This is a genomic window from Amycolatopsis camponoti, from assembly GCF_902497555.1.
GTDB classification, from domain to species: domain Bacteria; phylum Actinomycetota; class Actinomycetes; order Mycobacteriales; family Pseudonocardiaceae; genus Amycolatopsis; species Amycolatopsis camponoti.
Map to the genome: position 1 here is coordinate 1,932,722 of NZ_CABVGP010000002.1, position 55,174 is coordinate 1,987,895.

Annotated in this window: 55 protein-coding genes and 1 riboswitch (2 of these 56 cut by a window edge); of the genes, 38 read left to right on the plus strand and 17 right to left on the minus strand. The window is 72.0% G+C overall.

Annotated elements, in window-relative coordinates; all coding sequences use genetic code 11:
• The 20 genes from AA23TX_RS29425 to AA23TX_RS29520 all read left to right on the plus strand — a co-directional run.
• Nucleotides 1-876 carry the 3' portion of an NAD(P)/FAD-dependent oxidoreductase gene (locus tag AA23TX_RS29425; protein WP_155546028.1) on the plus strand. 396 nt of this gene lie to the left of the window's left edge, so the window shows 876 of its 1,272 coding nt (coding positions 397-1,272); its start codon lies beyond the left edge, outside the window; the stop codon is at nt 874-876.
• Nucleotides 870-1,604 (plus strand): DUF1365 domain-containing protein, encoded by a 735-nt coding sequence (locus AA23TX_RS29430; RefSeq protein ID WP_155547393.1) that lies wholly within the window; start codon nt 870-872, stop codon nt 1,602-1,604. Before AA23TX_RS29425 ends, AA23TX_RS29430 begins: the two co-directional genes overlap by 7 nt.
• Entirely contained in the window at nt 1,597-2,202 is a 606-nt protein-coding gene (sigK, locus tag AA23TX_RS29435; RefSeq protein WP_155546029.1) for an ECF RNA polymerase sigma factor SigK, read from the plus strand. The genes AA23TX_RS29430 and sigK overlap by 8 nt, the downstream gene beginning before the upstream one ends.
• Complete coding sequence (locus AA23TX_RS29440) at nt 2,199-2,969, plus strand: anti-sigma factor (RefSeq protein ID WP_230862760.1); 771 nt, start codon at nt 2,199-2,201, stop codon at nt 2,967-2,969. Before sigK ends, AA23TX_RS29440 begins: the two co-directional genes overlap by 4 nt.
• Nucleotides 2,970-3,212: 243 nt before the next feature.
• A complete protein-coding gene (gene ftsZ, locus AA23TX_RS29445; RefSeq protein WP_155546030.1) occupies nt 3,213-4,520 on the plus strand; it encodes a cell division protein FtsZ in 1,308 nt (435 codons plus the stop codon).
• Nucleotides 4,521-4,600: 80 nt separating this feature from the next.
• Entirely contained in the window at nt 4,601-5,305 is a 705-nt protein-coding gene (pgeF, locus tag AA23TX_RS29450) for a peptidoglycan editing factor PgeF (protein ID WP_155546031.1), read from the plus strand.
• A 31-nt stretch (nt 5,306-5,336) separates the two neighbouring features.
• Nucleotides 5,337-6,071 carry a YggS family pyridoxal phosphate-dependent enzyme gene (locus tag AA23TX_RS29455; RefSeq protein WP_155546032.1) on the plus strand — a complete coding sequence of 245 codons (735 nt, stop codon included), beginning with the start codon at nt 5,337-5,339 and terminating at the stop codon, nt 6,069-6,071.
• Nucleotides 6,072-6,167: 96 nt separating this feature from the next.
• Nucleotides 6,168-6,767 carry a cell division protein SepF gene (locus AA23TX_RS29460; protein ID WP_155546033.1) on the plus strand — a complete coding sequence of 200 codons (600 nt, stop codon included), beginning with the start codon at nt 6,168-6,170 and terminating at the stop codon, nt 6,765-6,767.
• 115 nt (nt 6,768-6,882) lie between these two features.
• Nucleotides 6,883-7,158 (plus strand): YggT family protein, encoded by a 276-nt coding sequence (locus AA23TX_RS29465; protein WP_072477845.1) that lies wholly within the window; start codon nt 6,883-6,885, stop codon nt 7,156-7,158.
• Nucleotides 7,159-7,212: 54 nt separating this feature from the next.
• Nucleotides 7,213-8,058 carry a DivIVA-like cell division protein Wag31 gene (wag31, locus tag AA23TX_RS29470; RefSeq protein WP_155546034.1) on the plus strand — a complete coding sequence of 282 codons (846 nt, stop codon included), beginning with the start codon at nt 7,213-7,215 and terminating at the stop codon, nt 8,056-8,058.
• 122 nt (nt 8,059-8,180) lie between these two features.
• A complete protein-coding gene (locus tag AA23TX_RS29475; protein ID WP_155546035.1) occupies nt 8,181-8,828 on the plus strand; it encodes a hypothetical protein in 648 nt (215 codons plus the stop codon).
• Between the two features lie 350 nt (nt 8,829-9,178).
• Nucleotides 9,179-12,337, plus strand: a complete 3,159-nt coding sequence (gene ileS / locus AA23TX_RS29480; protein ID WP_155546036.1) for an isoleucine--tRNA ligase — start codon at nt 9,179-9,181, stop codon at nt 12,335-12,337.
• A gap of 78 nt (nt 12,338-12,415) precedes the next feature.
• Entirely contained in the window at nt 12,416-14,038 is a 1,623-nt protein-coding gene (locus AA23TX_RS29485) for a penicillin-binding transpeptidase domain-containing protein (protein WP_155546037.1), read from the plus strand.
• 217 nt (nt 14,039-14,255) lie between these two features.
• Entirely contained in the window at nt 14,256-15,002 is a 747-nt protein-coding gene (locus tag AA23TX_RS29490) for an ArsR/SmtB family transcription factor (RefSeq protein ID WP_155546038.1), read from the plus strand.
• A gap of 95 nt (nt 15,003-15,097) precedes the next feature.
• Nucleotides 15,098-16,576 carry a potassium/proton antiporter gene (locus AA23TX_RS29495; RefSeq protein WP_155546039.1) on the plus strand — a complete coding sequence of 493 codons (1,479 nt, stop codon included), beginning with the start codon at nt 15,098-15,100 and terminating at the stop codon, nt 16,574-16,576.
• A gap of 133 nt (nt 16,577-16,709) precedes the next feature.
• Nucleotides 16,710-17,363: a M23 family metallopeptidase gene (locus AA23TX_RS29500; protein WP_230862761.1), complete on the plus strand. Its 654-nt coding sequence runs from the start codon at nt 16,710-16,712 to the stop codon at nt 17,361-17,363.
• Nucleotides 17,364-17,446: 83 nt separating this feature from the next.
• Nucleotides 17,447-17,561, plus strand: a riboswitch (SAM riboswitch).
• A gap of 37 nt (nt 17,562-17,598) precedes the next feature.
• Nucleotides 17,599-18,960 carry an aminotransferase class V-fold PLP-dependent enzyme gene (locus AA23TX_RS29505; RefSeq protein WP_155546041.1) on the plus strand — a complete coding sequence of 454 codons (1,362 nt, stop codon included), beginning with the start codon at nt 17,599-17,601 and terminating at the stop codon, nt 18,958-18,960.
• Between the two features lie 16 nt (nt 18,961-18,976).
• On the plus strand, nt 18,977-19,618 hold the full coding sequence (locus AA23TX_RS29510; RefSeq protein ID WP_155546042.1) for a hypothetical protein: 642 nt from the start codon (nt 18,977-18,979) through the stop codon (nt 19,616-19,618).
• 21 nt (nt 19,619-19,639) lie between these two features.
• Nucleotides 19,640-20,275, plus strand: a complete 636-nt coding sequence (gene lspA, locus AA23TX_RS29515) for a signal peptidase II (protein ID WP_155546043.1) — start codon at nt 19,640-19,642, stop codon at nt 20,273-20,275.
• A complete protein-coding gene (locus tag AA23TX_RS29520; protein ID WP_155546044.1) occupies nt 20,272-21,201 on the plus strand; it encodes an RluA family pseudouridine synthase in 930 nt (309 codons plus the stop codon). Before lspA ends, AA23TX_RS29520 begins: the two co-directional genes overlap by 4 nt.
• 89 nt (nt 21,202-21,290) lie before the next feature.
• Here the strand turns inward: AA23TX_RS29520 and AA23TX_RS29525 are convergent, their stop codons facing one another.
• Complete coding sequence (locus AA23TX_RS29525; RefSeq protein ID WP_155546045.1) at nt 21,291-22,298, minus strand: Lrp/AsnC family transcriptional regulator; 1,008 nt, start codon at nt 22,296-22,298, stop codon at nt 21,291-21,293.
• Nucleotides 22,299-22,431: 133 nt separating this feature from the next.
• Between AA23TX_RS29525 and AA23TX_RS29530 the strand changes: the two genes are divergently transcribed.
• The 4 genes from AA23TX_RS29530 to AA23TX_RS29545 all read left to right on the plus strand — a co-directional run bounded on the left by AA23TX_RS29530 (nt 22,432) and on the right by AA23TX_RS29545 (nt 31,033).
• Entirely contained in the window at nt 22,432-27,405 is a 4,974-nt protein-coding gene (locus AA23TX_RS29530; protein ID WP_155546046.1) for a DUF885 domain-containing protein, read from the plus strand.
• A 222-nt stretch (nt 27,406-27,627) separates the two neighbouring features.
• Nucleotides 27,628-28,857 carry a fumarylacetoacetase gene (gene fahA, locus AA23TX_RS29535; RefSeq protein WP_155546047.1) on the plus strand — a complete coding sequence of 410 codons (1,230 nt, stop codon included), beginning with the start codon at nt 27,628-27,630 and terminating at the stop codon, nt 28,855-28,857.
• Between the two features lie 104 nt (nt 28,858-28,961).
• Nucleotides 28,962-29,906: a YhjD/YihY/BrkB family envelope integrity protein gene (locus AA23TX_RS29540; RefSeq protein WP_155546048.1), complete on the plus strand. Its 945-nt coding sequence runs from the start codon at nt 28,962-28,964 to the stop codon at nt 29,904-29,906.
• An 86-nt stretch (nt 29,907-29,992) separates the two neighbouring features.
• The gene (locus AA23TX_RS29545; protein WP_155546049.1) at nt 29,993-31,033 is read left to right on the plus strand and encodes an LLM class F420-dependent oxidoreductase; all 1,041 of its coding nucleotides are present in this window, start codon (nt 29,993-29,995) and stop codon (nt 31,031-31,033) included.
• Nucleotides 31,034-31,036: 3 nt separating this feature from the next.
• Here AA23TX_RS29545 and AA23TX_RS29550 read toward each other — a convergent pair whose 3' ends face one another.
• Nucleotides 31,037-31,615, minus strand: coding sequence for a class F sortase (locus tag AA23TX_RS29550; protein WP_155546050.1), 579 nt, complete (start codon nt 31,613-31,615; stop codon nt 31,037-31,039).
• A gap of 249 nt (nt 31,616-31,864) precedes the next feature.
• Between AA23TX_RS29550 and AA23TX_RS29555 the strand changes: the two genes are divergently transcribed.
• Both AA23TX_RS29555 and AA23TX_RS29560 read left to right on the plus strand, forming a co-directional pair.
• Nucleotides 31,865-32,812, plus strand: a complete 948-nt coding sequence (locus tag AA23TX_RS29555; RefSeq protein WP_196425585.1) for a Ppx/GppA phosphatase family protein — start codon at nt 31,865-31,867, stop codon at nt 32,810-32,812.
• 39 nt (nt 32,813-32,851) lie between these two features.
• On the plus strand, nt 32,852-33,034 hold the full coding sequence (locus AA23TX_RS29560; protein WP_155546051.1) for a hypothetical protein: 183 nt from the start codon (nt 32,852-32,854) through the stop codon (nt 33,032-33,034).
• Here AA23TX_RS29560 and AA23TX_RS29565 read toward each other — a convergent pair.
• Genes AA23TX_RS29565 through AA23TX_RS29575 form a run of 3 tightly spaced genes read right to left on the minus strand, consistent with a single transcriptional unit; the run spans nt 33,015 to nt 36,529 of the window.
• Nucleotides 33,015-35,420, minus strand: coding sequence for a glycoside hydrolase family 65 protein (locus AA23TX_RS29565; protein ID WP_155546052.1), 2,406 nt, complete (start codon nt 35,418-35,420; stop codon nt 33,015-33,017). The genes AA23TX_RS29560 and AA23TX_RS29565 overlap by 20 nt on opposite strands.
• The gene (locus tag AA23TX_RS29570; RefSeq protein WP_155546053.1) at nt 35,417-36,148 is read right to left on the minus strand and encodes an HAD family hydrolase; all 732 of its coding nucleotides are present in this window, start codon (nt 36,146-36,148) and stop codon (nt 35,417-35,419) included. The genes AA23TX_RS29565 and AA23TX_RS29570 overlap by 4 nt, the downstream gene beginning before the upstream one ends.
• A 9-nt stretch (nt 36,149-36,157) precedes the next feature.
• Nucleotides 36,158-36,529, minus strand: coding sequence for an ArsR/SmtB family transcription factor (locus AA23TX_RS29575; protein WP_155546054.1), 372 nt, complete (start codon nt 36,527-36,529; stop codon nt 36,158-36,160).
• Between the two features lie 117 nt (nt 36,530-36,646).
• Between AA23TX_RS29575 and AA23TX_RS29580 the strand changes: the two genes are divergently transcribed.
• Nucleotides 36,647-37,165: a PaaI family thioesterase gene (locus tag AA23TX_RS29580; protein ID WP_155546055.1), complete on the plus strand. Its 519-nt coding sequence runs from the start codon at nt 36,647-36,649 to the stop codon at nt 37,163-37,165.
• Here AA23TX_RS29580 and AA23TX_RS29585 read toward each other — a convergent pair.
• Both AA23TX_RS29585 and AA23TX_RS29590 read right to left on the minus strand, forming a co-directional pair.
• Nucleotides 37,143-37,466 carry a nuclear transport factor 2 family protein gene (locus AA23TX_RS29585; RefSeq protein ID WP_155546056.1) on the minus strand — a complete coding sequence of 108 codons (324 nt, stop codon included), beginning with the start codon at nt 37,464-37,466 and terminating at the stop codon, nt 37,143-37,145. The genes AA23TX_RS29580 and AA23TX_RS29585 overlap by 23 nt on opposite strands.
• 51 nt (nt 37,467-37,517) lie before the next feature.
• Nucleotides 37,518-38,000, minus strand: a complete 483-nt coding sequence (locus tag AA23TX_RS29590) for a MarR family winged helix-turn-helix transcriptional regulator (RefSeq protein ID WP_155546057.1) — start codon at nt 37,998-38,000, stop codon at nt 37,518-37,520.
• On the opposite strand from AA23TX_RS29590, the gene AA23TX_RS29595 reads away from it, so the two are divergent.
• Nucleotides 37,999-38,460: a pyridoxamine 5'-phosphate oxidase family protein gene (locus AA23TX_RS29595; protein WP_155546058.1), complete on the plus strand. Its 462-nt coding sequence runs from the start codon at nt 37,999-38,001 to the stop codon at nt 38,458-38,460. The two genes, AA23TX_RS29590 and AA23TX_RS29595, sit on opposite strands and share 2 nt — an antisense overlap.
• Here the strand turns inward: AA23TX_RS29595 and AA23TX_RS29600 are convergent.
• Nucleotides 38,457-39,656, minus strand: a complete 1,200-nt coding sequence (locus AA23TX_RS29600) for an ROK family protein (protein WP_155546059.1) — start codon at nt 39,654-39,656, stop codon at nt 38,457-38,459. The genes AA23TX_RS29595 and AA23TX_RS29600 overlap by 4 nt on opposite strands.
• 100 nt (nt 39,657-39,756) lie before the next feature.
• Between AA23TX_RS29600 and AA23TX_RS29605 the strand changes: the two genes are divergently transcribed.
• Nucleotides 39,757-40,497 (plus strand): DUF427 domain-containing protein, encoded by a 741-nt coding sequence (locus AA23TX_RS29605; RefSeq protein ID WP_196425586.1) that lies wholly within the window; start codon nt 39,757-39,759, stop codon nt 40,495-40,497.
• On the opposite strand, the gene AA23TX_RS29610 is transcribed toward AA23TX_RS29605, so the two are convergent.
• Together AA23TX_RS29610 and AA23TX_RS29615 are read right to left on the minus strand one after the other, a co-directional pair.
• Nucleotides 40,494-41,774, minus strand: coding sequence for a carotenoid oxygenase family protein (locus tag AA23TX_RS29610; RefSeq protein ID WP_155546060.1), 1,281 nt, complete (start codon nt 41,772-41,774; stop codon nt 40,494-40,496). The genes AA23TX_RS29605 and AA23TX_RS29610 overlap by 4 nt on opposite strands.
• 1 nt (nt 41,775) lies before the next feature.
• Nucleotides 41,776-42,336, minus strand: coding sequence for a hypothetical protein (locus AA23TX_RS29615; RefSeq protein WP_155546061.1), 561 nt, complete (start codon nt 42,334-42,336; stop codon nt 41,776-41,778).
• Nucleotides 42,337-42,427: 91 nt separating this feature from the next.
• On the opposite strand from AA23TX_RS29615, the gene AA23TX_RS29620 reads away from it, so the two are divergent.
• Entirely contained in the window at nt 42,428-42,940 is a 513-nt protein-coding gene (locus AA23TX_RS29620; protein WP_155546062.1) for a PadR family transcriptional regulator, read from the plus strand.
• Nucleotides 42,941-43,004: 64 nt separating this feature from the next.
• Nucleotides 43,005-43,556 carry a sigma-70 family RNA polymerase sigma factor gene (locus AA23TX_RS29625; protein WP_155546063.1) on the plus strand — a complete coding sequence of 184 codons (552 nt, stop codon included), beginning with the start codon at nt 43,005-43,007 and terminating at the stop codon, nt 43,554-43,556.
• On the opposite strand, the gene AA23TX_RS29630 is transcribed toward AA23TX_RS29625, so the two are convergent.
• Together AA23TX_RS29630 and mgrA are read right to left on the minus strand one after the other, a co-directional pair.
• Nucleotides 43,553-43,828, minus strand: a complete 276-nt coding sequence (locus AA23TX_RS29630) for a cyclic-phosphate processing receiver domain-containing protein (protein WP_155546064.1) — start codon at nt 43,826-43,828, stop codon at nt 43,553-43,555. The genes AA23TX_RS29625 and AA23TX_RS29630 overlap by 4 nt on opposite strands.
• Nucleotides 43,829-43,993: 165 nt before the next feature.
• Nucleotides 43,994-45,022, minus strand: a complete 1,029-nt coding sequence (gene mgrA / locus AA23TX_RS29635) for an L-glyceraldehyde 3-phosphate reductase (RefSeq protein WP_155546065.1) — start codon at nt 45,020-45,022, stop codon at nt 43,994-43,996.
• 63 nt (nt 45,023-45,085) lie between these two features.
• On the opposite strand from mgrA, the gene AA23TX_RS29640 reads away from it, so the two are divergent.
• Both AA23TX_RS29640 and AA23TX_RS29645 read left to right on the plus strand, forming a co-directional pair.
• On the plus strand, nt 45,086-45,967 hold the full coding sequence (locus tag AA23TX_RS29640; protein ID WP_155546066.1) for an AAA family ATPase: 882 nt from the start codon (nt 45,086-45,088) through the stop codon (nt 45,965-45,967).
• Complete coding sequence (locus tag AA23TX_RS29645) at nt 45,964-47,331, plus strand: vWA domain-containing protein (RefSeq protein WP_155546067.1); 1,368 nt, start codon at nt 45,964-45,966, stop codon at nt 47,329-47,331. Before AA23TX_RS29640 ends, AA23TX_RS29645 begins: the two co-directional genes overlap by 4 nt.
• On the opposite strand, the gene add is transcribed toward AA23TX_RS29645, so the two are convergent.
• Nucleotides 47,309-48,280: an adenosine deaminase gene (add, locus tag AA23TX_RS29650; RefSeq protein WP_155546068.1), complete on the minus strand. Its 972-nt coding sequence runs from the start codon at nt 48,278-48,280 to the stop codon at nt 47,309-47,311. The two genes, AA23TX_RS29645 and add, sit on opposite strands and share 23 nt — an antisense overlap.
• 174 nt (nt 48,281-48,454) lie before the next feature.
• Here add and AA23TX_RS29655 point away from each other — a divergent pair, with 174 nt between their 5' ends.
• Nucleotides 48,455-48,676: an antitoxin gene (locus AA23TX_RS29655; RefSeq protein ID WP_155546069.1), complete on the plus strand. Its 222-nt coding sequence runs from the start codon at nt 48,455-48,457 to the stop codon at nt 48,674-48,676.
• On the opposite strand, the gene recQ is transcribed toward AA23TX_RS29655, so the two are convergent.
• Together recQ and AA23TX_RS29665 are read right to left on the minus strand one after the other, a co-directional pair.
• On the minus strand, nt 48,677-50,512 hold the full coding sequence (recQ, locus tag AA23TX_RS29660; RefSeq protein ID WP_155546070.1) for a DNA helicase RecQ: 1,836 nt from the start codon (nt 50,510-50,512) through the stop codon (nt 48,677-48,679).
• Between the two features lie 60 nt (nt 50,513-50,572).
• Complete coding sequence (locus AA23TX_RS29665; RefSeq protein WP_155546071.1) at nt 50,573-51,181, minus strand: hypothetical protein; 609 nt, start codon at nt 51,179-51,181, stop codon at nt 50,573-50,575.
• A gap of 50 nt (nt 51,182-51,231) precedes the next feature.
• On the opposite strand from AA23TX_RS29665, the gene AA23TX_RS29670 reads away from it, so the two are divergent.
• On the plus strand, nt 51,232-51,672 hold the full coding sequence (locus AA23TX_RS29670) for a DUF6314 family protein (protein WP_155546072.1): 441 nt from the start codon (nt 51,232-51,234) through the stop codon (nt 51,670-51,672).
• Here the strand turns inward: AA23TX_RS29670 and AA23TX_RS29675 are convergent.
• Nucleotides 51,653-52,540 (minus strand): SDR family oxidoreductase, encoded by an 888-nt coding sequence (locus tag AA23TX_RS29675; RefSeq protein WP_155546073.1) that lies wholly within the window; start codon nt 52,538-52,540, stop codon nt 51,653-51,655. The two genes, AA23TX_RS29670 and AA23TX_RS29675, sit on opposite strands and share 20 nt — an antisense overlap.
• A gap of 12 nt (nt 52,541-52,552) precedes the next feature.
• Nucleotides 52,553-53,293, minus strand: coding sequence for an SDR family oxidoreductase (locus AA23TX_RS29680; RefSeq protein ID WP_155546074.1), 741 nt, complete (start codon nt 53,291-53,293; stop codon nt 52,553-52,555).
• A 248-nt stretch (nt 53,294-53,541) separates the two neighbouring features.
• Here AA23TX_RS29680 and AA23TX_RS29685 point away from each other — a divergent pair, with 248 nt between their 5' ends.
• From AA23TX_RS29685 to AA23TX_RS29695, 3 genes are all read left to right on the plus strand, one after another.
• The gene (locus tag AA23TX_RS29685) at nt 53,542-54,240 is read left to right on the plus strand and encodes a hypothetical protein (protein ID WP_155546075.1); all 699 of its coding nucleotides are present in this window, start codon (nt 53,542-53,544) and stop codon (nt 54,238-54,240) included.
• Nucleotides 54,241-54,242: 2 nt separating this feature from the next.
• Nucleotides 54,243-54,830: a hypothetical protein gene (locus AA23TX_RS29690; RefSeq protein WP_155546076.1), complete on the plus strand. Its 588-nt coding sequence runs from the start codon at nt 54,243-54,245 to the stop codon at nt 54,828-54,830.
• 71 nt (nt 54,831-54,901) lie between these two features.
• On the plus strand, nt 54,902-55,174 hold the 5' portion of the coding sequence (locus AA23TX_RS29695; protein ID WP_155546077.1) for a mycothiol transferase. It continues 237 nt past the right edge of the window; only the first 273 of its 510 coding nucleotides appear in the window; its start codon is at nt 54,902-54,904; the stop codon falls past the right edge of the window.

Below are 55,174 nucleotides of genomic sequence, written 5' to 3' on the forward strand. Positions count from 1 at the left end.
TTCCACCGGCACGCCAAGCGCCTGCTGGACGCGAAGGACGCCGGCGACGTCACGCTCGGCGCGTTCCTCGCCATCGGCGGCTACACCCGCTACTTCACCGACCACTTCATGCTGCCGCTGGTCTCGACGGTCTGGTCGGCCGACCGCAGCGACACGCTGCGCTACCCGGCGCGCTACCTGTTCGAGTTCCTCCGCAACCACGGCATGCTCTCGGTCAAGAACTCGCCGGCCTGGCGGACCGTCGTCGGCGGGTCCCGCGAGTACGTCGAGCGCGCGGCCAAGCAGCTCACCGCGGTGCACCTGTCCACGCCGGTCCGGTCGGTGCTGCGGACCGCGGGCGGCAGCGTGGAGATCCGCGACGACGCCGACACCCCGCACCGCGTCGACCGGGTCGTCATCGCCACCCACGCCGACCAGGCGCTGTCCCTGCTGGCCAACCCGACCGCCGCCGAGCGCGAGGTGCTCGGCGCCTTCCGCTACTCGGCCAACGAGGCCTGGCTGCACACCGACACGAGCGTGCTGCCGTCGCTGGCCGACGCCCGCGCGGGCTGGAACTACCGCGCCCCGGTGTGCGGCGCCCCGACCGGCGCGGTCCAGGTCAGCTACGACATGAACCGCCTGATGCGCCTCGACGAGCCGACCGGCTACGTCGTCACGCTCAACCCGGGCGCGGGCACCGGCAAGGAGGCGCTGGTCGCCAAGATGCACTACGAGCACCCGGTCTACACTCCGGAATCCGTTGCGGCGCAACGACGGCTGCCCGAGCTCAACGACGGCGTCTTCGCCTACGCCGGCGCCTACCACGGCTGGGGCTTCCACGAAGACGGCTGCTCGTCGGGGGCCCGCGCCGCCGAAAGCCTCGGAGTCGCCTGGTGACGAACGCGCTCTACGACGCCACGGTCGCGCACGTGCGGCGGATCGACCCGCCGCACTCCTTCGCGCACCGCGTGTACCTGTGGCTGGTGGACCTGGACGCGCCGCCGCGGCTGCCGTGGTGGCTGCGGCCGTTCGCCCGGTTCGACCGCCGGGACCACTTCGTCGCGGGCGACCCGCGGGGGATCCGGGAGAAGCTGGACGCGTGGCTCGCCGAGCGCGACGTCGACCTGCGCGGCGGCAAGGTCGTCATGCTGGCCGCCGCCCGCGTGCTCGGGTACGTGTTCAACCCGATCAGCGTCTACTGGTGCCACGACCCGGAGGGCCGGCTCGCGTGCGTCGTCGCCGAGGTGCACAACACCTATGGCGGCCGGCACGCCTACCTGCTGAACCCCGACGAGGCCGGGCGCGCCCGCGCGGCCAAGGAGTTCTACGTCTCGCCGTTCCAGGAGATGGACGGCGAGTACCGGATGCGCCTGCCCCGCCCGGAAGCGTTGCTCGACCTCACCGTGGCGTTGCGCCGCGGGAGTTCGACGCCGCTGGTCGCTACGCTGCGGGGAGTCCGCCGCCCGGTGGACCCGCGGTGGCTGGTCCGGCTCGTGCTGGCCCGGCCGCTGCTCCCGCAGCGGGTGTCCGCGCTGATCCGCCGCCACGGCGTCGCGTTGTGGCTGCGGAAGGCGCCGGTCATCGCGCGCACCCCGCAGAACGCCGGAGGACAGCTGCATGGATGAGCAGGCCCGCCAGCGCCACATCGCGCCGGTGCCCGCCGAAGTCCCGGCCGGTCCGACGGCCGAAGAGCTGATGGCGCGCGTCGCCAAGGGTGACGAGCGGGCCTTCGAGCTGCTCTACGACCAGCTCGCCGGGCCGATCTTCGGGCTGGTGCGGCGGATCGTGCGCGACGCGGCCCAGTCCGAGGAGGTCGCCCAGGAGGTGCTCGTCGAGCTCTGGCGCACCGCGACGCGGTACGCGCCGGACAAGGGCTCGGCGCTGAACTGGGCGATGACGCTGGCACACCGCCGCGCGGTCGACCGCGTCCGCTCGGCGCGCGCCAGCACCGAGCGCGAGCAGAAGGCGACCTTCGAAGCCGCCCGCGGCCGGCCGTTCGACGAGGTCGCCGAGTCCGTCACCGCGCGGCTCGAACGCTCCCAGGTACGCCGGTGCCTGTCCTTCCTGACCGATCTGCAGCGCGAATCCGTGCTGCTCGCCTACTACCAGGGCTACACCTATCGCGAGGTGGCGGAAGTGCTGTCGACGCCGCAAGGAACCATCAAGACGCGGCTTCGGGACGGCCTGATCCGCCTGCGTGACTGCTTGGGGGTGACCGCGTGAGCACGCCGGAGATGCACACCCTGGCGGGCGCGTTCGCGCTCGACGCGGTGTCGGACATCGAGCGGGCGGAGTTCTCCCGCCACCTCGAGCAGTGCGACTCCTGCGCGCAGGAGGTCGCCGAGCTGCGCGCGACCGCGGCCCGGCTGGGCGCGGCGATGGCCGAGGAGCCGCCGCCGGAGTTCAAGGACCGGGTCATGACGGCCATGCACGCCACCCGCCAGCTGCCGCCGCGGACCCGGCCCGGCTCGCCGGACCGGCAGCGGCGGTCGGCGCGTGCCCCGCGCTGGGCGGTCGTCGTGGCGGCCGCGGCCGCCGTCGTGGGGCTCGCCGCGGGCGGGGTGTTCGGCGGGATCGCGCTGACCCAGCAGCAGGAGCTGCAGTCCGCGCAGACCCAGCTCGACCAGGCGAAGGACCGGTACGCGCCGGTCGCCGCGCTGCTCGCGGCCCCGGACGCGAAGACCGCGCACGGCGAGGCGCCCACCGGCGGCGGCGTGACGGTCGTGTTGTCGAAGTCGCTGAACCGCGTGATGGTGATGGACGCCGGGCTGCCGGCGCAGGCGGGCGGGAAGGTCTACGAGGCCTGGCTGATCACCGGCAAGGACGCGCCGCGCTCGGCCGGCGTGATCGCCTCGGCGGCCGACGGCGGCCTGGTCGTCGCGGAGGGCGTCGGGAGCGCCGACCACCTGGCGGTGAGCCTCGAGCAGGCCGGCGGATCGCCCAGCGGGGCACCCACCGAGGTGCTCATGAGCATGCCCGTCCCGGCCTGACCGGAGCGCCATAGCAGACGCGGCCGGAGCGGTGCTCCCGGCTCCTCGCTCTTGCGCGCTCGAACGTGTTGTGGCAAAACACCTTTGCGACACACGGCGTGCCTACTGGATTAGAGCGTGCCTGGTGCCTACCGTCCTGCCTAACGTCGGCAGTTGACATAACTCTCGATCTGCGGTTTAGGTTGAGAGTTGATCATCCGCCGGCGGGCTGTACGGGCACAACGATCAGGAAGGCGGACTTCGATGACGCCCCCGCACAACTACCTTGCGGTGATCAAGGTGGTCGGCATCGGCGGTGGCGGCGTGAACGCCGTGAACCGCATGATCGAGGTCGGCCTCAAGGGTGTCGAGTTCATCGCGGTGAACACCGACGCCCAGGCACTGCTCATGTCCGACGCCGACGTCAAGCTGGACATCGGCCGCGAACTCACCCGGGGCCTCGGCGCGGGCGCCGCCCCCGAGGTCGGCCAGAAGGCCGCCGAAGACCACCGTGAAGAGATCGAAGAGGTCATCAAGGGCGCCGACATGGTGTTCGTGACGGCCGGCGAAGGCGGCGGCACCGGCACCGGTGGCGCCCCGGTCGTGGCGCAGATCGCCCGCAAGCTGGGCGCGCTGACCATCGGCGTCGTGACCCGCCCGTTCACCTTCGAGGGCAAGCGCCGCGGCAAGCAGGCCGAGGACGGCATCCAGTCGCTGCGCAACGAGTGCGACACCCTCATCGTGATCCCGAACGACCGGCTGCTGCAGCTCGGCGACATCGGCGTCTCGCTGATGGACGCGTTCCGCTCCGCGGACGAGGTGCTGCTGTCCGGTGTCCAGGGCATCACCGACCTGATCACCACGCCGGGCCTGATCAACCTCGACTTCGCCGACGTCAAGAGCGTCATGTCCGGCGCGGGCTCGGCGTTGATGGGAATAGGGAGCGCACGCGGTGAAGGCAGGGCCATCCAGGCGGCCGAGAAGGCGATCAACTCGCCGCTCCTCGAGGCCTCCATGGACGGTGCGCACGGCGCGCTGCTTTCGATCGCGGGTGGTTCGGACCTGGGTCTGTTCGAGATCAACGAGGCCGCCTCGCTGGTGCAGGAGTCGGCGCACCCGGACGCCAACATCATCTTCGGCACGATCATCGACGACTCCCTCGGCGACGAGGTCCGCGTCACGGTGATCGCGGCCGGGTTCGACGCCGGCGCACCGACGCACAAGAAGCTCGACCCGTCGACGTTCGGCTCCGGCTCGCGCCAGGGCTCGACCACCGCGTCGGCCTCGGCCGGCCAGGTGTCGCACCCGCCGACGCCGCCGTCGGGAGCCACGCCGGTGCCGTCGGCCGGCAGCTCCGGCTACCCGGTCGCGCCGCCGCGGTCGCACTCGCCGTTGCCTTCGGCCACCGGGAGCCAGTCTTCGGGTGGGCTCCCGCAGCCGGGTGGCGGCTCGCGCGGCTACTCGCCGATGGGCTCCAACGCGACCCAGGGCAGCCTGCCCGGCCGCGCGATGCCGGTGCACGACGACCCGTCGGACGACGAGGTCGACGTCCCGCCGTTCATGCGGCGCTGACGACACTGTTCCGTGAAGGCCTCCTGGCCGGCTTTCCAGGCCGATCAGGAGGCCTTCACCGCGTTTGGGAGGATGGCGGCATGCGGGTTCGGCGAGTGGTCACGACCAGGGCAGGCGGCGCGTCCCGGCCGCCGTACGACACGTTCAACCTGGGCGACCACGTCGGCGACGACGAGGGGAACGTCTTCGCGAACCGCAAGCGCCTCGCCGCCGAGCTGGGCCTGGCCGAGGACAAGCTGGCCTGGATGGAACAGGTCCACGGCCGTACCGCGACCACTGTGGACGGCTCCGAGACCCGGGCCGCCGAGGCGACCGACGCGCTCGTGACCGCGACCCCGGGTGTCGCGCTCGTGGTGCTGGTCGCCGACTGCGTCCCCATCCTGCTGGCCGACGCCGAGGCCGGGGTGGTCTCGGCGGTGCACGCCGGGCGCGTCGGCACCCGGGTCGGCGTCGTCCCGGCGGCAGTCTCCGCGATGCGGGAGGCGGGCGCCGAGGTGGGCCGCATCGAAGCCTTGCTCGGCCCGGCCATCTGCGGCGACTGCTACGAGGTCCCGGCCGCCATGGCCGCCGACGTCGAGAAGCACGTTCCCGGCAGTGCCTGCAAGACGCGCCAGGGGACACCCGGCCTCGACCTGCGCGCAGGCCTCTGGCGGCAGCTCGCGGACCTGGGCGTCGGCAAGATCGGCGTCGACCCGCGGTGCACGAACGAGGACAAGACGCTCTTCAGCTACCGCCGCGACGGGACGACCGGGCGGATCGCCGGGATCACCTGGGTCGAGGCATGACCGCCGACGTGCTTCTTTCCGCGGAGGCGGCATGAACACCCTCGATCGCAAGGCCGAGCTGGCTGCGAACCTCGCCGCGGTCGAGGAGCGCATCGCCGCCGCCTGCCGCGCCGCCGGGCGCGCGCGAGACGACGTGAAGCTGATCGCGGTCACCAAGACGTTCCCGGCTTCGGACGCCGCGCTGCTCGCCGACCTCGGCGTCACCGACCTCGGCGAGAACCGCGACCAGGACGCCGGCCCGAAGACGGTCGAAGTCGCCGGGCTGCGGCCCGGCGCCACGCTGCGCTGGCACATGGTCGGCCGGCTGCAGCGGAACAAGGCGCGTTCCGTGGTCGAGTGGGCGCAGGAGGTGCAGTCCCTCGACTCGGCCCGGCTCGCCGACGCGCTGGCGAAGGCGGTCCGTGCGGCGAGGGACGCCCAGATACGTGACGAACCCCTCGACGTGCTGATCCAGGCGAGCCTCGACGACGATCCGGAGCGCGGCGGCTGCCCGCTGGACGAGCTCGGCGCGCTCGCCGAGCGCGTCACTCACATGGGTGAACTGCGGCTTCGGGGCCTGATGGCCGTCGCACCCCTCGGCGCCGACCCGTCGGAGGCCTTCGAACGGCTCGCTCGCGCCGGTGAGCGGCTCCGTGAAGATCACCCGAATGCCGCAGAAGTCTCCGCCGGGATGAGCCATGATCTCGAGCAGGCGATCACGCACGGCTCGACCTGTGTGCGTGTCGGAACCGCGTTGCTCGGCGGACGCGGTTTAGCCTCGCCGTAGGGAGCCCGTACGCGGTCACGTTTAGTGGTCGGCCGTACGGGGCACTGACGGCGTGGAGAAACGTTGGTGCGGGAGCGGCTAGGGCTAGGGAGAGGCATGAGCGCGCTGCAGAAGCTGAAGGCCTACTTCGGGATGGTGCCCGCTGACGACGACGGTTACGAAGTCGAGGACGACTATCGACGCGGCTACGACGACGAGTACGACTCCTACGAAGAGCCGGCTCCTCGGTCGTCGCGTTCACGGTACCGCGACGTCGACGACACTTACGACGAGCCTGTCAGCCGCAGCCGGTCACGCTCCGTGGCCAGTGCGGAGCCGGCCGTTCACGGCGCGCTCGCGATGGACCGGCAGCCCGAGCCCGTGGCGCGCCTGCGACCGGTCACCGAACCGGTCGTGCGCCAGCCGGTGCGTGACCCGTTGAGCCGGATCACCACGCTGCACCCGACCAGCTACGCGGAGGCACGGGCGATCGGCGAGCACTACCGCGAGGGCATCCCGGTGATCATGAACCTCACCGAGATGGAGAACGCGGACGCCAAGCGGCTGGTGGACTTCGCCGCCGGGCTGGCCTTCGCACTGCGCGGGTCGATGGACAAGGTCACCAACAAGGTGTTCCTTCTCTCACCGCCCGATGTGGACGTCACCGCCGAAGACCGTCGGCGGATTGCCGAGGGCGGATTATTCTTGCGGGGCTGAAGTCGCGCGGACCGCTGAGCGCAAGCAGACGTGATTTTGTCGACCCGATGCCGCGTCGACCCCCTCAACAGCGTCTTCTACGAGGACGCCCGGTTAGAGTAGGTACGTGGAAGCTGTGTGGCTGGTCGTCTGGTACGTGCTGTTCGCCTTCTGGCTGCTGCTGACGGCGCGGATCGTGATCGAACTCGTCCGGACGTTCGCCCGTGAGTGGCATCCGGCCGGGGGGGTTGCGGTGACGCTCGAGACCATCTACACAGTGACGGACCCGCCGGTTCGTCTGTTCAGACGAATCATTCCGATGGTTCGAATCGGCGGCGTCGGACTGGACTTGTCGATTATGGTTCTGCTGCTGGTTGTGTTCTTCGCGATGCAACTGGCGACTCCAAGTTGATCGGGGAAGAACTTGGATGGACCCTGCAGGCCATGGAGTGCGTGAGGTGATCTGATGTCGTTGACCCCCGCTGACGTGCATAACGTTGCGTTCAGCAAGCCGCCCATCGGCAAGAGGGGCTACAACGAGGACGAGGTGGACGCGTTCCTCGACCTGGTGGAGACCGAGCTGGCTCGCTTGATCGAAGACAACAACGAGCTGCGCCAGCAGATGGAGCAGCTCGACGCCGAGCTGGAGTCGACTCGTGGCGAGCTCGACAACGCCAAGTCGGCTCCCCCGATGCGTGAAGAGCCGTCGCGCCGGCTGGCGCCGGTGCCGCCGCCGCAGTCCGCCATGGAACAGACCCAGGCGCACTCGATGGTCGGCGACAGCGCCGAGCCGAACGTGCAGGCCGCCAAGGTCCTGGGCCTCGCCCAGGAGATGGCCGACCGGCTGACCGCCGAGGCGAAGACCGAGTCCGACGGGATGCTGGCCGAGGCCCGCACCAAGTCCGAGCAACTGCTCTCGGACGCCCGGGCGAAGTCCGACTCGATGGTCAACGAGGCCCGCACCCGGGTCGACACGATGCTGAACGACGCGCGGACCCGGGCGGAGACGCTGGAGCGCCAGGCGCGCGACAAGGCGACGACACTGGAGCGCGAGTCGCAGCGGAAGTACACCGAGACGATGAACAGCCTCAACGCCGAGAAGGGCGGGCTGGGCAAGAAGATCGAAGAGCTGCGCACGATCGAGCGGGAGTACCGCACGAGGTTGCGCGGGTTCCTCGAGTCCCAGCTGCGCGAGCTCGACGACCGCGGCTCCGCGGCCCCGGCGTCGGCGTCGTCGAACTCCGGGCAGTCGTCCGGTTCGACGAGCGGCGGCCAGGGCTACTCGTTCGGCCCGCGGGCCGAAGCGGGCTGATTTTCCCCCGGGCCCACCCCGCCGGCGCGAGCCGGCGGGGTGGGCCACGGTTCGGAGTCGATCCGATACCGCAGGTGGGCGGGTCGACCGACGATCTTGCCCCGTTCGTGCTGTAATTCAGCGTGCTTTACATCGTGCTGGTACTGGTACTGGCGGCTCTGGGGTTGCTCGTCACCGCGCTCATCACCGCTTCTTCGCTGTGGGCGTGGGTTTCCATCGGACTCTCGGTGCTGGCCGGGCTGCTGCTGGTCGCCGACTGGCTGCGCCGCCGGCGTCGGTCCGCGGCACCTGCCGAACCCGCACCCTCCGCACCCGCGTCCGAAGAACCGGTCACGGAAGAGCCCGTCGCCGAAGAGCCGGGCTCCGAGGAGCCGATTGCCGAGGAGCCGGTCTCCAAGGAGTCGTCGGCGGAGAAGCCTCCGGCCGACGCGGAACAGACTGTCCTCATCCCCGCGGCCGGTGACCTGGGGGATCCGGCCGACACCCCCGAGCCCGAGACGCCGGCGGAACCCGCCGCGGCGGAGGTTCCGGCCGAACCCGAGACCGACCCTGGCGAGGAAGAGACCCCGGCGGCCGACATCGCCGTCCTGGCCGACCTCGAGGACGAGGTCGTGGTGGTCGACGAGCACCCGCGCTACCACCTGACGACGTGCGTCTGGCTGGGTACCCGCGACACGATCCCGATCGGCGTCGGCGAGGCGCGTCAGCTCGGCTTCACCCCCTGTGACCGCTGCCGTCCCGACGCGAACCTGGTCTCCGCTCACCGCTGAACGACGACACGCGAGTGCGGTGCGACGACACGCCATCGCACCCCTGGCCCGTCCCGAACTCTCCCCGGCGTACGTGCCCCTCCTGACAACCGGGTTGCGCGGGCCGGTTAACCTGGTAACCAGCAAGGCGTCGATCCGGCCATCACCGGGGAGCCTCCGGAAGAACCGAGCGTCACCGCTCTCAGTAGAACCGGACGGGTGCGGCCCGTGACAGCCGTCGAACGAGCGGCCCGGGAGCAAGTGCCGGGCAAGCGGGGTGGTACCGCGGAACGCCGTGAGGCGTCTCGTCCCCGTGTGGGTGACCGGGAGCCGGTCGTCCGTACGAGAGCGACGAACCGAGGAGCACCCGGATGTATCCCCAGGCCAGTCTGGACGACGGCGCAGGAGTTCCTTCGCAGCCGTCCTTCCCCGCGCTGGAGAAGCAGGTCCTCGCCTACTGGGAGAGCGACCGGACGTTCCAGGCGAGCATCGACGCCCGGCCCGCGGGTGAGCACGGCGACAACGAGTACGTCTTCTACGACGGCCCGCCGTTCGCCAACGGCCTGCCGCACTACGGTCACCTCCTCACCGGGTACGTCAAGGACCTGGTGCCGCGCTACCAGACGATGAAGGGCCGCAAGGTCGAGCGCCGCTTCGGCTGGGACACCCACGGCCTGCCCGCCGAGCTCGAGGCCATGCGCCAGCTCGGCATCACCGAGACGTCCGAGATCGAAGAGATGGGCATCGCGAAGTTCAACGCGGCTTCGCAGGAGTCCGTGCTGCGCTACACCGACGAGTGGCGCGACTACGTCACCCGCCAGGCCCGCTGGGTCGACTTCGACAACGACTACAAGACCCTCGACGTCACGTACATGGAGTCGGTGCTCTGGGCCTTCAAACGCCTGTGGGACAAGGGACTCGTCTACGAGGGCTACCGCGTCCTGCCGTACTGCTGGCGCGACGCGACGCCGCTGTCCAACCACGAGCTGGGCATGGACGCCGACGTCTACCGCAACCGCCAGGACCCGGCCGTCACGGTCGGCTTCCGGTTGGAGGGCAACGACAACGACCTCGACGGCACCTACCTCCTGATCTGGACGACGACGCCGTGGACGCTGCCGTCCAACCTCGCCACGGCCGTGCACCCGGAGGTGCAGTACGTCGTCGTCGAGCACGACGGCAAGCGGTTCCTGCTCGCCGAAGCGCGGGTCGCCGCGTACGAGCGTGAACTCGGCGAAGAGCCGGCCGTCGTCGCGCGCTACACCGGCGCCGAGCTGCTCGGAACCCGTTACGCCCCACCGTTCCCGTATTTCACCGGCACCGAAAACGCGCACCAGGTGCTGGCCGCCGACTACGTCACGACCGACGACGGCACCGGGATCGTCCACATCGCCCCGGCCTACGGCGCCGACGACAAGGTGGTCACCGACGCCGCCGGCATCCCGCCGGTCACGCCGGTCGACGCGCACGGCAAGTTCGACGCGACCGTGCCGGACTACGAGGGCCAGCAGGTCTTCGACGCCAACCCGAACATCGTGCGGGACCTCAAGAACGGCACGGGTTCCGCGGGGCAGCAGGGCGCCGTGCTGCTGCGCCACGAGACCTACGACCACTCCTACCCGCACTGCTGGCGCTGCCGGAACCCGCTGATCTACCGCGCGGTCTCGTCGTGGTTCGTCGCGGTGACGCAGTTCAAGGACCGGATGGTCGAGCTCAACCAGCAGATCACCTGGTACCCGGAGAACGTCAAGGACGGCCAGTTCGGGAAGTGGCTGGAGAACGCCATCGACTGGTCGATCTCCCGCAACCGGTACTTCGGCACGCCGATCCCGGTGTGGCAGTCCGACGACCCGGAGTACCCGCGCACCGACGTCTACGGCTCGCTCGACGAGCTGGAGGCCGACTTCGGGGTCCGGCTGGACAACCTGCACCGGCCCTACATCGACGAGCTGACCCGGCCGAACCCGGACGACCCGACCGGCAAGTCGACGATGCGCCGCGTGCCGGACGTCCTCGACGTCTGGTTCGACTCGGGCTCGATGCCCTACGCCCAGGTGCACTACCCGTTCGAGAACGCCGACTGGTTCGAGCACCACTACCCGAGCGACTTCATCGTCGAGTACATCGGGCAGACCCGCGGCTGGTTCTACCTGCTGCACGTGCTCGCGACGGCGCTGTTCGACCGGCCGGCGTTCCGCGCCTGCGTCGCGCACGGCATCGTGCTGGGCTCGGACGGCGCGAAGATGTCGAAGTCGCTGCGCAACTACCCGGACGTCAACGAGGTCTTCGAGCGCGACGGCTCCGACGCCATGCGCTGGTACCTCATGTCGAGCCCGATCCTGCGCGGCGGCAACCTGGTCGTCACCGACAAGGGCATCCGCGACGCCGTCCGCCAGGCCGTGCTGCCGCTGTGGAACTCGTACTACTTCCTCGCGCTGTACGCGAACGCCGAAGGCGTGGAAGGCAAGTGGCGCACGGACTCGCCGAACGTGCTCGACCGGTACGTGCTGGCGAAGACGCACGAGCTCGTCACCGACGTCGAGTACGCGATGGACCAGTACGACGTCGCGGGGGCGTGCCAGACCGTGCGGGACTTCCTCGAGGTCCTCACGAACTGGTACGTCCGGCGCTCCCGGGAGCGCTTCTGGGCCGGCGACCGGGACGCGATCGACACGCTGCACACCGTCCTGGAGGTGACGTCGCGGGTCGCGGCGCCGCTGCTGCCGCTGACCACCGAGGTCGTCTGGCGCGGGCTCACGGGCGGCCGCTCGGTGCACCTCACCGACTGGCCGAACGCGCTCGACCTGCCGGCCGACGCGGCGCTGGTCACCGCGATGGACCGGGTGCGGCAGGTGGCGTCGTCGGCGCTGTCGCTGCGGAAGGCGAACAAGCTGCGCGTGCGGCTGCCGCTGTCGTCGCTGGTCGTGGCGGCCGGCGACGCCGACTCGATGGCGCCCTTCGCGGACATCCTGCGGGACGAGGTGAACGTCAAGGCGGTCGAGCTGACCACCGACGTCGCCGCGCACGGCGGGTTCGAGGTCGCGGTCAACGCGCGGGCGGCGGGCCCCCGCCTGGGCAAGGACGTCCAGACGGTGATCAAGGCCGTCAAGGCGGGTGACTGGTCGCTGCGGGGCGACGTCGTCGTCGCGGCCGGGATCAGCCTGCGGGAAGGCGAGTTCGAACGCCGGCTGGTCGCCAAGAGCGGCGGGGCGGCGGCGGAGCTGCCCGGCGGGTCCGGGCTGGTGCTGATCGACACCGAGGTGACGCCGGAGCTGGCGGCGGAAGGCCTGGTCCGCGACCTGGTCCGGGTCGTGCAGCAGGCCCGCCGTGACGCCGGGCTCGACGTCGCCGACCGAATCGCGCTGACCGTGGACGCGCCGGCCGACGTGGTCGAAGCGGCCCGGACGCACCAGGACTTCCTGGCGTCGGAGACGCTGGCGACGTCGGTGACCCACGCCCCGGTGGCCGACGGCTCGGCCGGCACCGTCGGCGACGGCACGAAGGTGACGGTTTCGGTCGTAAAAGCCTGACCGGCTGTCGTGGGTGACCGGTAAGATCGGCCGGTCACCCACGACGGTGGCGGTTCCTTGGGGGAGGGGTACGCGGAAATGAGTCCTGCGAGAAGACGGGGCATCCTGATCGGCGGCGCGCTGCTCGTCGTCGTGGTCGTGGCGGCGGCGTTCTTCCTGCTGAACGGCGGGGGATCGACACCCGAGGCGGAAGCCGGGGCCACCAGCGTCGAGAGCCCGGGCGCGATCGACCCGCACTCGGCCATCACCGAGTACCTGCAGGACGTGTCCGAGAACAACCCGGACGCCGCGAGCCGGCTGACCGACGCCGCCCCGGCGGCCGCGGTGGCCCTGCGGGACGCGCGGAACACGCTGAACCCGTCGTCGGTCGTGGCCAAGCTGACCGTCCTGCAGCCGACCCCGGCCGGCGCCCAGCGGACCGGCGGGACGTTCAGCATGGCGTGGACGTTGAAGCCGGGCACCTGGACTTACGACGTGCCGTTCGAGCTGACCCAGGCCGGCGGCAAGTGGCTCGTGCACTGGGCGCCGTCGCTGCTGCACCCGAAGCTGGAGGCGGGGCAGCGGCTGGTGGTCAGCACGGCGGTGCAGGACACGACGGCGGTGGCCGACCGCGACGGCAAGCCGCTGCTCGTCAGCGGGGCCCAGGGCCTGCGGACGGTGCCGGGCAACCCCGCTCCGCTGCTGCACTCGGCGCTGGGCGGGCAGGTCACGGCGGCGGCCGGGGGCGGTTTCGCCGTCGAGCGCGTCGACACCGCAGGCAAGAACGTGGAGACGCTGTTCGGCAAGGCCGACGGCGACGCGAAGCCGCTGACGTCGAGCCTGAGCCTGGCCGCGCAGAACTCCGCACAGGCCGCGGTGGACGGCTACACCGCGGGCTCGGCGATGATGGTCGCGCTCGACACGGCGTCGGGCGACATCCTGGCCGTCGCGCAGAACTCCGCCGCCGGGCAGTCGCCCAAGGCCCTCAGCGGCCTGTACGAGCCGGGATCGTCGTTCAAGATCGCGACGTCGGTCGCCGCGATCCAGCAGAGCGGGCTCAAGGCGGCCTCACCCGTCGACTGCCCCGGTGTCGCGACGGTCGGCACGCGCACGGTCAAGAACGAGGGCTTCGAGCTGGGCGCGACGAACTTGCAGACGGCGTTCGCGCGGTCGTGCAACACGACGTTCGGGCAGCTCGCGCTGGACCTGCCGGCCGACGGGCTGGTGAAAGCCGCGAACGAGCTGGGCCTCAACGCCGACTACGAGATCCCGGGGATCGACACCGAGCTGGGCAAGGTCGAGCCGGCGGCGAGCAAGGACGAGCAGGTCGAAGACGGGTTCGGCCAGGGCCGGATCCAGGCGAGCTGCCTCGGCGGCGCGCTGATGGCGGCCACGGTGGCGTCCGGCAAGGCGATCACGCCGCGGCTGTGGCACGACCTGAAGACGACGGTCGTCAAGGGCTACTCGCCGCCACCCGCCGCGGTGCTCGGCCAGGTCCGGACGATGATGCGCGCGGTGGTGACGAGCGGAACGGCCCGCGGTGCCGCGGGTGCGGGCGAGGTGTTCGGCAAGACGGGCACGGCCCAGTTCGGCGACGGTTCTCAAGCCACCGGCTGGTTCGTCGGGTACCGCGGGACCGTGGCGTTCGCGGTGCTCCTGGAGGACTCGAACGACTCGGGCCCGGCAGTCACCCTGGCCGCCAAGTTCCTGAAAGCCCTCTGACCCGCACCCGCCCGGACGACACGCGCACCTGCACGGACGACACGCGCACCTGCCCGGACGACACGCGTACGCCGATGGACGACACGCCGGGCCTCGGTCGTGTCGTCCGCCCGGGTACGTGTGTCGGCCAGCTGTGTACGCGTGTCGGGCTGGGTGCGGGTGTTGTCCGTGCGAAGGTTCGGCCGCGGGCGAAGTCCCGCCGCCGTACCGTGGGCGGATGGAGACGATCGCTCTCGCCGAGGTCGCCGCGGTGCTCGCCGACCCGAGCCGCGCCACCATGTGCCTCGCCCTGCTCGACGGGCGGGCGTGGACCGTCGGCGAGCTGGCCAAGGCGGCCGGGATCGCGCTCTCCACGGCCAGTGAGCACGTCACCCGCCTGGTCGACGCCGGGTTCGTCGCCCGGGTCAAGCAGGGCCGGGCCAGCTACGTCCGGATCGCCGACCCGCGCGTCGCCGAGCTGATCGAGCACCTGGCCCAGCACGCTGTGACATCCGGGGCGCTGCCCCGGGCCGGGGGCTCCGCCACCCGGAGCCCCCGACGAACGGGCGGGCACCGGCCGGTGACCGGGCTGAAGTCCTCGTTGCGGGTGAAGCGGCTCGGGTTCGCGCGGACCTGTTACGACCACCTCGCCGGCGTGCTCGGTGTCGCCGTCCGCGACGGCATGCTGGCCGCCGGCCTGGTCGACGCCGACGGCGGGCTGGCGCTGACCGGCCGCGGCCGCGAGGTGCTGGCCGAGCTCGGCGTCCCGGTCGCGACCGGGCGGCGGTCGCCGCTGCGCGACTGTCTGGATTGGACGGAGCGGCGCGACCACCTGGCCGGGGCCGTGCCCGCGGCGTTGCTCGAGCGCGCGGTCGCCGCCGGCTGGGTCGGCCGCGACGGGCATCGCGCGGTGAAGGTGTTTCCGGCGGCGGAGAAGCCGTTCGCGGCGCTCGGTGTCGACCTCGCCGCGCTCGGTGGGCCTTAACACACCACGCCCTCGGCGCGCCCCAGCGGTACACGAAGGAGTTAACTCGACCGCTTCACTATTCTGAGGGCCCACGGCACTCGGAGGGAGGCGGCATGGACCAGCTCCCCCTGCTGCTCGGCGTCGGTGGTGTCGTGCTGCTCGCCTCCGTGCTCGCCGTGCGCGTGTCGATCCGGTTGGGCCTGCCTTCGCTGCTGCTCTACCTCGCGATCGGTGTGCTGCTGGGCGAAGCCGGCTTCGGCATCCGGTTCGACAACCCCGAGCTGACCCAGTCGCTCGGCCTCGCCGCGCTCGTCATGATCCTCGCCGAAGGCGGGCTGACGACGCGCTGGTCGGCGGTGAAACCCGCGCTGGGCATCGGTATCGCACTGTCCACTGTGGCCGTTGTGGTGAGCGTCGCGGTCACCGGCGCCGCCCTGCACTGGCTGCTGGGCCTCGACTGGCGGTTCGCGCTGCTCTGGGGCGCGGTGCTCGCCTCGACCGACGCGGCCGCGGTGTTCTCGGTGCTGCGCTCGGCCGGGATCGGCAAACGGCTCACCGGGGCGCTGGAGCTGGAGTCGGGCATCAACGACGCGCCGGCGTACATCGCCGTCGTGGTGCTGGCCGAAGGCGCCACTGTGGACTGGACGCTGCCGCTGCTGGTCGTCTACGAGCTCGGGGCGGGCCTGGCGATCGGGCTCGCCTTCGGCTGGCTCGGCGGGATCGCGCTGCGCCGCGCCGCGCTGCCGGCGACCGGGCTCTACCCGCTCGCCACGGTCGCGGTGTGCGTCGTCGCCTACTCGTCCGGGCAGCTGCTGCACGCGTCCGGGCTGCTCGCCACCTACGTCGCCGCGCTGGTGCTCGGCAACTCGCGGCTGCCGCACCGCTCGGACACGCTGTCGTTCGCCGAGGGCCTCGGCTGGCTGGCGCAGATCGGGCTGTTCGTGCTGCTCGGCCTGTTCGCCTCGCCGGGCCGGGTGCTCGAGGCGGTGGTGCCGGGCCTGGTCGCCGGGGCCGTCGTGCTGCTGCTGGCCCGGCCGATCTCGGTCGTGCTGGCGATGCTGCCGTTCCGCCTGCCGTGGCGGGAGCAGGCGTTCCTGTCGTGGGCCGGGCTGCGCGGCGCGGTGCCGATCGTGCTCGCCATGATCCCGCTGTCGCAGGGGGTGCCCGGCGCGCAACGGCTGGTCAACGCGGTGTTCGTGCTGGTCATCGTGCTGACGCTGGTCCAGGGGGCGACGCTCGGGCCGCTCGGGCGCTGGCTCGGGCTGGCGAAGAAGTCCGAGCCGCACGAGATCGAAGTCGACTCCGCGCCGCTGGACGAGCTGGGTGCCGAACTGCTGCAGGTCCGCATCCAGCCCGGGTCGAAGCTGCACGGCGTGTACCTGTCGGAGCTGCGGCTGCCGGTCGGTGCGACGGTCAGCCTGCTCGTGCGCGAAGGCGCCGGCTTCACCCCGCAGAAGACCAGCCGGCTGCAGGAGCTGGACCAGCTGCTGGTGGTCACGACCAGCGAGGTCCGCGACTCCGTCGAGCGCCGGCTCCGCGCGGTGGACCGGGCCGGCCGCCTGGCCCGCTGGAAGGGCGAGTCCGGCCGCTGAGCCGGCCGGGGTGGTACTCGCCCCGGTTCACGAAAATCTCACTCGATCTTCCCAAGGTTCCCTCTTTTGGCTTACAGTGCGCCCGCATCGACTGGTTCGAATGGGTGAACATCAAGTCAGAGGAGTACGCACGGTGATAAAGCTTCGTCTCGCGGTTCTGCTCGTCGCTGCCACGGCCGGACTCGGGCTGGCCGTCCCCGCCACCGCGACCGCCGAAGTGGCTCCGTTTCCGGCGCTCGCCCTGCCGTTCAAAGCCGGTCAGCAGGTCTACTCGGCCGGCATCCACTCCGACGACGGCAGCACCGGCGTCAAGAACGCCATCGACTTCAGCCCGGCCGACCGCACCGTGCGCGCGCCGCTGGCCGGCACCGTCCACCTGCAGCACTGCGCGGGCGGCGACTGGGTGACCATCGACCACGACGGCGGCTGGCGAACCGGGTACTACCACATGGAGGGCATCGAGGTCACCGACGGTGAGCACGTCGAGGCCGGAGCCGAGCTCGGCTCGACCGGCAACGCGCTCCCGTGCGGCGGCAGCAGCACCGGCGCCCACGTGCACTTCACGCTCTGGACCCTCCCCGGTGCCCCGGCGGCGGCGAACTGGGACGGCAAGTCGTTCGCCGAGGTCTCGACGGTCGTCGCGGCGGCCAGCGGCGAACCGGTCGACGGGAAGTCGATCGGCGGCTGGCGCTTCACCGCGGGCGCCGAGCAGTACACCGGCACGGCGACGCACCTCGCCGACAACGCCGTGACGCAGCTCCCGGGACGTTTCCGCGCGAAGCTCTGAGGTCCTCACGGTGTGTGAGCGGCGTCTCAGAATGTGAGGCGGGGGTTGGCCGGTGGCGGCGTTCTCGGTTACCTTCTGACTCAGGTCATGAGTGCCAGCGTTCAGCCCCGGCTTGCTGGCCGGCAACCCTCCTACCGCGGTGGGGTGCCCCGGGTGAAGACCGGGCCGGTCGCGCCGTGCGACGGGCAAGCGCGGGCCCCTCGCCGGGGTCCCCCGGACCGCCGAGGAGGCACCGATGACTCTCGCCATCGATCGCACCAGCACCACCACCGCTGCCCGGGCCGTCTTCGCCGAAAGCCTTGCCACGCAGGACATCCCGGCCGTCGCCGGGGCCGCGCTGCGGGTCCCGCTGGTCACCGGCGAAACCATCGGCTACGCCAACCTCGACCACGCGGCGAGCGCCCCCTGTCTCGACGCCGTCCGCACGAAGGTCGACGAGTTCCTGCCCTGGTACGCCAGCGTCCACCGCGGTGCCGGCTTCGCGTCCCAGGTCTCGACGCGCCTCTACGAGCGCACCCGCGACGTCCTGCGCCGCTTCGTCGACGCCCGTCGCACCGACACCGTCGTCTTCACCCGCAACACCACCGACTCGTTCAACCTGCTCGCCCGCAGCCTGCCGCGGCACACCACGGTCGTCGTCTTCGACACCGAGCACCACGCCGCGCTGCTGCCGTGGCAGGGCCCGAACGTCCGGCGGATCCCGACCCCGCGCACGCGCCTCGCCGCGGTGTCCGCTGTGGACGAAGCCCTCGCGGATTCCCCGCAGGGGCCCCGGTTGGTCGTCGTCACCGGAGCGTCCAATGTGACCGGTGAGCTCCTGCCGGTGGCGGAGATCGCCGCGGTGGCCCGGAAGCACGGTGCCCGCATCGCGCTCGACGCCGCGCAGCTGGCCCCGCACCGCCGGATCTCGCTCAAGGAGCTGGACGTCGACTACGTCGCCCTGTCCGGCCACAAGCTGTACGCGCCCTTCGGCGCGGGCGCGCTGATCGGCCGCGCCGACTGGCTGCGCGCCGCCCGGCCGTACCTCGCCGGCGGCGGCGCGACCAAGCTCGTCACCGAGGACGCGGTGGTCTGGAACACCGGCCCCGAGCGGCACGAAGCCGGCTCGCCCAACACCGTCGGCGTGTACGCGCTCGGCGTCGCGTGCGAGACGCTGAGCGAGAACTGGGACGCCGTCGTGGCGCACGAGCAGGCCCTGCTCACCCGGCTGCGCAAGGGACTCGAGGGCATCCCGGGCTGCGCCGAGCTGCGGCTGTTCGACGCGCCGGTCGACCGCGTCGGCACGCTCAGCTTCGTCGTCGACGGCTTCGACCCGGGCTGGGTGGCGGCGGTGCTGTCCGCCGAATACGGAATCGGCGTGCGCGACGGCGCGTTCTGCGCCCACATCGCGGCCAAGCGCCTCATCGGCGTCGCCGGCGGCAGCGGGCAGCAGGCGATCCGCGTCAGCCTCGGCCTGGGCAGCACCGAAGAGCACGTCGACCGGGTGGTGCTGGCGCTGCGCCAGATCGTGGCGCGCGGGGCTCGCTGGGAGTACGCGAAGGTCGACGGCCGCTGGGCCCCGGTCGGCGACCCGCGCGAGCTGCCGCCGTTCTGCTGAGCGCTAACCTGCCCCGATGGGGGATGGACGACGACTCTGGTTCCCGTTGGCCGCGCTGGGGTTCGCCCTGCTCGTGATGGCGGTGGTGGCGCTGGTCCCGGCCACCCCGGTGGCCGGCGAGTTCGCCACCGTGCGCGGCTACGAGCTGAGCCGGGGGGTGTCCCTCGGCACCGGCGGGCTCGGCGGTGCGGGCATGCCCGAGAACCGGCTCTCGGCCGTCGCCATCGCCACTTCCACCGACGTCGTGCCGTCGGCGACGCTCGGCTGGCTCGCCGGTCTCGCCGCCGTCGTGCTCGCCGTGGCCGGGTGGTACTGGCTGGGCTTGCGCCGCGCCGGCACACCGCCGCGGCCGGTCCGCTTCGTGCTCGGGACGCTGGGCGCACTGGTCGCCCTCCCGCTGCTCGACCTGGTCGGCGCGCTGGAGTTGCGGCTGTCCGGCGACGTCCGGGGCCCGCTCGTGGCGGCGCTGGGGCTGCTGGTGCTGGCGGCGTACGAGCGCAGCCGGTTCGTGCTGGCCGTGGCCGTGGTGTTCGCGCTGGTCACCGTGCTCTTCCAGCCGCCGGTCAGCGGTGCGCTGGGCGCGGCGGGCGTGCTGTTCGCCGCCGCGTTCGCGGTGCTCCTGCGGCGGCCCCGTGACACTGCCGCCGACGCGCCCTGACCAGCCGTGGACAATGGAGCGGTGAGCACCGACCCCAGCCACTCCGAACCCGACACCGCCGCGCCCGAAGAGGCGGTGCCCGAGACCGTGCGGGAGACACCGGAAGCGCCGGCGAAGCCGCTGCCGAAGCGCCGCGTGGGCTGGGTGTTCGCCGTCGCGGTCGTGTTCTGGGCGATCGACCTGGTGACGAAGAACCTGGTCGCCGCCAACCTCGAGGGCAAGGAGCCGGTCCGGATCCTCGGCGGTCTCGTCTACCTGCAGGTGATCCGCAACCCGGGTGCCGCGTTCTCGATGGCCACCGGCATGACGTGGGTGCTCGCGCTCGTCGCGCTGGCCGTCGTCGTCGCGATCATCTGGCTGTCCCGGCGGCTGCGCTCGATCGGCTGGGCCATCGGGCTCGGCCTCGTGCTCGCCGGCGCTCTCGGCAACCTGACCGACCGCGTCTTCCGCGCGCCGGGCGGGCTGCAGGGCCACGTCGTCGACTTCATCTCGGCGTTCGCCCCGAACGGCAAGGGCTTCGCGATCTTCAACATCGCCGACTCGGCGATCTGCGTCGGCGGTGCGCTGATCGTGCTGCTGTCCCTGCTGGGCAAGGACTACGACGGCACGTCGACCAAGGACAAGAAGAAGACCGAGCAGCCCGGGGAGCAGGCGTGAGCGCGCGGATGCTCCCGGTGCCCGACGGGCTCGACGGGATGCGGGTCGACGCCGGCCTCGCCAAGCTGCTCGGGCTCTCCCGCACGGTCGTCGCGGAACTGGCCGAATCCGGCGACGTGCTGCTCGACGGCCGGCCCGCCGGCAAGTCCGACCGGCTGTCCGGGGGCGGTCTCCTGGAGATCACGCTGCCGGAGCCGGCGAACCCCGTCGAGATCATCGCCGCGCCGGTCGACGGCATGCAGATCCTCCACGACGACGACGACATCGTCGTGATCTCCAAGCCGGTCGGCGTCGCGGTGCACCCGAGCCCCGGCTGGACCGGCCCGACGGTGGTCGGCGGCCTCGCCGCGGCCGGCCTGCGGATCGCGACGTCGGGCGCGGCCGAGCGCCAGGGCGTGGTGCACCGCCTCGACGCGGGCACGACCGGCGTGATGGTGGTGGCCAAGAGCGAGCACGCGTACACGGTGCTCAAGCGCGCGTTCAAGGAACGCACCGTCGACAAGGGCTACCACGCGATCGTCCAGGGCCACCCCGACCCGATGCGCGGCACGATCGACGCCCCGATCGACCGCCACCCGCGCCACGACTACAAGTTCGCGGTCGTCCAGGGCGGCCGCCCGAGCGTGACGCACTACGAGGTCGTCGAGGCCTTCCGCGCGGCGTCGCTGGCGCACATCAAGCTCGAAACCGGGCGGACGCACCAGATCCGCGTCCACTTCTCGGCGCTGAAGCACCCGTGCGTCGGTGACCTGACGTACGGCGCGGACCCGGTACTGGCCCGCCACCTCGGCCTGAGCCGGCAGTGGCTGCACGCGAAGACCCTGGCGTTCGCGCACCCGGCCGACGGCCGCTGGGTCGAGTTCGAGTCGGAGTACCCGGACGACCTGGCGAAGGCTCTGGAAACTCTGCGGGACGAGAGCTACTAGTGAGGCTTGTTCAGCCGTCGCCCGCCGCATGACTTCTCCGGTGGCCGGCGGTTTCCGCGCGGGTCGCGGCGGGCTGACCAGAACAAGCCTCAGTCTTCGATCGACCAGGTCAGCGTGCGCTCGTCCGGTTCCGGCCGCGGGCTCCAGCGGACCGACACCACCCGCGTCGCGTCCGGGAGGACGTAGACCGTGTGGCCGCCCAGGGTTTCGCCGGGCTGGACGCCGATCTTGTGCGGCGGCCGCGACGTCAGCGACACCGGGGCCTTGCCGATCGCGGTGCCGTCGGCGGCGAGCAGCTCGAGGTAGTTGTCCGGCAGCGACGCGAACGGGATCGCCCCGCGGTTGGTGATCTCGGTGTGCACGACCACCGAGCGCTCGCCCTCTTCCAGGCGGTAGCCCGCCGCGCTGAACAGGGAGTCCGCCGGGTCCTGGACCTCCAGCAGCTGCACCGACAGCTGCTCGCCCTCCAGGCCCTGGGTCTCCAGGACCTCCCGGATCCGGCCCCGCTTGCCACCGGCCGGGGCCGCGGGGCGGGCGGGCTCGTCGCCGCGGGCCCACGACGCCGTCTGCGGCAGGCCCCACGTGCTCACGACCGGGTCCGGCGGCGGGACGAACTGCTGGGGCGGGCGCTGCTGGGGAGGCCCGGGCGGCGGGCCCGGGTACCGCCCGGACGGCGTCCCCTGGACGTTGTACGGCCCGGACGGCGCGCCTTGCACGTTGTACGGCCCCGAAGGCACGCCCTGCACGTTGTACGGACCGGACGGGACACCGTGCGGGCCCGGCGGCGGCATCGGCGGCGCGGGTTGCTGCGGCACCGGCTGGGACGGCGGCGGCGGGAACTGCTGCGGCGGCGGGAACTGCTGGGGCGGTCGGTTCGCCCACGACGGCGGCGAGCCCGCGATCGCCGCCCGGAGTCCCTGGGGGTCGCTCTCGACGCCGACGAGCAGCGGCAGCCCGCTGCCGGACAGCGCCACCAGCCGGTAGGCGACCTCGCGCGGATCCATGCCGACCTTGGCCGCCAGCTCGTGCACCGCCGCCTTGCCGAGTTCGGCGAGCGCGGCGAGCAGGCGGGTATCCACGGGATCGGTCACGGCCACCCGCTGAACGCTACCGCCTCGCCGCCGCGACCACGCCGAGGTGGTCCGCCCCCGGCGAACAGCACACCGTTCCTGTCGGTGATCTCCGTTAGGGTCGGCCGTGGAGCACAACACCGACGCTGGGGGTCCTGCCATGACCGCGGTCACCGAACTCGCCGACGAGTTCGTCGAAGCGTTGTTCGCCGCCGATCCGCTGACGCCCGCGCTGCTGGGCATCCGCCCGGCCGAGCCGGGGTTGCCGGATCTGTCCGCCGACGCCGAACGGGCGCACCGGGCGCGGCTCGCCGGGTTCGCCGAGCGGGCCCGCGCGCTGGACGCCGAGGGGTTGTCGGCGGAGGACCGCGTCACCCGCGCGGTCCTGATCGCCACGGCCGAAGACCGCGTCGCGTCGATCGACACCCGGATGGCCGAGTTCACGGTCACCGACCTGCTGATCGCGCCCGCGGCGTCGCTGCTCATGGCGCTGCCGATGACGGCGGTGACGGCGGGCGAGGCCGCGGAGGCCCAGCTCGGCCGCCTGGCCGCGGTCCCGGAGTACCTGCGCCAGGCCGCGCGGCGCCACGCCGAGGGCATCGGCGCCGGGCTCGTCCCGGTGGCGCACCTGGTCGACGCCGCGGTCGCGCACCTCGACCGCTACCTCGCCGACCCGGCCGCGGACCCGCTGCGCCGCCAGCCGGCGCCGGACGAGGAGTTCGGGCGCCGGCGGGACGAGCTGCTGGCCGAGGTCGTCCGTCCGGCCTTCGCCGAGTACCGCGAATTCCTCGCCACCGAGGTGCGGCCGCACGGGCGGCCCGCCGACCGGCCCGGCCTGAAGTGGCTGCCCGGCGGCGATGCGGCGTACGCGCGGCTCGCGAAGGTGCACACGACCACCGACCGCACCCCGGAGGAGCTGCACCGGATCGGGCTCGACGTCATCGACTCGCTCGCCGCCGAGTACCGCGAGCTGGGGCAGAAGGTGTTCGGCACCGACGACCCGGCGGCGATCTTCGAGCGCCTGCGCACCGATCCCGCGTTGCGCTGGACCAGCGGTGACGAGTTGCTGGACACCGCCCGCACGGCCGTGGCGCGGGCCACCGCCGAGGCCCCGAAGTGGTTCGGCAGCGTCCCGGCGCAGGAGTGCGCGGTCGAGCCGGTCCCGGAGGAGACCGCGCCCGGCGCGCCCGCGGCGTACTACCTGCGCCCGGCCGTCGACGGCTCCCGGCCGGGCATCTACTTCGCGAACACCCACGACGCCGGCGAGCGGTTCCGGCACACGGCGGAGTCGACGGCGTTCCACGAAGCCGTGCCCGGGCACCACTTCCAGCTGAGCACCGCGCTGGAGCTCACCGGGCTGCCGCTGCTGCGCCGCATCGGCAACTTCACCGCCTACACCGAGGGCTGGGGGCTCTACAGCGAGCGCCTCGCCGACGAGATGGGGCTGTACTCCGACGACGTCGCGCGGCTGGGCATGCTGACCGGCGACTCGATGCGGGCGGCCCGGCTGGTCGTCGACACCGGCCTGCACGCGCTGGGCTGGAGCCGGCAGCAGGCCGTGGACTACCTGCTCGAGCACACGCCGGAGGCGCGCGTCGAGGTCGAGACCGAGATCGACCGCTACATCGCGTGGCCGGGCCAGGCGCTGGCGTACATGGTGGGGCGGCTGGAGATCCAGCGGATCCGCACCGGCGCCGAGGAGCGGCTCGGGTCCCGGTTCGACATCCGCGCGTTCCACGACCTCGTGCTCGCCGGGGGTGCGCTGCCGCTCTCGGCGCTCGCCGCCGCCGTCGACGACTGGGTGGCCGGGCACGGCGACACGGCCAACGGCCTGGCCGGCGAGCTCGTCGAGCTGACCTTCGAGCACGAGCCGCTGTACCCGTCGGTCTTCGGCCTGCCCGGCGACCACGACCGGCTCGGCGAGCAGACCCGGGAAGCGCAGGAACGGTTCCGCGCCGCCTACCGGGACCTGGCCGCCCGTGCCCGGGCGCTGCCCGCCGACGCCCTGAGCGCGGAAGAGGCCGTCACGCGCGAGGTCGTCATCGCCTCCGCCGAGGTCGAGGCCGACCGGCTCGGCGCCCGCGCCGCCGACATCGCGGTCAGCGACGGGCTGACCGCGCCCGCGCTGGGCCTGCTGCTGTACCTGCCGTACTACAAGCTCGACGACGAGAAGAAGGCCCGCGGCTACCTCGCCCGGCTCGGCGCGATCAGCACGTTCCTCGAAGAGCTGACCGAACGGCAGCGGGAGAGCCTGGCCGACGGTCTCGTGCCGGCCGCCTACCTCGCGCGCGTGGGTATCGAGTACATCGACCGCTACCTCGCCGCGCCGGACAGCGACCCGCTGAAGGTGAGCACGACGGCCGCCGTCGAGGGCTTCGAAGCCGACCGCGACCGGCTGCTCGCCGAGGTCGTCCACCCGGCGTACGCCCGCTACCGCGACTTCCTGCGCACCGAGGTCGAGCCGGTCGGCCGGCCCGACACCGCGCCCGGCATCGGCCACGTGCCGGGCGGCGCGCAGCGGTACGCCGCGCTGATCCGCGCGGAGACGACGACCGAGCGCACGGCCCAGGACCTGCACGACACCGGGCTGGCGATCATCGAGAAGCTCTCGGCGGAGTACCGCGAACTGGGCGAGAAGGTGTTCGGCACGACAGATCTCGCGCAGATCTTCGAGCGCCTGCGCACCGATCCGGCGCTGCGCTGGCGTGACGGCGAGGAGCTGCTGTCCGCGGCCCGGGACGCCATCGCCCGCGCCGAAGCCGTGGCGCCGCAGTGGTTCTCGCGCATCCCGGCGGAGAAGTGCGAGGTCGCGCCGGTGCCCGAGGCCGACGCGGCGAGCGGCACGATCGCCTACTACCTGCAGCCGTCGCTGGACGGTTCGCGGCCGGGCACCTACTACGCCAACACGCACGAAGCCGACAAGCGCCCGCGGTTCACCAGCGAGGCGATCGCGTTCCACGAAGCCGTGCCGGGCCACCACTTCCAGCTCAGCCTGGCCCAGGAGCTGAGCGACCTGCCGCTGCTGCGGCGGATCGGCATGTTCAACGCCTACGCCGAAGGCTGGGGGCTCTACGCCGAGCGGCTGGCCGACGAGATGGGCCTGTACTCCGACGACGTCGCGCGGCTGGGCATGCTGACGCAGGACTCGATGCGGGCGGGCCGGCTCGTCGTCGACACCGGGATGCACGCCCTCGGCTGGAGCCGGCAGCGCGCGATCGACTTCCTCGTCGACAACACGCCGATGGCGCGGATGGAGATCGAGGCGGAGATCGACCGCTACGCCGGCTGGCCGGCCCAGGCCCTCGGGTACATGGTGGGGCGGCTGGAGATCCAGCGGCTGCGCGCCGAGGCCGAGGCGGCGCTCGGCGAGCGCTTCGACATCCGTGACTTCCACGAAGTCGTGCTGGGCCACGGCATGCTGCCGCTTTCGGCGCTGGCCAAGGTCGTCACGGACTGGGTCGCGAGCCGGACCGACACCCCGGATTCGCTCGCGGACGAGTGCCTGGAGCTGATGTTCGAGGCGCAGCCGCTGCTGCCGTCGCTCTACGGCCTCCCCGGCACGCACGACCGGCTCGCCGACCAGTCCGCCGAGGCGGGCGCCCGGCAACGCACCGCGTTCGCCGGGATCATCTCGCGGGCCGAAGCACTCGACGCGGCGGCCTTGTCGCCGGACGAGCGCGTCACCCGCGACGTCGTGATCTGGCAGGCGCGCACGCTGATCGACGTGCTCGACTCGGGCCGCGCCGACATCGCGGTGAGCGACGGGCTCGCCGCGCCGGCGCTGGAACTGCTGATGATGCTGCCGCAGACGGTGCTCGACGACGAGGCCAAGGCCCGCGGCTACCTGAGCCGGCTGGCCGCGGTCGGCACGTATGTGGACCAGCTGATCGAGCGTCAGCGGGCGGCGCTCGCCGAAGGCCTCACGCCGCCGGAGTTCCTGGCGCGCATCGGCGTCGGGTACGTCGAGCGCTACCTCGCCACCCCGGAAGCCGACCCGCTGAAGGTGCCGGTCCACGGGCTCGAGGCCGAGCGCGACCGGCTGCTGGCCGAAGTCGTGAGGCCGGCGTATGCGCGCTACCGCGACTTCCTGGCCGGCGAAGTGGTCCCGGCCGGGCGGCCGGAGACGTCGCCGGGCATCGGCGACCTGCCGGGCGGGCCGGCGCGCTACGCGGCGCTGATCCGCGCGGAGACGACGACCGAGCGCACGGCCCAGGACCTGCACGACACCGGGCTGGCGATCATCGAGCGGCTGGCGGGGGAGTACCGCGAGCTGGGCGAGAAGGTGTTCGGCACGACGGATCTCGCTCGGATCTTCGAGCGGATCCGCACGGACCCGGCGCTGCGCTGGCGCGACGGCGACGAGCTCCTGGATGCCGCCCGGCGGACGATCGCGCGGGCGGAAGCCGTGGCACCGCAGTGGTTCTCGCGTGTTCCGGAGCAGCAGTGCCAGGTCGCCCCGGTGCCCGCCGCCGAGGCCGAAAGCGGCTCGATCGCCTACTACATCGACGCGTCGCTCGACGGTTCCCGGCCGGGCACGTACTACGCCAACACGCACGAGGCGGACCAGCGGCAGCGGACGCTGGGCGAGTCGGTCGCGTTCCACGAAGCCGTGCCCGGGCACCACTTCCAGCTGACGCTCGCGCAGCAGCTCACCGGAGTCCCGCTGCTGCGGCGGATCGCCATCTTCAACGCGTACGCCGAGGGCTGGGGGCTGTACGCGGAACGGCTCGCCGACGAGATGGGCCTGTACTCCGATGACGTGTCCCGCCTCGGCCTGCTGACCCAGGACTCGATGCGGGCGGCCCGGCTGGTCGTCGACACGGGTCTGCACGCGCTGGGCTGGAGCCGGCAACGGGCGGTGGACTTCCTGGTCGAGAACACGCCGATGGCGCAGATCGAGATCGAGGCGGAGATCGACCGCTACGCCGGCCACCCGGGCCAGGCGCTCGGCTACATGGTGGGCCGCTTGGAGATCGAGCGGCTGCGGGCCGACGCCGAGCGGGCGCTGGGCGAGCGGTTCGACATCCGCGAGTTCCACGACACGGTGCTGGGCAGCGGAACCCTCCCGCTCCCGGTCCTGGCGGACGTGGTGGCCACCTGGGTCGCGGCCCGCTCGGCGGAGGGCACCGAGTGAAGACCGGCCGTGTCGACCCCGCGATCACGCGTGTCGACTGCCCCATCACGCGTGTCGGCTCGCTGATCACACGTGAGCTGGTCCGGCTTGGCGCGGACGACGAGGAGCAGACGTGACCGGGCTCGGCGGCACGCCGCCGAGCCCGCACGACCGAGCCGGCGAGCGGTCGTAACCGGATACGACCTCCGCGCCGACTCGGTACCACTACCACGAGGAGCAGACGTGACCTGGCTCGACCTCCCCGACGACACGCCGTTCGGCCTGGACAACCTGCCCTACGGCGTGTTCTCGGTCGGCGGCGCGCCCGAGCGGCGGGTCGGCGTGCCCGTCGGCGAGCACGTCCTCGACCTGACGGCCGCGGCCGCCGAGACCGCGGCGGCCTTCGCGCCGCTGCTCACCTCCGGCGTACTCAACCCGCTGCTGGCCGCCGGGCCGGACACCTGGCGGGAGGTCCGCGAGAGCGTCCGGGCCTGGCTGACCGAACCCCGCTACGCCGACCAGCTGCGCCCGCACCTCGTGCCCCTGGCCGAAGTGGCTACGCACCTGGCGTTCGAGGTCGCCGACTACGTCGACTTCTACTCCAGCGAGCAGCACGCGCTCAACGCCGGCCGGATCTTCCGGCCCGACGCGGCCGAGCTGCCGCCGAACTGGAAGCACCTGCCGATCGGCTACCACGGCCGGGCGGGCACGGTCGTCGCGTCGGGCACGCCGGTCGTCCGCCCGCACGGGCAGCGCAAGCCGCGCAACGCCGACGATCCTTCGTTCGGCCCCTCGCAACGGCTGGACATCGAGGCGGAGGTCGGGTTCGTCGTCGGCGTCCCGTCCACGCCCGGCACGCGAGTGTCCACTGAGAACTTCGCGGACCACGTCTTCGGCGTCTGCCTGGTCAACGACTGGTCGGCCCGCGACATCCAGGCCTGGGAGTCGCAGCCGCTGGGCCCGTTCCTCGGCAAGTCGTTCGCGACGTCGGTGTCGCCGTGGATCGTCCCCCTCGCGGCGCTGGAGCACGCCCGGGTCGACGGCCCGCCGCAGGACCCGGAGCCGTTCGAGTACCTGCGCACCAGCGAAAAATGGGGACTGGACCTGGCGATCGAGATCCGGCTCAACGGCCACCTGGTGTCGAGCCCGCCGTTCGCGACGCAGTACTGGACGGCGCCGCAGCAGCTGGCCCACCTGACGGTCAACGGCGCGAGCCTGCGCACCGGCGACCTGTTCGCCTCGGGCACGGTGACCGGCCCGGACCGCGACCAGCGCGGCTCGTTCCTGGAACTGTCCTGGGGCGGCCGCGAACCCCTCGACCTCCCGGACGGCGAGCAGCGGACGTTCCTCGAAGACGGCGACGAGGTCGTCATCACCGCGACCGCTCCCGGCCCGGACGGCACCCGGATCGGTTTCGGCGACGTCCGGGGCACGGTGGTCCCCGAATTCGGGAATCCGCACCCACGGGATTGATGCCGCGAAGAAACAATCGCGCGAGATCCGGCCGTGATCACGTGACGTTTTCCCCGCCGCGGTGTCGGACTGCGGGGGACACGCGCGAATGAGAGGGTCGGCCGGTGGGACGTGGAGCGGGGAAAGCCGTCGTGGGCAAGGGGGTCCGGCGGGCCGGGGCGACGCTGGCCCGGTACCGCGAACGCGACGGTGACCACTACGCGGCCGCGGTCACCTTCTTCAGCCTGCTCGCGCTGGTCCCGCTGGTCATGGTCGCCGTCTCGGTGGCCGGGTTCGTGCTGGCCGGCGACCGGCTGCTCGCGACCGAGCTCGACCGGGTCATCGACGGCTCGCTGCCGCCCGAGATCGGCGGGCAGGTCACCGGCGTCGTGCACACCGTCGTCGGCGAACGCGGCCGGATCGGGCTGCTCGCGCTCGCCGTGGCCGCGTATTCGGGCTGGAGCTGGATCAGCAACGTCCGCGACGCCGTCACCGCGATGCTCGGCCAGGAGCGCACCCCGCGGCCGCTGCTGCGCGGCATCGCCGCCGACGTCGTGGTGCTGGCCGGAGTCGGGCTCGCGATGGCCGTGTCCTTCGGTCTGGCGGCGCTCACGGGCGCGGCCGGCACCGGGCTCCTGCACCTGACCGGGCTGACCGGTGGGTTCGCGCACTTCGTCCTCGTCGCGGGCTCCCTGCTGCTCGGCCTCGCGGCGAACTGGCTGGTCATCGCCTGGTGCCTGGCCCACCTGCCGCGCCGTCCGCTGCCCCTGCGCTCGACGCTGCGTCCGGCCGGGGCCGCCGCCGTCGGGCTCGCCGCGCTCCAGCAGGCCGGCGGGCTGTACCTGCACCTGCTCGGCCGGTCGCCCGCGGTCGCGGCCTTCGGCACGCTCGTCGGCGTGCTGCTGTTCGTCTACCTGGTCGTCCGCTGGCTCCTGATGGTCACGGTGTGGCTCACGGTCCGCGCCGAGCCACCGGCCGGCACGCTCGCCGCCGACGTCCGCTACGCCGGCACGACGCTCGGGGCCGGGGCTTCGGCGGAGCTGGTGGTCCGCACGCTCAGCGGCCGCTGAGTGGCGGCGCGCACATCGCCGGCGCGCGGCCCGCCCGGCCCCGTTAGGATCCGCTACTAAGCGCTTGCTCAGCAACGGAGGTGGCCATGCGGATCGGGACCGGGATCAACTACGCCGGAGGCTTCGCCGAAAGCGTCGCCGACATCGTCGAACTCGAGAAGGCGGGGCTCGACGTCGCGTTCGTTCCCGAGGCCTACTCCTTCGACGCCGTCAGCCAGCTCGGCTTCCTGGCGGCGAAGACCGAGCGCGTCCAGCTCGCGTCGGGCATCTTCCAGATCTACACCCGGACCCCGACGCTGACCGCGATGACCGCGGCCGGGCTCGACTTCGTCTCCGACGGGCGGTTCATCCTCGGCCTCGGCGCCTCCGGCCCGCAGGTCATCGAGGGTTTCCACGGCGTGAAGTACGACGCGCCGCTGGCCAGGACCCGCGAGATCGTCGAGATCTGCCGCCAGGTGTGGCGCCGCGAACGCGTCGTCCACGACGGCAAGCACTACACGATCCCCCTGCCGCCGGAGCAGGGCACCGGCCTCGGCAAGCCGCTCAAGCTGATCAACCACCCGGTGCGCGAGCGCATCCCGGTGCTGCTGGCCTCGCTCGGGCCGAAGAACGTCGCGCTCACCGCCGAGATCGCCGAGGGCTGGCAGCCGATCTTCTTCCACCCGGAGAAGGCCGCCGACGTCTGGGGCGAGTCCCTGGCCGCCGGCAAGGCCAAGCGCGACCCGGCGCTGGGCGAGCTGGACACGTTCGTCAGCGCCGCGCTGGCGATCGGCGACGACGTCGAGCCGCTGCTCGACCACCTGCGGCCGATCGTGGCGCTCTACGTCGGCGGGATGGGCGCGCGCGGCAAGAACTTCTACAACGACCTCGCGCGCCGCTACGGCTACGAGGCCGAGGCGAAGCTGATCCAGGACCTCTACCTCGACGGCAAGAAGGACGAGGCCGCGGCGGCCGTGCCCCTCGAGCTGCTGCGCTCGATCTCGCTGGTCGGCCCGGCCGGGTACGTCAAGGAGCGGCTGGCGGCGTTCAAGGAGGCCGGCGCGACGACGCTCGTCGTCAACCCGATGCTGCCCGGCCGCGAAGCGCGGGTCTCGGCGGTGTCCCAGCTGCGGGAGCTGCTGGGCTGAGCCTCAGACCGGGACCGCGTAGACGGCGATCCGCGGGGAGTCGATCCCGGCGAGGTCGTGGGTCCCGTCGCTGGTGATCAGGCGCAGCTCGGGGCCCGGGCCTTCCGGCGCGACGAGCGTGCTGTCGGGTTCACTGGCCGGGAACGTCGCGGTCCTGCGGACCGTGAAGCGGGCTTCGCGCCCTTCGTCGTCGCGCACGACGACGGGTGCGCCCGGCTTCAGCGTGCCGAGGCGGCCGAACGCGCCGCCGGAGTACCCGAACTCGGCGTGCCCGGACAGCACGGCGACGCCCGGTGCGCCCGGGGCCGGGCCGTCGGCGAACCAGCCGACGCCCAGCGCCGTGCCAGGCTGCTCCCGGCGGCCGCCGATGTGGCCGAGGTCGACGAGGTGGTTCAGGGCCAGGCCCAGGTCGGGGATCGCCAGCGCGGCCGGCAGGACCCCGGCGCCGACGGTCACGGGCCGGTCCGCGGCCACTCCGGGGGCTCCCGGATCGCCCGGGGTTAGCACCGCGGTGACGCCGAGCAGGACACAACCGAGCCCGGCCACCACCGCGAGCACGGCGGCGGCCGGCCGTACGAGCATCGAATGCCGCTCGCCCACGTTCCCCTGCCCCACGCCGGTAAGTCGGAACGCGGAGAGCGGGCGTTACCGAATCGTGTCCAGCAGTGGCACGGTTCACTCGATTGGGTTATCGGACTGTGACCTTCGCTTCATCAAGGCACTTCCGGAGGTGGTAAATGCGGCAAACCGCGTCGATTTCCGGCAGTATTGCGTGTTTCGACCTGTCGAACTGGGGATATTCACTAGTCCGGAAGCGAGGTGCGCCGAGCCGTGCGAAAAATCGAAGAGCCCACGGTGGGCGTACTCGACGTGGGATCGTTCAGCGCCCGCCTGGTGGTGGTCCCGGTCGACGGTTCGCCGCGGGAGCCGGTGCTGAACCACCAGACGCGGCTGCGCCTCGACCGCGAGCTCGACGGCCGTGGCCGGCTCTCGGCCCACGGCATCGCCGACGTCACGGCCGCCGTCGCCGCGGGCATGGGCGCCGCCTACCGCCACGGCGTGAGCCACATCTACCCGCTCGCGACGTCCTCGATCCGCGACGCCACCAACGCGGCCGACATCGTGCGGTACGTCGCCGGTGAAACCGGCGTCGAGCTGCGGTTCCTCTCCGGCCGTCGCGAAGCCGAGCTGACCTACGTGGCCTCCCGCCGCTGGTTCGGCGCGGACGCCGGGCCGCTGCTGGTGCTCGACATCGGCGGCGGCACGGTCGAGCTGGCCGCGGGCCGCGGCGACCACGCCACGTTCGCGCGGTCGCTGCCGCTGGGCGCGCGGTCGATGACCCGCGACTGGCTGCCGGGCGAACGCGTGTCCGCCAAGCGGGTCAAGGCGTTGCGCGCGCACGCGCTCGACGTCGTGACCACCGCGCTGGGCGCCGCGGACGTCGACGACCCGCGCGTCGTCGGCTGTTCGAAGGTGCTGCAGCAGCTCGCGCGGCTGTCGGGCGCCCGCCCGAACAAGTGCAAGGAGCTGCGGCTCGACGACCTGCGGGCCTGGATCCCGCGGCTGGCCGCGCTCCCGCCGTCGAAGCGCGCGGAGCTGCCGGGCATCTCCCGCAGCCGCGCCCACCAGGCGCTGGCGGGCGCGATCGTGGCGGAAGCACTGCTGACGGTCGCGGGCGGCAAGGTCGCGATCTGCCCCTGGTCGACCCGTGACGGCCTGCTGCTGACGCTGCAGGACAAAGCGCGGGAGAAGGCGCGGGGCAAGGCCGCCGCGGCCTGACCACTGGTCCCGGCCGGGAAAACCGGGTATTCCGGAACCATGAGCGAGCAGCAGCGCCTCCACGCCCGTGACGACGAAGACGACGAGCTCCCGAAGCTCCCGACCCCCGGGCAGCTGACCCACGACGTGCCCACCGCGCCCGACCCGGACGTGAACCCGGGTGGGACCGAAGACGTTCCGGCCCCACCCGGACGGGACGCCGTCAGCGACCTTCCGCAGTGATCGGGTTCGCCGGTTCCGCGTACTGACGGGCCTCTTCCGAGTCGCGCCGCATCGGGGCGCGGCCCGGGGGCTGCGTCGGCGGGTCGCCCGCGTCGATCTTCGGGATCGTGAACCGCTGCGGCTCGGCGGTGACCGTGACGCGCTCGCCGTGGTGCAGCACGTCGATCGGGTCGCCGTCCAGCACGTGGTAGGTCGCCTGGTCGCGGTCGACCTCGACCTGGAACCGGGTGCCGCGGAACATCAGCCGGAACGTGATCCGGTCCAGCTGCGGCGGCAGCCGCGGCGCGAACGCCAGCTTCCCGCCGTGGTCGCGCAGGCCGCCGAAACCGGCCACGGCGCCTTGCCACGCCCCGGCCAGCGACGCCATGTGCAGGCCGTTGCGCACGTTGTTGTGCACGTCGTGCAGGTCGGTCAGCGCGGCTTCGGCGAGGTAGTCGTAGGCCAGCTCGAGGTGCCCGACCTCGGCCGCGACCACCGACTGCGTCCCCGCCGAGAGCGACGAGTCCCGCACCGTGCGAGCCTCGTAGTAGGCGAAGTTGCGGGCCTTCTCTTCCGGGCTGAACGAGTCGCCGCACATGTACAGCGCCAGCACCAGGTCCGCCTGCTTCACGACCTGCTTGCGGTACAGGTCGAAGTACGGGAAGTGCAGCAGCAGCGGGTAGTGCGCGAGGTCCGTGTGCTCGTAGTCCCACTCGTCGTGGTCGAGGAAGCCCTCGGACTGCGGGTGCACGCCGAGCTCCGCGTCGTAGGGCAGGTACATCGCCGCGGCGGCCGCGCGCCAGCTGTCCAGCTCGACCGTGTCGACGCCGAAGTGCGCCGCCACGTCCGGGTGACGCTCACACGAATCCGCGGCGGCCATCAGGTTCCGGCGCGCCATCAGGTTCGTGTAGACGTTGTTGTCCGCCACGGCCGAGTACTCGTCGGGCCCGGTGACGCCGTCGATGCGGAAGTCGCCGTGCCGGTCGTGGTGCCCGAGCGACGCCCACAGCCGCGCGGTTTCCAGCAGCAGCTCGGTGCCGTAGTCGCGCTCGAACTCCTCGTCGCCGGTCGCGTTGAGGTACCGCAGGACGGCGTCGGCGATGTCCGCGCTGACGTGGAACGCAGCCGTGCCCGCCGGCCAGTACGCCGAGCACTCGGCGCCGTTGATCGAGCGCCACGGGAACGCCGCGCCGCGCAACCCCAGCTGGTGCGCGCGTTCCCGCGCTTTGTCCATTGTGGAGTGCCGCCAGCGCAGGGCGTCGCGCGCGGCGTCCGGCATCGTGTAGGTGAGCACCGGCAGGACGAACGACTCGGTGTCCCAGAAGGCGTGCCCGTCGTAGCCCGGGCCGGTCAGCCCCTTGCCCGCGATCGCGCGGCTTTCGCCGCGGGCCCCGGCCTGCAGGAGGTGGAACAGCGCGAAGCGGACGGCTTGCTGCAGCTCGGGGTCGCCCTCGATCTCGATGTCCGAGGTGGCCCAGAAGTCGTCGAGGAACTGGCGCTGCTCGGTGACCAGGCCCTTCCAGCCGGTCTGGCGCGCGCCCGCCAGCGCGGCCTCGACCTGGGACCGCAGCGCGGGGACCGAACGCTGCGCGGACCAGCCGTAGGCGAGGAACTTGGTGATGCGCAGCCGCCCGCCCTTCGGCACGTCGACCGCGACGGTGAGCCGCGCGAGGTCCTCCTCGGAGTGGATGCGGGCGCGGATCCCGTCGTCCACCTCGATCTTGTGGTCCATCGCCGCGGCCATCCGCAGCCCGGACCGGCGGGTCTGGTGCACCAGCACGGCGTTGTAGTCGGACGCGCGGTGGAACTCGCCCACCAGCGGCGAGTTCAGCGCGGCGGCCACCCGCGGGTCGCTGGTGTCGGACTCGATCGGCTCGTTGGCCAGCAGGTCGGACTGGACGACCAGCTGCAGGTCCTCGTCGAGCGGCTCGACCTCGTACCGGATCGCGGCGACCGCGCGCTGGGTGAAGGACACCAGCCGCTCGGTGCGCACGCGGACCCGCCGCCCGGTCGGCGACGACCACTCCGTGCTGCGGCACAGCGTGCCCTTGCGGAAGTCGAGCACCCGGTCGTGCTTGGTGGCGGCGCCGTAGCGCATGTCGAGCGGCTCGTCCTCGACGAGCAGCCGGATGATCTTGCCGTCGGTCACGTTGACGACGGTCTGGCCCTCTTCGGGGTAGCCGTATCCCGCTTCGGCGTAGGGGAGTTCGTGCTGCTCGTAGAAGCCGTTGAGGTAGGTGCCGGGCAGGCCGCGCGGCTCGGCTTCCTCGAGCGTGCCGCGCATCCCGATGTGGCCGTTGGACACGGCGAACGCCGACTCGGTGCGCTGCAGGGCGTCGACGTCCATCCCGCGCCAGCGCAGCTCCCACGCCGCGCATTCGTAGCCGCGGGGTTCTTCTTCGGTCATCGATCCTCCAGCAGGTCGGCGAGGTCGTCGACGACGATGTCGGCGCCGTGCGCCTTCAGCGCTTCGGCCTGGTCCGCGCGGTTCACGCCCACGACGTACCCGAAGTTGCCGGCTTTCCCGGCCTGGACGCCGGACTGGGCGTCCTCGAACACGGCCGCGTGGGCGGGTTCGACGCCGAGCGCCGCGGCGCCGGCCAGGAACGAGTCGGGCGCGGGCTTGCCCTTGAGGTGCTGCTCGCGGATGGTCAGGCCGTCGACGCGGGCCTCGACGTACTTGGTCAGGTCACCGGCGTCGAGCACCTTGGCGCCGTTCGCCGACGACGTCACGACGCCGATCCGCAGGCCGGCGGCTTTCACGGCTTCGAGGTAGCGGACCGAGCCGGGGTAGGTGTTCACCCCGTTCTCGTCGATGATCTTCAGGACGAGCTCGTTCTTGCGGTTGCCGACGCCGTTGACGGTGGGGGCGTCCGGCGGGTCGTCCGGGGTGCCTTCCGGCAGTTCGATCCCGCGTGAGCGCAGGAACTCGCGGACCCCGTCGGCGCGCGGGCGGCCGTCCACATAGGTCGCGTAGTCCCGGTCGGTGAACTCCTGGAAGCCGTCGCCGTCGCGGGCGCGAAGAAACTCGTCGAAAGTCCGTTTCCAGGCTTGGCTGTGCAGAACGGCCGTACCGGTAAGAACTCCATCGAGATCGAACAGGCAGGCGGTGATGGTCTCGGGCAATCCCGTCATGTCCGCACGCTACCGTTCTTCCTCCTGCACGGGCTGTTCCGGGTGCGGCCGCACCCGGTGGATGAGTTCGTGCACGGTGGCGTCCGCGAGCCGGTAGCGCACGACGCGTCCGGTGCGCTGCGTGGTGACCAGCCCGTGCGCGCGCAGCAGCCGGAGGGCCTGCGAAACCGCGGTGTCGGTCATGCCGGTGACGGCGGCGAGGTCGGTGACGCTGATTTCACGGGCGTAGTGGATCGAGACCAGCAGGGCCAGCCGGGACGGGTCGGCGACCACGGAGAAGCGCTGGGCCCACTCGGCGATGACGGCGCGGTCGCCCAGCCCGTCGATCGCCGCGCTCACCCGTTCCGGGTCGATGAGCTTGCGGCCGGCGTCGTTGTCCACCCCCGGATGATTCCACCCGCGGGTCGCCCGCCGTGGCCTGGGTCACGCCGCGCTTGACGCGGGCGGGCGCGCGGGCGACGCTGCGATTAAGACAGTTGTCATAATCGAGGAGCCGAGATGACCGACGTGGCCGCCGGGGCGCAGACCCGCTCGAAGACCATCACCTGGCAGGATCCGCTGCCGACCGCCCGCCTCGGCGCCACGATGACCGGGTTCGAGTACCTGACCGCGATCGCCGAGGGGCGCATCCCGGGGCCGCCGATCGCCGCGCACTTCGGGATGCGCTGGACGCACATCGGCCACGGCGAGGTCGTCGCGGTCATCGAGCCCGACGAGTCGCTGTACAACCCGATCGGGATGGTGCACGGCGGCGTCGCGGCGACGATGCTGGACTCGGTCGTCGGCTGCGCGGTGCACACGACGCTGCCCGCGGGCGTCGGCTACTCGTCGGTGGAGCTGAAGGTGAGCTACCTGCGCGCCATCCACGCGGGCCGCGGCGAGATCCGGGCGACCGGGCGCGTCGTGAAGGAGGGCTCGCGGATCGCGTTCGCCGAGGGGGAGATCCGCGACGCCGAGGGCAAGCTGCTGGCGACGGCGTCGGGGACCTGCGTGATCACCCGCCCAGCGGCTGCTTGACGTCCCAGTGCTCGACGAGCAGGCCGTCCTCGACGCGCAGGATGTCGACGATGGCCTGCCCGGCGACGTGCAGGTGCACCATGACGAGGTCGTTCTCCGCGACGACGTGCTTGATCTCGGCGGTCGCGCCGGCGAGCGGCGAGTTCTCGACGGCGTCGGCGAACGCGTCGCGGCCGTTCGGCAGGCCGGGGCTGTGGGTGACGAAGTCGGGGTGCAGCGCGGCCTTCGCGGCGTCGAAGTCCTTGTGCGTGAACAGGTTCTCCAGGCAGTCGACGACGATGGTGCGGTTCGTTTCGCTCATGCCGTTCATCGTCGGCGGTCCGGGCGCGGTGGTCGATTACCTGCCGGGTAACTAGCGTGGTGGCCGGACCCGCCTGCCCCGGATCGCCTCACCGCCGCCGAAGCGCGTGATGATCGACGCCAGCAGTTCTCGCGCGTCATCGACGCGCTCTTTCCCGTACTCCGCAACGAGTTCGTCCTGAAGCTCCTGCCTTCGGTCGCGAGTGGCTTCGACGGCGTCGAGCGCGTGTCCGGTGAGGTGCAGCAGTTTGGTGCGCGCGTCGGCGGGATCGGGCTCGCGGCGCAGCAATCCCCGCCGTTCGAGGTCCGCGACGGCCTTCGACGCCGCCTGCTGGGTCACGCCCATCCGCTCGGCGAGCGCGGTGATGGACAGCGGAGCGGCGAGGACGTGCTGGATCACCACGCCGTCGTTGAACCGCAAGTCGCCGAAGCTGTTTTCGGTGAGCCGCCGCTGGACCTCGTCGGTCATTACCCAGCCCGCGAAGAGGCTGGTGAGTGACAAGTCCAAGCCGTCCGGCGTAGGATGCACAACCATGGTTGTGGAATCTAGCAGGGTGCCGGCGGAACTGGCCGGAGCGTTCGTCCGCGTGGCGCACCGCGTGGTGTGGTGCACTTTGGTGACCGTCGACCGGCGCGGGCGGCCGCGGTCGCGGGTGGTCCACCCGATCTGGGACCTCGGCCCGGACGGCCTGACCGGCTGGGTGTTCACCCGCCCGACGCCGCTGAAGGTCGCGCACCTGGCGGAATCGCCGTACGTGTCGTGCTCGTACTGGGACCCGCGGCACGAGGTGGCGGTGGCGGAGTGCCGGGCGGAGTTCACCGACGACGAGGAGACCCGGAAGTACCTGTGGGGCCGGTTCGCCTCGGCACCGGAGCCGCTGGGTTACGACCCGAAGATCCTGGGCGGCGAGGACTTCCGGGACCCGAAGATCACGGTGCTGAAGCTGACGCCGTGGCGCCTCTCGACCGGCGGCCAAGCCTGGCGCGCGGCCTAAGCGGCACCCACGCGACGGTCGAAGACCAACCCCTGAGCCGCCCGCAAGCCCACGCTGATCGCCCCCGCCAGCACCGCGTCCTCGCCCAGCTCGCCCTGTACCACCTTCGGCACCAACGGCGTGAACGCCCGCAGCGCGCGATCCAGCGGCTCCAGCAGCAGATCCGCCGCCGTCCCCATCCCGCCGCCCAGGACGATCAGCTCCGGGTCGATCACCGCCGCCACCGAGGCCACCGTGTACGCCAGCCGGTCCGCTTCCGCCTCCAGGGCCCGCCGCGCCAGTTCGTCGCCCTCGCGGGCCAGGCGGAACACCTCGCGGGCCGACTTCGCCGTGCCCAAGCCGAGTTCGCGCGCGCCGCGGACCACCGACTGGGCCGCCGTCGCCTCCTCCAGGTGGCCGCGGGCCGGCGGGGCGCCGTCCTCCAGGGACGATCGGGTGCGGCCGTACGGCAGGTAGCCGATCTCGCCCGCCGCGCCCGTCGCGCCGCGGAACACCCGGCCGTCGACCATCATGCCCATGCCGACGCCCGTGCCGATCGTGATGCAGCCGAACACCGACGCCCCACGCGCGGCGCCGCTTTCGCCTTCGCCGACCGCCGTCAGGTTCGCGTCGTTCTCCACCATCAGGTCCGGGCCCAGCGCGGCCTCGAGGTCGTCGATCAGCCCGGCGCGGCCCCAGCCCGGCAGGTTCGGCGCGTGCCGGAAGCAGCGCTTCTCCGGGTCGGCGACGCCGGGGGAGCCGACCACGCGGACAACGATGTCGGACTGCGCCAGCCGCGCCTCCGCGACGGCCGAAGCCGCGATCTTCCCGACCGCCGTGACCAGCGCGGCGCCGGAACGTGCCGTGTTGCGTTCGTCGCGGCGCGCGACGATCGTGCGGCCGAGGTCCGACACCGCGACGCGGATGTGCTCGCGTCCGATGTCGACGCCCAGCACGTACCCCGCGGTCGGGTCGGCCTCGTACAGCACGGCCGAGCGTCCGGTGCCGGTGGAGGTGTGGCCGGTCGGGCGCGCCAGCCCGGCGGCTTCCAGCGCGAGCAGCGCCTGGCTCACCGTCGGCTTCGACAGCCCGGTGTCCTTCGCCACCTGCGGCCGGGTCGCCGGCCCGCTGCGGCGCAGCAGGTCGAGCACCGCCCGCTGGTTGATCTTGCGCATCCCGGCGGGGGTCCCGACCGTTGGAACTTCTACGCCGGCCACCCGTGCCCGCCTCCTGTCGTCCGCTTGCTTCCTGCCACGCTAGCCGCCCGAACCCCGGTTCCGCCGGAATACGCCCGCTTCGGGACCCGTTGACCGGGGCATGAGCACTCCGGTACGCGGCCGGGTCCGCGTGGCACAAGGCGCGAAGCGGGTACGCGTGTTCCTCGGCGGGCAGGTCGTCGCGGACACGGTGCACCCCCTTCTGGTGTGGGAAGTTCCCTACTACCCGACGTACTACTTCCCGCGCGCGGACGTCGTCAGCGGCGTTCTCGCACCCTCCGGCCGGACGTCGCACTCGCCCAGCCGCGGAGAAGGTGTTCTGTCGACGATAAAGGGTGGGGGAGGCGAGGCGGTGGACGCCGCGCTGGAGTACCCGGATTCGCCCATCGAGGAGCTCCGGGACCACGTCCGCTTCGAGTTCGGCGCCTTCGACTGGTTCGAGGAGGACGAACAGATCTTCACGCACCCGCGTGACCCCGGCGTCCGCGTCGACATCCTGCCGAGCTCGCGCCACGTGCGGATCGAGGTCGACGGCGTGACCGTCGCCGACACCGTGCGGCCGCACCTGCTCTTCGAGACCGGCCTGCCGACGCGCTACTACCTGCCCCGCGTCGACGTCCGGATGGACCTGCTCACGAAGATCGACACCGTCACGCATTGCCCGTACAAGGGAGCCGCCGAGCACTTCGACGTGACCGGGCACGAGGACCTCGCCTGGAGCTACCCGACGCCGCTGCCGGAGAGCGAGCGCGCCGCCGGGCTGGTGGCCTTCCTCGACGAGAAGGTCGACGTCTACGTGGACGGCGTCCGGCAGGACCGGCCGAAGACCAAGTTCGCCTAAGCGTCCGGCAGCCAGTTCCCGTGGAAGCCCGCGGGAACGCGCTGCGGGAGGTGGACCGTGGCGACCGGCGCCGCGCCGACGTTCCCCGCGTCGAGCACGACGAGGTCGCTGCGGTCTTCTGTCGCGTCGTAGACGTACGTCAGCAGCCAGCCTTCGCCGTGCTCCGCCGGGACGAACACCGCTTCGCCGGGGACGCGTCCTTCCCCGAAGACGTGCTCGGTGGCGGTCCCCGCGTGCAGGTCGTAGCGGCGCAGGACGTCGTGGCCGGTGACGTGCCCGAACCGCGTGTCGGACCCGGCGAGCCGGTCGTCGATGCGGGGGAACTCGCCCGGGCGGTCGTCGAGCCGGTCCTCGGTCACCGTGCCCGCGGCGAGGTCGATCGTCCAGCGCCACAGCGACGCCGGCGGGTCGTCGTGGCCCGCCCACCACTGGTGGTCGTAGCGCATCACGTGCACGACGATCCGGCTGTCGGGCGTGTCGAAGGCGTTGAGCGTGTGGAAGACGTAGCAGGGCTCGATCTCCAGCCAGCGCACGCCGGCTTCGGGCCGGTCGCGGCGCAGCACGCCGAGGCGGGCGCCGTAGCCCGCGTCCCACCGGTAGGGCATGCCCTGGCCGACCGACGCCCGGTCGAAGACCACGGGCAGGTCGTAGAAGACCACGTGCTCCGCGGTGAGCGCGAAGTCGTGCATCATCGTCAGCCCCGGGACGTCGATCGGCTGCTTGACGACGAGCTCGCCGGCGGCGTCGGCCCGGTAGTAGCCGACGTGCGGCGCGGTGATGCCGCCGTAGCCGAAGAAGTGCAGTTCCCCGGTCGTGGTGCAGATCTTCGGGTGCGCGGTCATCGAGTCGGCCAGCTCGCCGCCGAAGTCGTAGGCACCGACGGTTTCGAGGTCGGTCGTGATCTCGTACGGCAGCGAGGATTCGACGAGCGCGAGGGTGCGGCCGGCGTGGTTCACCACGTGCGTGTTCGCGACGCTGGCGTGGAGGTTGCGCGAGCCGTCTTCGTTGTACAGCCCGAGATCCGGGTCGTCGAAGCTCTCGGTGCGCACCCACCGGTTGCGGTACCAGGCGGCGCGGCCGCCTTCGAGCCGGACGCCGTGGACCATGCCGTCGCCGGTGAACCAGTGCTTGCTGTCCTCGCGCGGGTTCGGGCCGTTGCGCAGGTACCAGCCGGTCAGCTCGGGCGGCAGGGCGCCGGTCACCGGGAGGTCGAACGCCGTCAGCTCGTCGTGGACGGGCGCGTAGGCGCCGCTCAGGTGGAAGTCGCTGGTGGTCATGTCAGGCGGCCTTTTCGGCTCGGGCGCGGACGATGCGCGGGTAGCGGATGGTGAAGGCGACCGGGACGGCGAAGCCGAGGACCTTGAGGGTGATCAGCGCGGCCGTCGCGTGCGGCGCGAAGTTCAGCAGCGCGATGCCGGCGAGGCCGGTGACGGTGAAGCTCGCGGCCCACACGAGCGTGATGACCACGTTGACGCGCTTGAAGATCGGGTTGTCCCAGAGCTCCGGCGGCGTCATGGTGCGGGCGATGCCGAGGGTGAACGGCCGGCGCAGGGCGAGCGAGCCCCAGGCGGTGAGCGCGAGCCAGGCGTCGGTGAGCGCGCCGGTGTAGGTCTTGAGCGGCGACGCCGGGAAGGCGAACGCGACGGCGGTGAGGAGCGCGAAGAAGGCGAGCGCGCTCAACTCGATGATGAGGGCGTCCGCCTTGCGGCCTTCGCGGCGGGCGAGCACGAGGAGCGCGGCCGAGATGACCAGCCCGGTCAGGCCGGACCAGCGCCAGTCGAACTGCGTCGCGACCACGGCGAAGGCGATCCACGGAAGGAAGCTCTTCAGGTAGTTCATGCCGGTCTCTCCCCTGACGTTCCAACTTTGACATGTCAAAACTAGAAGCTCCTGGATAGACATGTCAATAGTGGAATGTCATGATGGGCGCATGAGCCTTCGACACGCGGTGCTCGGCATGCTGGCCGACGAGCCCGGAAGCGGCTACGACCTGCTGAAGCGGTTCGAGCGGGCGATGGCCAACGTCTGGCCCGCGACGCAGAGCCAGCTCTACGGCGAGCTGGGCAAGCTGGAGGCGGCGGGCATGATCCACGTCCTCGCCGAGGGCCCGCGCGGGCGCAAGGAGTACGAGATCACCGAGGCCGGGCTCGAAGAGCTGCGGCACTGGCTGATCGACGTCGACCCGGGCGGCCCGCCCCGCAGCGCCGGTCTGCTGCGCGTGTACTTCCTCGGCTCGGTCTCGCCGGCGCAGGCGCGCGGCTACGTCGCGTCGATGGGGGAGTCGGCGCGGGCGCGCGAAGAGCGGCTGGCCGAGCTGGAGGGCACGATCGACTGGGGCGACGACAACCAGTCGCTCTACGGCCGCCTGGTGCTCGAGTGGGGCAAGCGGTTCTCGGCGATGCAGCGCGAGTGGGCGGAATGGGCGGTCAAGCAGGTCGAGTGACGGGTGTTCCCGGCAGCCGGACGGCGGATCCGCGAGGGTCGTCGTCACTGCTAAGTTCCGGATCATGACCCGCGGTGAAGACGACGAGCGCGTCACGGCCCTGGCGATGGCGGCAGGCCGCGGCGACCGGCTCGCCCTGGAGGACTGGGTCCGCGCGACACAGGCCGACGTCTGGCGCTTCCTCGCCCACCTCACCGACGCGTCCGCGGCCGACGACCTGACGCAGGAGACCTACCTTCGCGCCTTCGGCAGCCTTCGCCGCTTCGCCGGACGTTCGTCGTCGCGGACCTGGCTGTTGTCGATCGCGCGGCGGGTGGTCGTCGACCAGCTCCGGGCTGCGGGCGCCCGCCCGAAGATCGCCGACACCGACTGGGAAGCCGCCGCCGAGCGCACCCGCAACCCGGCGGCCGGCTTCGAGGAACTGGTCGAGCTGGGCCTCCTGCTGGACGGCCTCGACCCGGAACGGCGCGAAGTCCTCGTGCTGACCCAGGTCCTCGGCCTGTCCTACGCCGAGGCCGCCGACGTCTGCGGCTGCCCGGTCGGGACCGTCCGCTCGCGAGTCGCCCGTGCCCGCGAGGACCTGGTCGAGGCCCGGCGTGCGCGCGGTGCCGGTTAGCGGACTCCGGGCCCGTACCGCCGCGCCATGCCGGTGAGCCACTCCCGGCCCACCGGGTTCGCCGTGTGCACTCGCACTTCCGGCGGCCAGCGGTCGTGCTCGCACAGCCACAGCACGACCGGGCGGGTCGTGTCGTCGCCGCCGAGGTCGTGGTCCAGCGAGATTGCCGTGAATTCGCCGGCCCTGAGCAGCGAGATCGCCTCCGCGCTCGACTTCGCCCACGTCCACCCCGGCGGCGCCGGCCGTAGGTCGTCCACCCAGAGCTGGGTCATGCGGCCAGCATCTCACGGGCGCGGGCGCGGGCCCGGACTGGTCGGCCGGCCCGCTCGCCGCCTGCTTCCGGCGTTCGTCCACTTCGGACGACAGCCGCGCGGCGAGCGGGTCCGCTTCGACGGCGGGACGCACCGGGCGCCCCGCCGTCGCCGGTTCGTCGGCTGTCAGCCGTCCGAGGACCGCTTCCAGAGGTTGATGTCCGCGTCGGTGGCGTGGCCGTCGATCTCGGTCAGCTCCTCCGAGCTGAAGTCGAGGTTGCCCAGCGCGCCGACGTTGTCTTCGAGCTGCTTGACGCTGCTCGCGCCGATCAGCACCGACGTCACGCGGTGGTCGCGCAGGGCCCACGCGAGCGCCAGCTGGGCCAGCGACTGGCCGCGGCGCGAGGCGATCTCGTTGAGCGCGCGGACCCGGCCCAGCCGGTCTTCGTCGAGGGTGTCCGGGTCGAGCGACTTGCCCTGCGCCGCCCGCGAATCCGCGGGGACGCCCTTGAGGTACTTGTCCGTGAGCAGCCCCTGCGCCAGCGGCGAGAACGCGATGCAGCCCGCGCCCACCTCCTCCAGGGTGTCCAGGAGCCCGTCCTCCTCGATCCAGCGGTTCAGCATCGAGTACGACGGCTGGTGGATCAGCAGCGGCGTGCCGAGTTCGCGCAGCAACCGCGCGGCCTCGGCGGTCCGCTCCGAGTTGTACGACGAAATCCCGACGTAAAGCGCTTTCCCGGCGCGGACGGCGGAGTCGAGCGCCCCGACCGTCTCCTCCAGCGGCGTCTCGGGGTCGAACCGGTGGGAGTAGAAGATGTCGACGTAGTCTAGGCCCAGCCGGCCGAGCGACTGGTCCAGGGAGGACAGCAGGTACTTGCGGGAGCCCCACTCGCCGTACGGGCCGGGCCACATGTCGTAGCCCGCCTTGGTCGAGATCACCAGCTCGTCGCGGTACGGCTTGAAGTCGGTGGCCAGCAACCGCCCGAAGTTCTCCTCCGCCGAGCCGTACGGCGGGCCGTAGTTGTTGGCCAGGTCGAAGTGCGTGATGCCGAGGTCGAAGGCGCGGCGGGTGATGTCGCGCTGGGTCTGCAGCGGACGGTCGTGGCCGAAGTTGTGCCACAGCCCGAGCGAGATCGCGGGCAGCTTGAGCCCGGACCGCCCGCAGCGCCGGTAGGGGATCGATTCGTATCGGCCGGATGCCGCAACGTAGGTCACGCGGCCGATGCTAGCCCGGCTGTCGGGTACGCTCCTGGTGAGCGACCGCTTAGGAGGTCAGTGGTGGGCACCGGATTCTTCGCTTCCGTCGACGACGTGTCGGCGAAACTGGCCGAAGCCGGCTACCTGGCCTCGACGGCGGTGGCGACCACGGTGTTCCTGGCCGACCGGCTCGGCAAGCCGCTGCTCGTCGAGGGCCCCGCCGGCGTCGGCAAGACCGAGCTCGCCAAGGCCGTCGCCCAGGTCAGCGGCTCGCGGCTGGTGCGCCTGCAGTGCTACGAGGGCATCGACGAGGCCCGCGCGCTGTACGAGTGGAACCACGCGAAGCAGCTGCTGCGGATCACCGCCGGCCGCGACGAGACGTGGGAGGACGCCCGCACCGACATCTTCGGCGAGGAGTTCCTGCTGCGCCGCCCGCTGCTCACCGCGATCTCCTCCGACGAGCCGACCGTGCTGCTGATCGACGAGACCGACAAGGCCGACATGGAGGTCGAGGGCCTGCTGCTGGAGGTGCTCGGCGACTTCCAGGTGACCGTGCCGGAGCTGGGGACGATCACCGCGACGCGCGCGCCGTTCGCCGTGCTGACTTCCAACGCGACGCGCGAGCTGTCCGAGGCCCTGCGCCGACGGTGCCTGTTCCTGCACATCGACTTCCCGGACGAAGAGCTCGAACGCGACATCGTCCGGCTCAAGGTCCCGGGCATCGACGACGCGCTCGCCGATTCCGTCGTCCGGGTGATCGCCGCGCTGCGTGCGATGGACCTGCGCAAGCTGCCGTCGGTCGCCGAGACCATCGACTGGGCCCGCACCCTGCTCGCGCTCGGCGCGGACGCCCTGGACGAGCAGGTCGTGCGGGAAAGCCTCGGCGTCGTCCTCAAGCACCAGGACGACATCGCCAAGGCCGGTGCCGGCCTGAAGCTCGAACAGGTCCTGGACGCGTCGTGACCGGCGGCGTGCCGGAGCGGCTCGCGTCGTTCGTCAAGGCACTGCGGGCCCAGGGCATCCCGGCCGGCCCCGCCGAGACGGTCGACGCCGCGGCCGCGCTGGAAGTCCTCGGTTTCGACGACCGCGAGCTGGTCCGCGAAGGCCTGGCCGCGGCGCTGGTCCGGCGCGGCGGGCAGCGCGCGGTGTTCGACGCCGCGTTCGACCTGTACTTCCCGGCCGGGATCGGCACGCCCGAGCGGGCCCGGGAAGACCAGCCGTCGACGCCGGAGGAGCTGCGCGAGGAACTCGCCGCCGCACTCGCCGACGGCGACCAACAGGCCCTCTCCCAGCTCGCCGGGCTCGCGGTGGACATGCTCGGCCAGTACGGCTCGTCCTCCGGCCCGGGCGGCGGGTTCTCGGCCCACCAGACCCTGGAGCGGCTCCAGCCGCAGACGCTGATCGCGCGGGTGCTGGCCGCGGTGCGCGGCGGCGGCGCGCGCGGCGAGTTCACCGATCGGTTCGACCGCGACGAGATCCGCCGCCGCGTCGAAGGCTTCCGCGGTCAGGTCCGCACCGAGGCGCGACGGCGCGCGGCCGAGGTCCGTGGCCGCAAGCGCGTCGCCAAGCACGCCATCGCGCCCGCGCCCGACCGCGTCGACTTCCTCATCGCCAGCCGGACCCAGCTCGCCGAGCTGCGCCGGACGATCCAGCCGCTGTCCCGCAAGCTCGCGACGCGCCTCGCCGCCCGCCGCAAGCGCACGACGCGCGGGCAGATCGACCTGCGCCGCACGCTGCGGCGGTCGCTGTCGACCGGTGGGGTGCCGCTGCGCCCGGCCTACCGCCACCGGCGGCCCGGCCGGCCGGAAATCGTGCTGCTGTGCGACCTTTCCGGCTCGGTGGCGGGGTTCGCGAACTTCACCATGCTGCTGGTGCAGGCCCTGCGCGACCAGTTCAGCAAGATCCGCGTGTTCGCCTTCGTCGACAGCGCCGACGAGGTCACCCACCTGGTCACCACGGGCACCGCCGACCCCGAGCACCTGGGCGCGCGCATGCTGTCCGAAGCGGCGCTGGTGCGTTGGGACGGCCACAGCGACTACGGCGGCTCGCTGCGCCAGTTCACGGCCAACTGGCTCGACGCGGTCGGCCCGCGCACGTCGGTGCTGATCCTCGGCGACGCCCGCACCAACGGCGGCGACCCGAACCTCGACGCCGTCCGCGAGATCAAGGCCCGCGCCCGGCACGTCTACTGGCTGAACCCGGAACGGCGGTCGTTGTGGTCGACCGGCGACTCGGCCGCGCTGGAGTACGCCGACGTCGTCGAGATGCACGAGTGCCGCACGGTGCACCAGCTCGGCACGCTGGTCACCCGCCTGCTGCCGGTGTGAGCCACGCGTCGATGTCGCGCAGCATCACGTCCTTGGCCGCCTCGGGGGCGAAGGACGCGGTGACGCTCGCCCGCGCGAAGCCCGCCATCACGGCGTCGTCGTAGCCGAAGGCGTCCCGGACGCGGGCGTACTCCGCGGCCAGGTTCGCGCCGGTGACCGACGGGACGTCGGTGTTGAGCGTGACCGTCAGCCCGGCGTCGAGGAGCCGGGGGAGCGGGTGCCCGGGCAGGGACGGCACGAGCCCGAGCGTCACGTTCGACGACGGGCAGACCTCCAGCGCGAGCCCCCGGTCGCGGACCTCGGCGACCAGCGCGGGGTCTTCGAGAACGCGGATGCCGTGGCCCAGTCGTTCGGTCCGGCCGACGTCGAGGGCTTCGCGGATGCTGTCCGGGCCGGCGTCCTCACCGGTGTGGTGCAGCAGGTGGAGGCCGGCCGCGCGGGCCTTCTCGAAGACCGTCGCGAAGGGACGCAGGGAGTGGTTTTCTTCACCGGCCATGCCGATCGCGAAGACTTCGTCGTACTTCAGCGCGAGGTCGAGGGTGCGCTCGGCCCGCTCGACCGAACGGCGTCGCGAGTGGTCCAGGAGGAGCCGCCATCCGAGCCCGGTGCCGGAAAGTCCTTTGAGGACGGACGCGAGCGGCATTTCGAGGTCGCCGAGGCGTTCCCCGTGCGAAGCCGCGGTGAACGTGATTTCCGCGTAGCGCGTGCCTTGGGCGAGTTCGTCTTCGCAGTACTCGCGGGCGATGCGCTCGAAGTCCTCGGGCCGCCGCAGGCACGAGCGGATGAGCGCGTTGTAGTCGGCGAAGGCGCGGAAGCCGTCGAACACCGGCGGCTCGGCCGGGACGTCGACGCCGTTGGCCTCGCCCAGTTCGCGCAGGGTGCCCGGCCGGACGGTGCTCTCCAGATGGACGTGCAGGTGGGCCTTCGGCAGGGTCGCCAGGTCGCGCATGAACGCGAGCCTAGAGGCGGGTGGCGGCAGGTCGCGCGGCATTTTCCGCCCCGGCCACGGTGCGTTCCCGGCCCGGCACGCCGAGCCCCGAGGTTTGGCGGTCGTCACACGGGGAACCTCCGGGTGGTTCGTCCGCGTTGTCAGGATGACCGCACACCGACGAGGGAGACGACCATGGCTTTCCTGCGCAAGCTCACCGTGCTGGCCGGCGCGGCCGGCGCCGCCCGCGCGTACGCCAAGAAAAACCCCGAAAAGGTGAACGGGGCCGTCGGCAAGGCGGCCAAGTTCGTCGACGACAAGACCAAGGGCAAGTACCACGAGCAGATCGCCGGCGCGGTCCGCAAGGTCAACTCCGTGACCGGGCCGGACGGGCAGCCGGGACCGGCCACCCGCTAGTCACCCGGCGGTCAGCACCTCGAGGACGCCCTCGCCGTACTTGGCGAGCTTGTTCTCGCCGACGCCGCTGACCGTGCCCAGGTCGGCCAGTGAAGCCGGCCGTTGCGTGGCGATCTGGCGCAGGGTCGCGTCGTGGAAGATGACGTACGCGGGCACACCCTGCTCCTTCGCGACGCCGGCCCGCCAGGCACGCAGGCGCTCGAACACCGGGGCCGCCTCCGCGGGCATGTCCACCGCGGGGGCGGTCTTCCTGCTGCCGCGGACCTTCGCGGCCGCCGCGCGCTCGGGCTCGCGGCGCAGCATCACGTCGCGGTCGCCACCCAGGACTTCGGCGCTGGCCTCGGTGAGCACCAGCGAGCCGTAGTCGCCTTCGACCGCGAGCAGGCCCTGGGCCAGCAGCTGCCGTACCACCGCGCGCCACTCGGGCTCGCGCAGCTCGGTGCCGATGCCGAACGTCTTGAGCGTGTCGTGCTGGAACTGCGTGACCTTCGGCGTGGACTTGCCGAGCAGGATGTCGATCACCTGCCCGGCCCCGAACTTCTGCCGCCGTTCGTTGCGCAGCCGCACGATCGTCGACAGCAACTTCTGCGCCGGGATCGTGCCGTCGAACTTCTCGGGCGGGCTCAGGCACGTGTCGCAGTTGCCGCAGGGATCGCTTTTCTGCCCGAAGTAGTTGAGGATCTGCACGCGGCGGCACTCCACCGTCTCGCACAGCGCGAGCATCGCGTTCAGGTGCGCGCCCAGCCGCCGCCGGTGCGCGTCGTCGCCCTCGGACGTGTCGATCATCTTGCGCTGCTGCACGACGTCCTGCAGCCCGTACGCGAGCCAGGCGGTGGAGGGCAGGCCGTCACGCCCCGCGCGCCCGGTCTCCTGGTAGTAGCCCTCGACGGACTTCGGCAGGTCGAGGTGGGCGACGAACCGGACGTCCGGCTTGTCGATGCCCATGCCGAACGCGATCGTCGCGACCACGATCAGGCCGTCCTCGCGGAGGAACCGCGACTGGTGCTTCGCGCGGGTGCGCGCGTCGAGGCCCGCGTGGTAGGGGACCGCGGGAATCCCGTTCTGCACCAGGAACTCCGCGGTTTTCTCGACCGAGTTCCGGGACAGGCAGTAGACGATCCCCGCGTCGCCCTGGTGCTCGGTGCGCAGCAGCTCCAGCAGTTGCCGCTGCGGCGAGTTCTTGCCGACGATCCGGTACTGGATGTTCGGCCGGTCGAAGCTCGCGACGAAGTGGCGGGCCTCGTCGAGGTTCAGCCGGGCCGCGATCTCCTGGTGCGTGGCCTCGGTCGCGGTGGCGGTGAGCGCGATCCGCGGCACGTCCGGCCAGCGTTCGTGCAGCGCGGAAAGCTGGAGGTAGTCGGGCCGGAAGTCGTGGCCCCACTGGGCGACGCAGTGCGCCTCGTCGATCGCGAACAGCGAGATCTTGCCGCGGTCGAGCAGCCGCACGGTGGATTCCACCGAAAGCCGTTCCGGGGCCAGGTAGAGCAGGTCGAGCTCGCCGGACAGGAACGCCGACTCGACCTCCTGGCGAGCCGCGTAGTCCTGCGTGGAGTTGAGGAAACCGGCGCGGACACCGGCGTTGCGCAATGCGTCGACCTGGTCCTGCATCAGCGCGATCAGGGGTGAGACGACCACGCCGACACCCGGCCGCACCAGCGCGGGAATCTGGTAGCACAACGACTTCCCGCCGCCGGTGGGCATCAGCACGAGCGCGTCGCCACCCGCGATCACGTGCTCGACGATCGCCGCCTGGTCACCGCGGAAGGCGTCGTAGCCGAACACGCGCCGGAGGGTCTCCAGCGCGTCGGACGCGGTCGCGAACTCGGTCTCTGCCACCCGGCCGAGTCTAGAGCGGGGGTCCGACAACTTCCGGCCGCCCTCTCCGGCGCGGCGGGATCAGAGCCGTTCGCTGAGGAGTTTCGCGAGGGCGACGTAGACGTCGTCGCGGATCGTGTGCAGATCCAGCACCCCGGCCCGGGTCTGGCCGTGACTCGTCTTGGTGACGACGATCCGCGTCTGCTTCTCCGCGATCCCGTCGATGTCCTGGTCGGGGCCCTGGCAGTGGAACGCGGCGTCACCGGTGCCGGGAACGGCGACCGGGCTTTTCGCGCACGACTTCGCGATGTCGGCGGACAGTCTCCGGGGCGAACGGCCGACGGGCACGAGAATCCGCAGCTGGAATGCCGCGGCGTCGTGGAATTCGCTCTTGTAGGTGCAGAGGAACGAATCCTTCTCCGCCGGCTGCTCGACCGCGGTTGCCGACCAGCTGCCGCCGATCGCGTGCGTGATGTCGTCCACCGTGACGAACGGGCACGCCGCGGTGACCTCCGCGGGGGTGACGAAGGCCGGCGGCGGGCTGGTCGTGGTGCGGGCCGGCGTCGGCGGGTGGCTCGTCGTGGCCGGTGGCGGCGGGACCGCAGGCGGCGTGACTGCGGGCGGCGGGCCGGAACAGGCGGTGACGCAGGCGAGCACGCACAGGGCGGCCATCCCCCTCGGAAGACGCATGATCCGAACCTATCCCGGCCCGGTCACGGCCGGATGACACACTGGTCGTGATGGACGAGTGCTTCCCGGTGCCCGATCTCGCCGCGCATTTCGGCGGCGAGTGGCGGCTCGACCGCGAAATCCTCACCGCCGGCGGGGATCCGGCGGGGGAGGTGACCGGCATGGCCACCTTCACCGAGGAGGACGGCGTCCTCGTCTACCGCGAAGCCGGCGAGATGCGGCTCGGCACCTATACCGGACCGGTGACCCGCACGCTGCACTACCGGCCCACCGCGCCCGGGCGCGCGGACGTGCACTTCGACCACGGCGGGTTCTTCCACGCCCTCGACCTGCGCGCCGGCCACTGGGAAACGGACCACCCCTGCCGCGCCGACCTGTACCGCGGGAGCTACCGGGTGCTCGACGCGCGGCGCTGGCGGCAGGAGTGGGCGGTCCGCGGCCCGGCGAAGGACCACGTGATCGTCACGCGGTTCAGCCGGCCGCCGGGGTGAGCAGGTCGCCCAGGTCGATCCGGCGCAGGAACTCGCTCCGGATCCGGTCGCCGACCTCCGCGACCAGCCACCCGCCGTCGTCGGACGGGTCGATGTGCACCCGGAACGGCCGCTTCCCCTTGGGCAGGTCGACGACCCTCGCCAGCTCCTCGGCGACGGTCACGACGTCGGCGCCGGCCGGGGTGATGTCGGCCAGCTTCTCCGCGACGTGGTCCACCAACCCCGCGTACCGCTCCTCGTAGGCGGCCGCGACGGCCTCGTCGGCCGGGTGCCCGGAGTTCGGGAAGTGCTGGGTGCCCGAGGTGAAGGCGCCCGGCACGACGATCGTGGTGTCGATGCCGAAGCGGGCCACTTCGGCGGCGTAGGAGACGGCGAGGCTGTCCATCGCCGCCTTCGCCGCGAAGTACGGCGCGAGGTAGGGCGGGGTGCCGCCGCGGACGCTGCTGCTCGACACCCACACCAGCAGCCCGTCGCGTTGCGCGCGCAGGTGGGGGAGCGCGGCCCGGTTGACGCGCTGGGTGCCGATCGCGTTGGTGTCGTACAGCTGCGCGAGCTGCTCGGGGGTGAACGCCTCGGCCGGGCCGAGCACCATGTGCCCGGCGTTGTGCACGACGACGTCCAGCCGGCCCTGCTCGGCGACGATCCGCTCGACGGCGGCGTCGGCGGAGTCCTGGCTGGAGACGTCCAGCTCGACCGGGCGCAGGTCCACGCCGTGCTCACGGGCGAACGCGACGGCGGCCTCGACCTGGGGCGCGTTGCGGCCGCCGGTGGCGCGCATCCCCGCGTAGACGGTGTGGCCGCTGCGGGCCAGCGCCCGGGCGGAGAGGGCGCCGATCCCGCTGGAGGCGCCGGTGACGACGATGATCATGGCCTTCCCCTCTCAGACGATTCCGCCGTTGGTGCGCAGCACCTGGCCGTTGACCCAGCGGGCCGGGCCGGCGAGGAACGCGACGACCTCGGCGATGTCCTCGGGCTTGCCGAGGCGCTCGAGCGGCGGCTGCTTGGCCATCCGGTCGACGGTCTCCTCGTCCTTGCCGTCGAGGAACAGTGCGGTCGCCGTCGGGCCCGGTGCCACGGTGTTCACGGTGATGTCGCGGCCGCGCAGCTCGCGCGCCAGGATCATGGTGATCGCCTCGACCGCGCCCTTGGTCGCGTTGTAGATCCCGTAGCCGGGCAGGTTCAGCCCGAGCACCGACGTCGAGGTGGTGATCACCGCGCCGCCGTCGCGCACCCGCTTCGCGGCCTGCTGGGCCACGGCGAAGGTGCCGCGGATGTTGGTGCGGTGCACCCGGTCGAGGACCTCGAAGTCGGTGTCGGCGATGGGGGTCGGCGGGTTCATCACGCCGGCCAGGTGGGCGACGACGTCCACGCCGCCGAACGTGGCCTCCGCGGTGTCGAACAGCTCCGCGACCGCGGCCGGGTCGGCCACGTCGGCGCGGACGGCGATCGCCCGCCCGCCCCGCTCGGTGATGGTGTCGACCGCGGCCTGAGCCTCTTTCTCGTTGCCGGCGTAGTTGACGACGACGGCCATGCCGTCGGCGGCCAGCCGCTCGGCGACCTGGCGGCCGATGCCGCGGGAGCCGCCGGTGACGATCGCGACGCGGGTTCCGGTGGTGGTCATGGTTTTCCTTCTTCCGGTCAGTGCGGTGGTGGTATCACCGTTTCCGTCGTTCTGTTACCGACGATAGCACTGAGATGGTAACGGCGCTAGTCATCTGGTGTTATCGTCGTTACACCCGTGGGTCGCGGTCGGCATCCGGCCGTATCCGCGCGGCCGGTCGGCCGAATCGCGGGTCAACACGGTTTCCGGCCCCGGTGGGCGGGAACTCCGGACGCGTCGGGGGCGACATCCGTTAAGGAGTTTGTGCAATGCCCACATGGCTGATCGTCGTGATCGTCGTCGTGGCCATCGCGGTGCTCGGTGCCGTGATTTGGCTTGTGTCGCAAGAGATGCAGCGCAAGCGGCTGCAGCAGCGGTTCGGCCCGGAGTATGACCGGACGGTCGAGGAGAGCGAAAACCCGCGTGCCGCACAGCGTGAACTCGCCGAGCGCGAGCGCCGGCACAAGGAGCTCGACATCCGTCCGCTGTCGGCGTCGGCGCGGGAGCGCTACGCCCGGGAATGGACGCAGGTACAGGAAAAGTTCGTCGACGAGCCGTCCACCGCGGTCTCCGAAGCGGACCAGCTCCTCGTGGCGCTGATGGGTGAGCGCGGGTATCCCACCGAGGGGTACGAGCAGCAGGTGGCCGATCTTTCGGTGCGCCACGCCAAGACGCTCGAGCACTACCGTGCCGCGCACACCACGCAGCAGAAGCGCGACGGAGCGTCCACTGAGGACCTGCGCGACGCGATGGTGCGCTACCGCACCGTGTTCGAGGACCTGCTGACCGACGGCGCGGATGACGACCAGCACGGCCACCACGACCGCCGCAACGGGCACGACCACAACGGGCACGACCGTGACCGCGCCGACCGTCGCGACGACGACCGGCACGAGACCCACGAAACCGGACAGGACGAACGCCAGGCGTCCGCGCAGCCGCGGACCGAGTGGAACGGAGGACGCTGACCATGACCGAGCACCTGACCCGGCACAGCGCCGAACACGACGACGACTTCACCGGACATGAGGACGGCCGCGAGCCGGACACCGCCGGAGTCCCCGGGGACCGGGCCGACTTCCGCGAACCGGGCGTCGACGAGGGCTATGACGCCGATCGTGACGCCGATCGTGACACCGACCTCGACCGCGACGGCGACCAGAACCTGAGCACGGCCGACCTGGCTTCGGCGTCGGCCCAGCCCACCGCCGATGACGGCCACGCCGACGCCACGCCCGCCCAGTCGGGCGGCGACGTCGAGGCACCCGCGAAGTCGGGCGGTGACGTCGAGGCGCAGCCGCTGATCGACGAGGACAAGGTCACCGGCTTCCGGGACCGCTGGCAGAACGTGCAGACCGGCTTCGTCGACGACCCGAAGCAGGCGGTGCACCAGGCCGACGAGCTGGTCGCGGCCGTGATCAGCGCGCTGGCCACCACGTTCGCCGAGCACAAGAGCGAGCTGGAAGGCCAGTGGCGGCAGGGCGAACCGGCCACCGAGGAGCTGCGGATCGCGCTGCGCCGCTACCGCTCGTTCTTCGACCAGCTGCTGCCCCGGTAGCCGGAACCGTTTGCCGGCGGGCATGATCGGGTAGCACGCCGGTGAACGGCTTCAGCAACGGGAGGCAGTCGATGAACGTGGCCGATCTGCTCGTCGACGGTTTCGGCCGGGTCCGGGAGAACGTGCACGCGGCGGTGGAAGGTCTCACCGCCGAGCAGCTCCGGGCCCGGCTGGACGACGAGGCCAACTCGATCGCCTGGCTGGTGTGGCACCTGACCCGGGTCCAGGACGACCACGTCGCGGACGTGGCCGGGACCGAGCAGGTGTGGACCGGCCAGGACTGGCTTTCGCGGTTCGGTCTCCCGTTCCCGGCGGCCGACACCGGCTACGGGCACCGCCCGGCC

Bases quoted from the DNA above. Each gene is read 5' to 3' on its own strand.
- sigK (WP_155546029.1), top strand. From the start codon at position 1,597: ATGGATGAGCAGGCCCGCCAGCGCCACATCGCGCCGGTGCCCGCCGAA.
- ftsZ (WP_155546030.1), top strand. From the start codon at position 3,213: ATGACGCCCCCGCACAACTACCTTGCGGTGATCAAGGTGGTCGGCATC.
- pgeF (WP_155546031.1), top strand. From the start codon at position 4,601: ATGCGGGTTCGGCGAGTGGTCACGACCAGGGCAGGCGGCGCGTCCCGG.
- AA23TX_RS29455 (WP_155546032.1), top strand. From the start codon at position 5,337: ATGAACACCCTCGATCGCAAGGCCGAGCTGGCTGCGAACCTCGCCGCG.
- AA23TX_RS29460 (WP_155546033.1), top strand. From the start codon at position 6,168: ATGAGCGCGCTGCAGAAGCTGAAGGCCTACTTCGGGATGGTGCCCGCT.
- wag31 (WP_155546034.1), top strand. From the start codon at position 7,213: ATGTCGTTGACCCCCGCTGACGTGCATAACGTTGCGTTCAGCAAGCCG.
- ileS (WP_155546036.1), top strand. From the start codon at position 9,179: ATGTATCCCCAGGCCAGTCTGGACGACGGCGCAGGAGTTCCTTCGCAG.
- AA23TX_RS29485 (WP_155546037.1), top strand. From the start codon at position 12,416: ATGAGTCCTGCGAGAAGACGGGGCATCCTGATCGGCGGCGCGCTGCTC.
- AA23TX_RS29490 (WP_155546038.1), top strand. From the start codon at position 14,256: ATGGAGACGATCGCTCTCGCCGAGGTCGCCGCGGTGCTCGCCGACCCG.
- AA23TX_RS29495 (WP_155546039.1), top strand. From the start codon at position 15,098: ATGGACCAGCTCCCCCTGCTGCTCGGCGTCGGTGGTGTCGTGCTGCTC.
- AA23TX_RS29505 (WP_155546041.1), top strand. From the start codon at position 17,599: ATGACTCTCGCCATCGATCGCACCAGCACCACCACCGCTGCCCGGGCC.
- AA23TX_RS29510 (WP_155546042.1), top strand. From the start codon at position 18,977: ATGGGGGATGGACGACGACTCTGGTTCCCGTTGGCCGCGCTGGGGTTC.
- AA23TX_RS29530 (WP_155546046.1), top strand. From the start codon at position 22,432: ATGACCGCGGTCACCGAACTCGCCGACGAGTTCGTCGAAGCGTTGTTC.
- AA23TX_RS29545 (WP_155546049.1), top strand. From the start codon at position 29,993: ATGCGGATCGGGACCGGGATCAACTACGCCGGAGGCTTCGCCGAAAGC.
- AA23TX_RS29550 (WP_155546050.1), bottom strand. From the start codon at position 31,615: ATGCTCGTACGGCCGGCCGCCGCCGTGCTCGCGGTGGTGGCCGGGCTC.
- AA23TX_RS29560 (WP_155546051.1), top strand. From the start codon at position 32,852: ATGAGCGAGCAGCAGCGCCTCCACGCCCGTGACGACGAAGACGACGAG.
- AA23TX_RS29565 (WP_155546052.1), bottom strand. From the start codon at position 35,420: ATGACCGAAGAAGAACCCCGCGGCTACGAATGCGCGGCGTGGGAGCTG.
- AA23TX_RS29570 (WP_155546053.1), bottom strand. From the start codon at position 36,148: ATGACGGGATTGCCCGAGACCATCACCGCCTGCCTGTTCGATCTCGAT.
- AA23TX_RS29580 (WP_155546055.1), top strand. From the start codon at position 36,647: ATGACCGACGTGGCCGCCGGGGCGCAGACCCGCTCGAAGACCATCACC.
- AA23TX_RS29585 (WP_155546056.1), bottom strand. From the start codon at position 37,466: ATGAGCGAAACGAACCGCACCATCGTCGTCGACTGCCTGGAGAACCTG.
- AA23TX_RS29595 (WP_155546058.1), top strand. From the start codon at position 37,999: ATGGTTGTGGAATCTAGCAGGGTGCCGGCGGAACTGGCCGGAGCGTTC.
- AA23TX_RS29590 (WP_155546057.1), bottom strand. From the start codon at position 38,000: ATGGTTGTGCATCCTACGCCGGACGGCTTGGACTTGTCACTCACCAGC.
- AA23TX_RS29605 (WP_196425586.1), top strand. From the start codon at position 39,757: ATGAGCACTCCGGTACGCGGCCGGGTCCGCGTGGCACAAGGCGCGAAG.
- AA23TX_RS29610 (WP_155546060.1), bottom strand. From the start codon at position 41,774: ATGACCACCAGCGACTTCCACCTGAGCGGCGCCTACGCGCCCGTCCAC.
- AA23TX_RS29615 (WP_155546061.1), bottom strand. From the start codon at position 42,336: ATGAACTACCTGAAGAGCTTCCTTCCGTGGATCGCCTTCGCCGTGGTC.
- AA23TX_RS29620 (WP_155546062.1), top strand. From the start codon at position 42,428: ATGAGCCTTCGACACGCGGTGCTCGGCATGCTGGCCGACGAGCCCGGA.
- AA23TX_RS29625 (WP_155546063.1), top strand. From the start codon at position 43,005: ATGACCCGCGGTGAAGACGACGAGCGCGTCACGGCCCTGGCGATGGCG.
- AA23TX_RS29630 (WP_155546064.1), bottom strand. From the start codon at position 43,828: ATGACCCAGCTCTGGGTGGACGACCTACGGCCGGCGCCGCCGGGGTGG.
- add (WP_155546068.1), bottom strand. From the start codon at position 48,280: ATGCGCGACCTGGCGACCCTGCCGAAGGCCCACCTGCACGTCCATCTG.
- AA23TX_RS29655 (WP_155546069.1), top strand. From the start codon at position 48,455: ATGGCTTTCCTGCGCAAGCTCACCGTGCTGGCCGGCGCGGCCGGCGCC.
- AA23TX_RS29665 (WP_155546071.1), bottom strand. From the start codon at position 51,181: ATGCGTCTTCCGAGGGGGATGGCCGCCCTGTGCGTGCTCGCCTGCGTC.
- AA23TX_RS29670 (WP_155546072.1), top strand. From the start codon at position 51,232: ATGGACGAGTGCTTCCCGGTGCCCGATCTCGCCGCGCATTTCGGCGGC.
- AA23TX_RS29675 (WP_155546073.1), bottom strand. From the start codon at position 52,540: ATGATCATCGTCGTCACCGGCGCCTCCAGCGGGATCGGCGCCCTCTCC.
- AA23TX_RS29680 (WP_155546074.1), bottom strand. From the start codon at position 53,293: ATGACCACCACCGGAACCCGCGTCGCGATCGTCACCGGCGGCTCCCGC.
- AA23TX_RS29685 (WP_155546075.1), top strand. From the start codon at position 53,542: ATGCCCACATGGCTGATCGTCGTGATCGTCGTCGTGGCCATCGCGGTG.
- AA23TX_RS29690 (WP_155546076.1), top strand. From the start codon at position 54,243: ATGACCGAGCACCTGACCCGGCACAGCGCCGAACACGACGACGACTTC.